The organism is Streptomyces caelestis (assembly GCF_001279005.1).
Taxonomy (GTDB): domain Bacteria; phylum Actinomycetota; class Actinomycetes; order Streptomycetales; family Streptomycetaceae; genus Streptomyces; species Streptomyces heliomycini.
Map to the genome: position 1 here is coordinate 1 of NZ_LGCN01000240.1, position 57,671 is coordinate 57,671.

At 74.0% G+C, this 57,671-nt stretch carries 35 protein-coding genes and 1 pseudogene (1 of these 36 running past the window's edge); 15 read left to right on the forward strand and 21 right to left on the reverse strand.

The window, feature by feature from the left end:
• From ADK41_RS31770 to ADK41_RS31805, 8 genes are all read left to right on the forward strand, one after another.
• Window positions 1–275: acyl carrier protein (locus tag ADK41_RS31770; protein ID WP_159043996.1), on the forward strand; the 275-nt coding region annotated here is incomplete at its 5' end.
• Between the two features lie 26 nt (window positions 276–301).
• On the forward strand, window positions 302–1,378 hold the full coding sequence (gene sbnB, locus ADK41_RS31775) for a 2,3-diaminopropionate biosynthesis protein SbnB (RefSeq protein WP_051843069.1): 1,077 nt from the start codon (window positions 302–304) through the stop codon (window positions 1,376–1,378).
• Window positions 1,375–3,024 (forward strand): amino acid adenylation domain-containing protein, encoded by a 1,650-nt coding sequence (locus tag ADK41_RS31780; RefSeq protein WP_037803805.1) that lies wholly within the window; start codon window positions 1,375–1,377, stop codon window positions 3,022–3,024. The genes sbnB and ADK41_RS31780 overlap by 4 nt, the downstream gene beginning before the upstream one ends.
• Window positions 3,025–3,088: 64 nt before the next feature.
• Window positions 3,089–3,361, forward strand: a complete 273-nt coding sequence (locus ADK41_RS31785) for a phosphopantetheine-binding protein (protein ID WP_037803807.1) — start codon at window positions 3,089–3,091, stop codon at window positions 3,359–3,361.
• Window positions 3,358–4,041: a thymidylate kinase gene (locus ADK41_RS31790; protein ID WP_030823556.1), complete on the forward strand. Its 684-nt coding sequence runs from the start codon at window positions 3,358–3,360 to the stop codon at window positions 4,039–4,041. Before ADK41_RS31785 ends, ADK41_RS31790 begins: the two co-directional genes overlap by 4 nt.
• Window positions 4,038–4,868: a hypothetical protein gene (locus ADK41_RS31795; RefSeq protein WP_030823559.1), complete on the forward strand. Its 831-nt coding sequence runs from the start codon at window positions 4,038–4,040 to the stop codon at window positions 4,866–4,868. The genes ADK41_RS31790 and ADK41_RS31795 overlap by 4 nt, the downstream gene beginning before the upstream one ends.
• 62 nt (window positions 4,869–4,930) lie before the next feature.
• Window positions 4,931–6,067 (forward strand): pyridoxal-phosphate-dependent aminotransferase family protein, encoded by a 1,137-nt coding sequence (locus tag ADK41_RS31800; RefSeq protein ID WP_030823562.1) that lies wholly within the window; start codon window positions 4,931–4,933, stop codon window positions 6,065–6,067.
• A complete protein-coding gene (locus ADK41_RS31805) occupies window positions 6,064–8,337 on the forward strand; it encodes an FAD/NAD(P)-binding protein (RefSeq protein ID WP_078661874.1) in 2,274 nt (757 codons plus the stop codon). Before ADK41_RS31800 ends, ADK41_RS31805 begins: the two co-directional genes overlap by 4 nt.
• Window positions 8,338–8,350: 13 nt before the next feature.
• Here the strand turns inward: ADK41_RS31805 and ADK41_RS31810 are convergent, their stop codons facing one another.
• On the reverse strand, window positions 8,351–8,944 hold the full coding sequence (locus ADK41_RS31810) for a DUF402 domain-containing protein (RefSeq protein WP_030823568.1): 594 nt from the start codon (window positions 8,942–8,944) through the stop codon (window positions 8,351–8,353).
• A gap of 188 nt (window positions 8,945–9,132) precedes the next feature.
• Here ADK41_RS31810 and ADK41_RS31815 point away from each other — a divergent pair, with 188 nt between their 5' ends.
• A complete protein-coding gene (locus ADK41_RS31815) occupies window positions 9,133–9,777 on the forward strand; it encodes a pyridoxine/pyridoxamine 5'-phosphate oxidase (protein WP_245174644.1) in 645 nt (214 codons plus the stop codon).
• A 202-nt stretch (window positions 9,778–9,979) separates the two neighbouring features.
• Complete coding sequence (locus ADK41_RS44390; protein ID WP_167353502.1) at window positions 9,980–10,351, forward strand: transposase; 372 nt, start codon at window positions 9,980–9,982, stop codon at window positions 10,349–10,351.
• Between the two features lie 332 nt (window positions 10,352–10,683).
• Here the strand turns inward: ADK41_RS44390 and ADK41_RS31820 are convergent, their stop codons facing one another.
• Entirely contained in the window at window positions 10,684–11,772 is a 1,089-nt protein-coding gene (locus ADK41_RS31820; RefSeq protein ID WP_030823574.1) for a saccharopine dehydrogenase NADP-binding domain-containing protein, read from the reverse strand.
• A 93-nt stretch (window positions 11,773–11,865) separates the two neighbouring features.
• Here ADK41_RS31820 and ADK41_RS31825 point away from each other — a divergent pair, with 93 nt between their 5' ends.
• A complete protein-coding gene (locus ADK41_RS31825) occupies window positions 11,866–12,789 on the forward strand; it encodes an NAD(P)/FAD-dependent oxidoreductase (RefSeq protein ID WP_030823577.1) in 924 nt (307 codons plus the stop codon).
• Window positions 12,790–12,833: 44 nt separating this feature from the next.
• Here ADK41_RS31825 and ADK41_RS31830 read toward each other — a convergent pair whose 3' ends face one another.
• The 10 genes from ADK41_RS31830 to ADK41_RS31875 form a co-directional block, all read right to left on the reverse strand.
• A complete protein-coding gene (locus ADK41_RS31830; RefSeq protein WP_051843071.1) occupies window positions 12,834–14,846 on the reverse strand; it encodes a condensation domain-containing protein in 2,013 nt (670 codons plus the stop codon).
• Window positions 14,843–16,264 carry a class I SAM-dependent methyltransferase gene (locus ADK41_RS31835; RefSeq protein WP_030823583.1) on the reverse strand — a complete coding sequence of 474 codons (1,422 nt, stop codon included), beginning with the start codon at window positions 16,262–16,264 and terminating at the stop codon, window positions 14,843–14,845. The genes ADK41_RS31830 and ADK41_RS31835 overlap by 4 nt, the downstream gene beginning before the upstream one ends.
• Window positions 16,261–17,643, reverse strand: a complete 1,383-nt coding sequence (locus tag ADK41_RS31840; RefSeq protein ID WP_199821919.1) for a class I SAM-dependent methyltransferase — start codon at window positions 17,641–17,643, stop codon at window positions 16,261–16,263. The genes ADK41_RS31835 and ADK41_RS31840 overlap by 4 nt, the downstream gene beginning before the upstream one ends.
• Complete coding sequence (locus ADK41_RS31845) at window positions 17,621–19,237, reverse strand: ABC transporter ATP-binding protein (protein WP_051843072.1); 1,617 nt, start codon at window positions 19,235–19,237, stop codon at window positions 17,621–17,623. Before ADK41_RS31845 ends, ADK41_RS31840 begins: the two co-directional genes overlap by 23 nt.
• The gene (locus ADK41_RS31850; protein ID WP_051843073.1) at window positions 19,234–20,055 is read right to left on the reverse strand and encodes an ABC transporter permease; all 822 of its coding nucleotides are present in this window, start codon (window positions 20,053–20,055) and stop codon (window positions 19,234–19,236) included. Before ADK41_RS31850 ends, ADK41_RS31845 begins: the two co-directional genes overlap by 4 nt.
• A complete protein-coding gene (locus ADK41_RS31855) occupies window positions 20,052–21,023 on the reverse strand; it encodes an ABC transporter permease (protein ID WP_199821918.1) in 972 nt (323 codons plus the stop codon). The genes ADK41_RS31850 and ADK41_RS31855 overlap by 4 nt, the downstream gene beginning before the upstream one ends.
• Window positions 21,020–22,585, reverse strand: coding sequence for an ABC transporter substrate-binding protein (locus ADK41_RS31860; protein ID WP_030823595.1), 1,566 nt, complete (start codon window positions 22,583–22,585; stop codon window positions 21,020–21,022). The genes ADK41_RS31855 and ADK41_RS31860 overlap by 4 nt, the downstream gene beginning before the upstream one ends.
• A 46-nt stretch (window positions 22,586–22,631) precedes the next feature.
• A complete protein-coding gene (locus tag ADK41_RS31865) occupies window positions 22,632–29,414 on the reverse strand; it encodes a type I polyketide synthase (RefSeq protein WP_078661876.1) in 6,783 nt (2,260 codons plus the stop codon).
• On the reverse strand, window positions 29,411–33,493 hold the full coding sequence (locus ADK41_RS31870; RefSeq protein ID WP_030823603.1) for a non-ribosomal peptide synthetase: 4,083 nt from the start codon (window positions 33,491–33,493) through the stop codon (window positions 29,411–29,413). The genes ADK41_RS31865 and ADK41_RS31870 overlap by 4 nt, the downstream gene beginning before the upstream one ends.
• Window positions 33,494–33,591: 98 nt before the next feature.
• Window positions 33,592–34,344, reverse strand: coding sequence for a class I SAM-dependent methyltransferase (locus ADK41_RS31875; protein ID WP_030823606.1), 753 nt, complete (start codon window positions 34,342–34,344; stop codon window positions 33,592–33,594).
• Window positions 34,345–35,131: 787 nt separating this feature from the next.
• On the opposite strand from ADK41_RS31875, the gene ADK41_RS31880 reads away from it, so the two are divergent.
• Window positions 35,132–35,719 carry a VOC family protein gene (locus ADK41_RS31880; RefSeq protein WP_158717656.1) on the forward strand — a complete coding sequence of 196 codons (588 nt, stop codon included), beginning with the start codon at window positions 35,132–35,134 and terminating at the stop codon, window positions 35,717–35,719.
• An 87-nt stretch (window positions 35,720–35,806) separates the two neighbouring features.
• On the opposite strand, the gene ADK41_RS31885 is transcribed toward ADK41_RS31880, so the two are convergent.
• Window positions 35,807–36,226 (reverse strand): MerR family transcriptional regulator, encoded by a 420-nt coding sequence (locus tag ADK41_RS31885; protein WP_199821917.1) that lies wholly within the window; start codon window positions 36,224–36,226, stop codon window positions 35,807–35,809.
• Window positions 36,227–36,624: 398 nt separating this feature from the next.
• On the opposite strand from ADK41_RS31885, the gene ADK41_RS31890 reads away from it, so the two are divergent.
• On the forward strand, window positions 36,625–38,130 hold the full coding sequence (locus ADK41_RS31890; protein WP_078661889.1) for a SulP family inorganic anion transporter: 1,506 nt from the start codon (window positions 36,625–36,627) through the stop codon (window positions 38,128–38,130).
• A gap of 171 nt (window positions 38,131–38,301) precedes the next feature.
• Here the strand turns inward: ADK41_RS31890 and ADK41_RS44140 are convergent.
• Window positions 38,302–38,559: pseudogene (locus ADK41_RS44140) on the reverse strand (VOC family protein); the annotation flags it as partial.
• Here ADK41_RS44140 and ADK41_RS41865 point away from each other — a divergent pair.
• Window positions 38,528–38,950 (forward strand): hypothetical protein, encoded by a 423-nt coding sequence (locus ADK41_RS41865; RefSeq protein WP_158717657.1) that lies wholly within the window; start codon window positions 38,528–38,530, stop codon window positions 38,948–38,950. The pseudogene ADK41_RS44140 and the gene ADK41_RS41865 overlap by 32 nt on opposite strands.
• A gap of 17 nt (window positions 38,951–38,967) precedes the next feature.
• Here ADK41_RS41865 and ADK41_RS31895 read toward each other — a convergent pair whose 3' ends face one another.
• Window positions 38,968–39,378 carry a hypothetical protein gene (locus ADK41_RS31895; protein ID WP_159043997.1) on the reverse strand — a complete coding sequence of 137 codons (411 nt, stop codon included), beginning with the start codon at window positions 39,376–39,378 and terminating at the stop codon, window positions 38,968–38,970.
• A gap of 337 nt (window positions 39,379–39,715) precedes the next feature.
• Here ADK41_RS31895 and ADK41_RS31900 point away from each other — a divergent pair, with 337 nt between their 5' ends.
• The gene (locus ADK41_RS31900) at window positions 39,716–40,111 is read left to right on the forward strand and encodes a contact-dependent growth inhibition system immunity protein (RefSeq protein ID WP_030823620.1); all 396 of its coding nucleotides are present in this window, start codon (window positions 39,716–39,718) and stop codon (window positions 40,109–40,111) included.
• 1,192 nt (window positions 40,112–41,303) lie between these two features.
• Here the strand turns inward: ADK41_RS31900 and ADK41_RS31905 are convergent.
• The 6 genes in view from ADK41_RS31905 to ADK41_RS31930 are tightly spaced (at most 59 nt apart) and all read right to left on the reverse strand, a layout consistent with a single transcriptional unit that may run on beyond the window.
• A complete protein-coding gene (locus ADK41_RS31905; protein ID WP_234318657.1) occupies window positions 41,304–42,050 on the reverse strand; it encodes a hypothetical protein in 747 nt (248 codons plus the stop codon).
• Between the two features lie 35 nt (window positions 42,051–42,085).
• A complete protein-coding gene (locus ADK41_RS31910; RefSeq protein ID WP_030823626.1) occupies window positions 42,086–42,964 on the reverse strand; it encodes a TauD/TfdA dioxygenase family protein in 879 nt (292 codons plus the stop codon).
• A gap of 59 nt (window positions 42,965–43,023) precedes the next feature.
• Window positions 43,024–43,719, reverse strand: coding sequence for a hypothetical protein (locus ADK41_RS31915; RefSeq protein ID WP_030823637.1), 696 nt, complete (start codon window positions 43,717–43,719; stop codon window positions 43,024–43,026).
• On the reverse strand, window positions 43,664–44,734 hold the full coding sequence (locus ADK41_RS31920; protein WP_030823640.1) for a GSCFA domain-containing protein: 1,071 nt from the start codon (window positions 44,732–44,734) through the stop codon (window positions 43,664–43,666). Before ADK41_RS31920 ends, ADK41_RS31915 begins: the two co-directional genes overlap by 56 nt.
• Before the next feature lie 29 nt (window positions 44,735–44,763).
• On the reverse strand, window positions 44,764–54,219 hold the full coding sequence (locus ADK41_RS40165; RefSeq protein WP_078661877.1) for a non-ribosomal peptide synthetase: 9,456 nt from the start codon (window positions 54,217–54,219) through the stop codon (window positions 44,764–44,766).
• On the reverse strand, window positions 54,219–57,671 hold the 3' portion of the coding sequence (locus ADK41_RS31930; protein WP_078661878.1) for a non-ribosomal peptide synthetase. It continues 636 nt past the right edge of the window; the window shows 3,453 of its 4,089 coding nt (coding positions 637–4,089); its start codon lies off the right edge, out of view — the gene reads right to left on this strand; the stop codon is at window positions 54,219–54,221. The genes ADK41_RS40165 and ADK41_RS31930 overlap by 1 nt, the downstream gene beginning before the upstream one ends.

Consider the following 57,671-nt stretch of genomic DNA (forward strand, 5'->3'; position numbering starts at 1 on the left):
CCCAACAAGCCACCCTCTGCCAACTCTTCGCCGACACCCTCGGACTCCCCCACATCGGCACCCACGACAACTTCTTCGACCACGGCGGCCACTCCCTCCTCGCCACCCGCCTCATCAGCCGCATCCGCACCCACCTCAACCACGAACTCACCATCCGAGACCTCTTCGAACACCCCACCGTCCACGACATCAGCAACCACCTCACCACCCCCACCACCCCACGCCCCGCACTGCGCCCGATGCGCCCGACCCCCGCCGGCCGGGACACCCGGTGACGGCGGCCTCATCCTCTGGAGCAACCGTGAAGGAACAAGAGTTCTCGGTCGTCGCCGGCGCGACGGTGCACCGGTGCCTGGCCCACCGGGAGCACGAGGTGATCGACATCGTCGAACAGGCCTACCGTCTGCACGGGGAGGGCCGGACGATCAACCCGCCCTCGTACTTCCTGCGCTTCCCCGACCGGCCCACGTCCCGCATCATCGCCCTGCCCGCTTCGCTCGGCGGCGACATCGGCGTGGACGGCCTGAAGTGGATCTCCAGCTTTCCGGACAACCTGGCTCACGGCATACCCCGCGCCTCCGCGGTCCTCATCCTCAACGACGCCAGGACCGGCTCTCCGTACGCCTGCTTGGAGGCTTCCATCATCAGCGCGGTACGCACCGCCGCCTCCGCGGCTCTCGCCGCCCGGCAGCTGACCCGCAACCGGCCGACACCCCGCCGGATCGGGTTCGTGGGAACCGGTCTCATCGCCCGGTACCTCTACGACTATCTCTCCGTACTCGGCTGGGACCTCGAATCCGTGGGGCTGTACGACCTCTCGACCGAGTACGCCCGGAGTTTCGCCGGCCATCTCGAGAGCAGGACTCCCGAGGCCGCGGTGCGGGTGCACACCTCGGCGGGGGAACTGATCCGCTCCAGCGACGTCGTCGTCTTCGCCACCACCGCGGCCACGCCCCACGTCACCGACCCGGACTGGTTCGGGCACCATCCCGTGGTGCTGCACGTGTCCCTGCGCGACCTGGGCGGCGAAGTCATCACGGCCGGCAGCAACATCGTCGACGACGTCGATCACGTCCTGAAGGCCGACACCTCGGTGCACCTGGTGGAACAACGCACGGGAACGCGTGACTTCATCGACGGCACCCTTTACCAGGTGCTCACCGGGGACGTCGAGCCGCCCGCCGACCGCACCGTGATCTTCTCCCCGTTCGGGCTCGGCGTGCTGGATCTGGCGGTCGGGCACTTCGCCTACCAACAGGCTGCGCGGGCACATGAACTGCTGCGCGTCGACGGTTTCTTCCACGACGTCGACCGCCACCGCAGTCCCGACCCGGTGGGCGCGCCGACCGCCCTCGGCACCCCCGACGGTGCCCGATGAGCGGCGCGACGCCCCTCGGCGAACTCCGTCTGGTCCCCGGCACCGCGGCCCTGGCACGGGCCCGGGCGCTGCGCAACCCCATGGAGGTCGACGTGGCGAGCGCGGTGCTCGATCACGTCGCCCGGCACGCCGAGCAGGACGCGGACCGCCCCGCGGTGGTCCACGGCGATCGGGTGGTGACTTACCGGGGGCTGCTGGAGCGCGTCGGCACGCTGCGCGTCGAACTGCTCGCCCGCGGCTGTGGCGCCGGTGACGTCGTCGCGGCGACCGGGCTGCGCTGCCCGGACAGCGTGGTGGTCCTGCTGGCCGTGGAGAGTGTCGCCGCCGTCTACCTGCCGGTGGATCCCGAGTGGCCGGCCGACCGCATCGCGGACGTCCTGGAACGTGGGGGGGCCCGCTGCCTGGTCGACTGCACCCCGGCGGTCACCGGCGCGGCCCGGGAGGCAGCGGCGCGCGTCGGGGTGAAGCCGGTGCCGGTGCCGGACTCCTCGACGCCGGACGCCCCTCTGCCGTCGGTCGGGGAGCACGACCGCTCGCGGGAAGCCCGCTACACGATCTTCACGTCGGGGACGACGGGCCGTCCCAAGGGGGCGGTCGTCGAACACCGGGGCATGATGAACCACTTGTGGGCCAAGGTGGTCGACCTGTCTCTGGGGCCCGCGGACACGGTGGCCTTCACCGCGCCGCTGGTCTTCGACATCGCGGTGTGGCAGATGCTCGCACCCCTGCTCGTGGGAGGCACGGTCGCGGTCGTCGACGACGCCGACCTGGCCTTCCCGCGGCGGCTGGTGGGTGCCCTCTCCAGGTCCCGGACGAGCGTCGTGGAGCTGGTGCCCACGGTGCTCGGCTGGCTCGTCGACCAGGTCCGCCGCGAGGGCCCCGGCCCCCTCGCCGGTCTGCGCTGGGTCATCTCCACCGGTGAAGAGTTGCGGCCCGCTCTGGCGAAGCGCGTGGTGGAGGCCTTCCCGGACGCCCAGGTGCTCAACGCCTACGGTCCCACCGAGTGCTCCGACGACGTGACCCACCAGGTGGTGGGAGCGCCGGAGACGGCGCTGGACCGACTGCCGGTGGGCGCCGCTGTGGCCAACGCCGTTCTCCACGTGCTGGTCAGGGAGTCCGGCGACCAGTGGCGTACCGCCGAAGAGGGCGAGCCGGGCGAACTGTTCGTCGGAGGGCTGCCGGTCGGGCTGGGGTATCTCAACAACGACGCCACCACTCGGTCCGCCTTCTTCGAGGACGTCATCGATCCGGACTCCCCCACCGGCCGCCTCTACCGGACGGGCGACCTCGCCCACGTGGAGGACGGCAGTGTCCACTATCTGGGCCGCGCCGACCGGCAGGTGAAGGTGTCAGGGGTGCGGATGGAGCTCGACGAGGTCGAGGTGGTGCTCAGTCGCCACCCCGCCGTGGAGAGCTGCGCCGTCGTCCTCGGCGAGGCACAGGGGCACGCGGTGCTCACGGCCCACTACAGCGTGCGGCGGCCCGTCACGGCCGACGAGTTGAAGGAGTACCTGAGCGCCCGCCTGCCCGCCGCGATGGTCCCCCGCCGGTGGCGGCGGTGGGAGGCGCTGCCGCTCACCCGCAATGGGAAGACCGACCATCGCGCCCTCCGGGACGTCGGCGCGGCGGAGGTCACCAGCCCGTGACGCTCGCGCCGGGCCGACGCCCGCACAGCACTGAGTACATACCGACAACACGGGGAGCACAGCCGTGAATCAACCTTGGGAAGATCGTTTCGAGGCCTTGCTGGAGGCCCAACTCGGCCCGGTCGCCGGCACCGGGCTGACCGCGGACGACGACCTCTTCGAGAAGGGCCTGGACTCCGTCGGCGTCGTGGCCCTCGTTGTCGCGGCCGAGGAGACCTACGGGATCGTGTTCCCGGACGAGGCGCTGGACCGGGAGACGTTCAGGACTCCCGGATCGCTGTGGGCCACGATCTGCGGCCTGCTCTCCCCGGTGCCGGACGGCGGGGGGAACGGATGATCGTCTCCGTCGCCGGCACGGACGGCGCCGGTAAATCCACCGTGACGCGGCTCGCCGCCGAACGCCTCACGCGTGCGGGAGTCCCGATCGAGCGCGTCGAGCGGTGGGACATCGTGGACAACCCCCGGTATCCGGCGGCCCGTCTCCTGCGCCCCGACGTCCCGACCGCCAGGACCTGCGTGGCCGACATGCCGGCCGGCCCCCGCTTCCTGTTCCTGATGTGGTCCATCGACATGGCGCTGGTCGGCCGCGCGCCAGGGAACGGGCGGGACGGCGCGGTCACGCTCCTCGACGGGTACTGGATGAAGCACGCGGCGAGCGAGATCGCCTACGGCCTGGACCGGGCGTGGGTCGAATCGGTCGTGGCGGGCCTGCCGCCCTCACGGACGGTGGTCTACCTCAGACTCGAGCCGGAAGAGGCCTGGGAACGCAAGGTGGGCCGGGATCTGGTCCCTTACGAGTGCGCCATGGACCCCGCGTGTTCCCGCGAGAGCTTCCTGACACACCAGCGGCGCATCCTCGACGTGCTCGACAGCTGGGCATCGCGTTTCGGGTGGCGGGAGATCGATGCCGCGCAGGCCCTCGACACGGTGGTGGACCACGTCGTCACCCACGTGGCGGGGCGAGTCACGGACGATGCGCACCGGGCGGCCTCGGCCGCGGAGACGGGGGCCCGGTGAGCGACGACAGCGCCACCGGCCACGGCGCGCCCCGCACCGTGGTGGTCAAGGTGGGCGGCAGCCTTGTGTCGGACAAGCGCAGCGACCACGACATCGACGAGGCCGCCGTACTGGACTACGCGAGGCTCGTGGCGGACCTGGCACGGTCCTACCCGGGACGCGTGGTCCTCGTGGCCGGGGGCGGCGCCCTCGGGCACGGTGCGGTGCGCCGGAAGGAACACGACGGCCGGCTGGCCCTGTTGCCCCTGACTCGGGCGACCTTCGCCGTCAAGTGGGTGTGGACCGAGGCGTTCCGCGCCGTCGGGCTGCCCGCCGTACCACTTCAGGCGATGGCCATGTACGCGGAGGGCGGGGACGGTCCGATGTTCCAGACGGGCGTGGTGTCCCGGCTGCTGGGCACGGGCGTCCTTCCCGTGCTCTCCGGGGACTGTGTGCTGACGGCCGACGGCGACCTGCGCATTCTGGGCAGCGACCATGTGCCCGGGATCCTGCTGGACGGCTCCTTCGGGCCGGTCCGGGTGGTCGCGCTGACCGACGTGCCCGGTATCCACACCGGTCGCACCGGTGACAGCCCGGTCGTGCCGTACCTGGACGCGGCGGATCCCTCCCGCGCCTACGCGTACCTGTGGCCGACCGCCGCCTGGGACACCAGCGGTGCCATGCGCGGCAAGGTCGACGCATTCGTCGCACATGCCGCCCGGGGTGCCGAGTGCGTCATCGCCCGGGGCGACCGCAAGGCCGCGAGTCTGCGCCATCTGATGGCTCCGATGGCCGACTGGCCAAAGGACCTTCCGCGCACGGTGATCTCCCGCAGCCGCCCGGCCTAGGGCTGTCCGAAGCCTGGCGCTCCCGGTCAACCGTCCACATCTTCGATTTGGTGGAGTCCCTCATGTCATCTTCTCCCGCCCCGGCCGGCTCGCGGCTGCAGGGCCGCGTGGTCCTGATGAACCCCGGGCCTGTCAACGTGTCCGAGGAAGTCCGGGCCGCACTGTCGCTGCCCGACCTGTGCCATCGTGAACCTGAGGCACTCGCGCTGATGCAACGCATCAGGAGGAAGACCGTACTCCTGTGCGGCGGTGACGAAAGTCATGCCGCCGTCATGCTGGCGGGGTCCGGGACCACGACTCTCGAGGCGGCCCTCTCCTCGATCGTTCCCCGCGACGGACGTCTCCTCGTGATCGACAACGGCCACTACGGCGAGCGGCTGAGCCGGATCGTGTCGGTGCACGGCATTTCCTGCGCGCGCCTGGAGTTCGGCTGGGGCCGTCCCGTCGACGTGACGGCCGTGGACCGGGCCCTGGCCGAGGATCCGTCGATCACGCACGTCGGACTGGTGCACCACGAGACGAGCACCGGCATGCTCAATCAGCTGCGGGAGATCGGGGCCGTGGTCGCACGGCACGGCCGTTCTCTGGCCGTCGATGCCATCAGCAGCCTCGGGGCCGAGGAGCTCGACCTGGCTGCCGACCACATCGACTGGTGCGTCGGCACCGCGAACAAGTGCCTTGAGGGGTTCCCCGGCGTGAGTTTCGTCGTCGCCCCGCGCGAACGGCTGGCCGGTCTGGCCGATGTCCCGGCGCGGACCTTCTCGCTGGACCTGCACCGCCACTTCGTCGCCCAGGAGCACGACGGCGCACCCGCGTTCACCCTGCCGCTGCAGGTCATGGCCGCCTTCGACACCGCGCTCGACCTCGCCCTGCGGGAGGGCACAAGTCGCCGCCACGCGCGGTACACAGCCCTGGCCGAGCGCATTCGCACCGGTCTCACCGAGCGCGGCCTGGCGCTCCGGCTCCCCGCTGCCCACCGGGCAAGCTCACTGACCGGCGTCGCGCTCCCTGACGGACTGACCTACGAGGAACTCCATGACGGTCTCAAAGCCGAGGGGTTCGTCGTGTACTCGACCCAGGAGAACGGCGCCCGGGAGTTCCGGATAGCCAACATGGGCCAGCTCACCGAGGAGGACATCACCGGCTTCCTCGCCGCGTTCGACCGTGTCGTCGACAAGCACCCGGGAGAGGGCCGATGACCGGCACCACCTGTTCCGCGCAGTCCGCAGCGCCCGGCCCCGGCCCGGGGCAGGAGGACGCGCGCGCTGCACGCGTGACCTTGGCGATCATCGGCGCAGGTCCCAGCTGCACTTATGTGCTGGACCGACTGGCGGCAGCCACCCGGGACGCGGCCGTCCCGCTCGGTCTGGACATCCATGTCTTCGACAAGAGCGGACAGTTCGGCGCCGGTCAGGTGCACAGCCCTGACCAGCCGGCCACGAGCTATCTGAACCGCATCGTCGGCCAGGTGGGCTTCGCCGCCGACGAGAGTGTCGTGGACGCCGGGCCGCTCCTGGATCCGGCCGAACGACCGACCCTGCTGGAATGGTGCCGCAGGAGGTTCCGCGAGACCGGTGACCCGGTGTTCGACCTGACGGCCGAGGACTGGCCGAAGCGCTATGTGCATGGTCAGGCGTTGCGTGGCCAGTTCGACCTCTATGTGCGGTTACTGCGGCAGCAGCCGGGGGTGCGCGTCTGGCTGCACCCCGACGAGGTCGTTGATCTGGACGACGGCGGCAACGACGACGGGCTGACCGTGATCACCGCGTCCGGCGGCCGGCCGGTGCGCGCCAGTCATGTGCTCATGGTGACCGGGCACTCCTCCAACGACCCCCTGAAGTATGCCGGTCCGCGGCAGTGGGCGGACTTCGCCCTCGGGCACCCGGCGGATTTCGTTCCCTCCGCGTATCCGCTGGACCAGGCGTTCAGGCCCGGTACGGCTGGTCCGGAACGTGTCGTCGGATGCCTGGGAATGGGCCTCACCGCCATCGACGTGATCCTCCACCTCACGGAGGGCCGAGGAGGCCGCTTCGCCCCCGGTTCCGACGGACTGCTGGAGTACCGGCCCTCCGGTGCCGAGCCGGCCTCGATCGTGGTGTTCAGCCGGGCGGGACTGTTCACGTTCGCTCGCCCCTACAACGCCAAGGAGCGCAATCCGCGCGAGTTGGAGCACCGCGGCACATTCCTGGTCGAGGAGGCCGTGGACCGGCTGCGCGTCTCGGCCGGGCTGCCCGTGCGGGTGGGCAGGAAGATGCGGCGGCAGCTGGACTTCCGGGGGCATCTCCTGCCCGTCGTGGTCCTGGAGATGGCCCACCTGTACTACACCACTCTGTTCGGGCACCGGTTCGGTGTGGCAGCGGAGGGCGCCGCACGGCCGGAGTACGAGGCGTTCCTCGACGACGGCGGAGCGGGAGCTCCGTCGGACGCGTCGGTCGAGCGGCTGCTGGCGCCTCTGGAGAGAGCCGTCGACGAAGCGGTGTCCTGCGTCGACGGCGCCCTGTCGGGAAAGGAGTGCGACGCGCCCCGGCCGCCCTGGGCCGAGGACGCGCTCACCCGTTTCCTGACAGTGGTGTTCGGTCCCGAGCAGGCGGACAAGCTGCTCGCCCTCCGGGACGATGCGGGCGAGTTCGCCGCCGCCGTCGCCGCGGCGGACTCCCCCTTCCGGCACCACAGGACAGCGGAGGCGAACCGCTTCTCGTGGGACCGTATGGTCGAGCCGGTCCCCCGCGACCGCTACACGAATCCGCAGGAGTACCGCGAGGCACTGCTGGACTTCATCGACGTCGACCACCGCTGGGCCGCCCAGAACAATCTCTGGAACCCCGCCAAGGCAGCCGCCGACGGCGTATGGCGGGACCTGCGCGACGTCCTCGCGTACGCACTGGACTTCGGTGGCCTGCGAGCATCCTCGCACCGGGACTTCCTCGACGTGTACATGCGGCACCACAACCGCTTGTGCAACGGTGCCGCCCTGGTCGTCATGGAGAAGATACGCGCGCTCGTCCGGCACGGTCTCGTCGATGTCTCGGTCGGTCCCGAGGCTGTGGTGGAGACGGACGAGGGCACCGGGCGGTTCCGGGTGCGCGGTCCCCTCACCGGGGCGGAACGCCAGGTGGACGTGCTGGTGGACTCACGTGTGCACCCCTTCGACGCCGAGAAGGACGCGCACCCCCTCTATCCGAACCTGCTGCGCCGGGGGCTGGTGCGCAAGTGGACCAATCCTGGTCGGGGTGAGGCCGACTTCTCGCCGGGTGGGCTGGACCTGACGGACGCGTTCCACCCGGTTCGGGCCGACGGCCGCACCGACAGCCGGCTCACCCTGCTCGGCCCACCGAGCGAAGGCGTCATGTTCTTCCAGCTGGGGGCGCTGCGGCCCCACCAGAACCACCACGTGATGCAGGACATCCTGCTGTGGCTGAAGGGCTTCTGGTCGGACGTCACCGACCCCGGAGCCGCACAGGACGGTTGAGCGACACCGCCGTTCAGCAGACGGTGCTGGGCTCGATCGGCCCGGGCACCGTCCAGTCCCGGGGAGGGCGCCAGTCACGCCATTTCTCCCACCACGGAGTGCCCTGGGCGAGCAGGTCCGTCACCTCGGCCGCGGCCTGGCGTACCTGGGCCGCCTCCGACACGGAGAGACCGCCGCTGCGCTCCAGTTCGTGGAACTCCGCCACGTCCTTCCAGCGGTAGGGGGAGCCGTCGCCGGGGATCCACAGGTCAAGTTCCAGGTCGAGGGTGTCGAAGCCGTGCGCGGTGCGCCGCATGGGCTGCTGGAAATTCACGTACCACCCCTCGAAGGCGCTGCCCTTCCAGCGGGGCCACACCGCGTAGGCGGCGGCAGACCGCTGGATCTGGAGGACTCCGTCGGACTGCCAGAACGGGTCGATTTCGCTCCAGGGGTGGGGGCCCCATCTGAAGTCACCGGTGCCGAAGGTCAACGGTGTCCCCTCGGCCAGGTAGACGACCAGCAGATCGCCTTCGTCGGCGACGACACGGACCGGGTAGAGGAGCCATTCCCGGCCGTCCAGCATCTCGCGACGTGCGATGACCTGTCCTGGGGTGAATCTCGCCTGCATACGCCGACATTACCCTTCCCCGGCCTTCGGGCCTTCCCCGATGGGTCCACCACCGGCCGGCTCAACCGCCCGGCATCCGGGCCTGGTTGGTCTTCCTGACCGCGATGAAGTACTTTGCCGGGGTCCTATGGACCCCCAGCCCGGAGTGGAGAGCGAAACGAATGCCCGCCGAGCAGCAGCCTTCTACGATGCGTGAGTTACTCCGGAGCCTTGATGTGTTTTCCGGCGATCTGCCCGAGTTTCATCCGGAGGCGGCACCGGACACGCCGCAGGAACTGTTCACCGCCTGGCTGACGGAGGCCGTCGCGGCGAATGTACGGGAACCGCACGCCATGACGCTGTCCACCGTGGGGAAGGACGGCACGCCCACCGCCCGGGTGCTGCTGCTGAAGGACGTGGGTGCGGGGGGCTGGAGCTTCGCCTCTCACGCGGCCAGCCCCAAGGGCCGGGACCTGGCGGCCGCGCCCACGGCGGCACTTACGTTCTACTGGCCCCAGCAGGCCCGCCAAGTGCGGTTGTGCGGAACGGTTGCGCCCGAGAGCGAGGAGCGCAGCGCCCAGGACTTCCTCGCCCGGTCCCTGGGGTCCCGCGCGGAGGCGTTGGTGGGTATGCAGAGCCGTCCGCTGGACGATCCCAAGAGTGTTCTGGCGGCGACCGAGGAGTCACTCGCCCGCCTGAAGCGTGAGCCGGACCTCGTCGCCGAGGAGTGGACCCTGTACACCCTGAGCCCGAACAGCGTCGAATTCTGGCAGGGCGACAAACAGCGCAAGCACATCCGGCTCGCCTACCTTCGCGCCGACGACGGATGGACCACGCAGTTGCTGTGGCCCTGACCGCGAAACGGGCGACGAAGGACGAGCAGTCACTTTCTCGGCAGCGTTCAGCTTGATCCTCAACCTGTGCGGCGGGGTCACGAGGCGGTCGGCTTCTTCGTTCGTGGGGTCGTGCGGGGCGTGTGGACGTCGTGGCGCGGAGTGGGCCGGGTGTCCTGTCGGCCTGGTGATCGTCCGGGGCCGGGTCGGGGGGTGTCCCCATGTGAAGCTTCCCCTTGATCGTGGCCCCCTGGAGGCTGGGATCTTGAGGTTCCGGAGGAAGCAGCAGCAGGTAGGAAGCACGTACCCGAAGCGGTACACCGAGGAGTTCAAGCGGGACGCGATCGCGCTCGTGGATTCCTCGGGCGAGACGGTCACCGTGGTCGCCCGGGAGCTCGGTGTCAGCTCGGAGTCCCTGCGCGGCTGGTACCGCCGGGCCAAGGCGGACCGACCGGGGCGAGGGCGAGTCCGGTGGACTGAGCGGCGTCGAGCGCGAGGAGCTCGAGCGGCTGCGCAAGGAGGTCCGCGAACAGCAGCAGACGATCGAGATCCTGAAAAAGCGACGGCCTTCCTCGCGAAGGAGAACGACCGGTGAACGAGCTGTACCGGTTGATCCATGCGGAGAAGGCGACGTACCCGATCGTCCTGTTGTGCCGGGTGCTGAAGGTTGCCCGCTCCTCCTCCTGCGCCTGGTGCGAGGGCGAGGCCGCCCGCCGTGCTCGGCAGGCCGCCGACGACGCGCTCGCGCACGAGATCGTTGTGCTGCACGTTGCCTCCCGCAGGACTTGCGGTGCCTCGCGTATCCACGCCGAACGGCGCCGCCCGGGCCGGCGGGTGACAGGCCTGGCACACGGGTGGTCCGGTGAGCCGTTCGGCCGCCGGTGCGCCCCAGCCGTCTCCGGGGGTTCGGGGCGCACCGGCGGGTGCTCACAGCACCTCGAGCTCCGCCGCGCCATCGGCCGCCAGCTCCTCGGTGACCCGCGCGGGGTCGAGCACGTCCGCGGCGAAGTGCACACCGGGAGTGATCGCTCCGTCGAGCATCCGGAGAGCGGCTGCGGCGGCGAGGAACCCGCTCAGCTCGTAGGAGTCCGGGGCGCGCAGGACGAGTCTCGCGGTGGGCGGGCCGTCCGTCGCTCCGTCCCAGAGCTGGAACTCCTGTCCGTACCAGGCTCCGTGGCGCCGCACGTCCTCGTCGGCCGCCGTGACCAGGTCAGCGGTCTCCGTGCTGTCCAGCGCCCATGCCATGGCCAGTTCCTCGGCCAGGCGCCCGCCACCGAAGACGGTGTACCAGCGCACCTGGCCGATGTCCGTGGCCCGGGCCAGCCGGACTGCCTCGGTGGACAGGAAGGGGAAGGCGTCGACGGGTGCGGGGAAGGCGTCGAGTCGCACCCCTCGGCGGGGGGCCAGGGCACGCTCCCGCATCCGGCCCTCGTGCCAGGCGGCCGCCGGCGTACCGTGCTCCGGTCCGCGGCCGAGCAGCACGTCGCCGGCGGCGGCCGGGGTGAGCGGCGCGACACCGCCGACGTAGGCGTCCAGTGCGACGGGACCGGTGGCGCGGGCGGCCAGCGCCCGGGGCAGTAGCGAGGACAGGCCCGGCAGCGCGCCGGCGGACAGCACGGCCGCACGTCCGGCCGTCACCCATCGCCCGGCGCCCCCGTCGGCGGACAGCAGGTGGTGGACCGGGTCGTCACCGGCCGCGTCGACGTAGTCCGCGCCGCCTCGCAGCGCGGCCCGGGCGACCGCGTCGAGGACACGGTACGAGGGCCCCGCGCAGTTGACGACGAGCCGGCACCCTTCCGTGAAGCGATCCAGCGAGTCGGGATCGGTCAGGTCCACCGTCAGGGCGCCCACGTCCGGTCCTCCCTTTGGGAGGCCGGCGACCAGGGCTTCCGCCCGGCCCCGGTCGCGGCCGGCCACCAGCAGGGGGTGGACACCCGCCCGGTGGAGCCGCCGTACGACCGCGCTGCCGACTGCTCCGTAACCGCCTATGACGCCAATGGCCGCCGGGTGTCGCACCGGTGTTCCTCCTGTTTTTCGCTGACTTGGTTGATGAAAATGATAATTATTATCGTAGTCATTATTCGACGGACCAAGAAAGACGTGACGACGATGTACGACGTGATCGTGGTGGGCGGAGGGCCCGCCGGCCTCAACGCGGCGCTGGTCTCCGGGCGTCAGCGCAGGCGAGTCCTCCTGCTGGACTCGGGCCGCCCGCGCAACGCACCCGCGGCGCAGATGCACATGTTCCTCAGCCGGGACGGCTTTCCGCCCGCCGAACTGCGCCGCGTGGGCCGGGAGCAGCTCACCGCCTATCCGAACGTGGCCGTACGCGAGGCGACCGTCACCGCCGCCGCGCCCGAGCCGCGGGGGTTCGCCCTGACGCTGGCCGACGGCACCGTGGAGCGAACCCGGAAGCTGGTCCTCGCCACGGGGCAGGTCGACGTGCTCGACGAGCAGGTGGAGGGCCTGTCCGCGCTGTTCGGCCGAGGGGTGTACCACTGCCCGTTCTGCCACGGCTGGGAGACCAGCGGGATGAGCCTGGCCGTCCTGGGGCACGAACTGCCGCAGGTCATGCAGGCCCTCTACGTGGCCGACCGGTTCAGTGAGGACGTGATCGTGTGCACCGACGGTCACCCGGTGCCCGAGCAGGCCGCGGGCCGTCTCGCCGAGGCCGGGATCGCCGTGGAGGAAACGGCCGTGACCCGCCTCGAAGGCGAGGAGGGCGCCGTCCGCCTGGTCCTCGCCGACGGGCGGGTGCTCGAGCGGCAGGGCGTCTACCACCGGGCGCCCACCCGTCAGCACTCCCCGCTGGCAGAGCGGTTGGGGTGCCTGATCCTCCCGGACGGCTGCGTGCGGGTGGACGAGTTCCAGCGCACCTCCGTGCCCGGTGTGTACGCGGCCGGTGACACCGCCCGGCTGGAGGCCCTGCCCGACGCCCTCACCTTCGTGATCACCGGTGCCGCCGACGGCGCCCGTGCCGCGGTCTGGCTCGACCAGGAGCTCTTCCGCGAGGACGCCGGCCTGGGCGGCTGAGACCGAGGTGCGGCGGGAGCGGTCCCGCTCCCGCCGCACCTTCCTCACCGGTCGTCCGGTTCGCGCAGAGCGGCGGCGAGTCCGGCCACCGTGGGCTGCCGGAGGAAGCGGCGGGGCGTCACCCGCCCCAGCCCCTCCCGCGCGAGCGACGCGAGCATCCGCACCGCGAGCAGCGAGTCACCGCCGAGCGCGAAGAAGTCGGCGGTGCGTTCCTGCACCGGGCAGTCCAGCAGCTTCCGCCAGTGCGCCGCGACGGCTCGTTCCACATCGTCCCGGGGCGGTCCCGGCTCCGCTCCGCGCTCCGCCGCCGGTACGGACAGGCGCCGGCCGGATGTCTGCCGGGCCGGCCCGTCCTGCTCACCGTCGACCGCGTCGGGCAGTCCGACCACGGCGGCCCAGCCCTCCGGTTCGACCAGCGATTCCACGGTCGCCATGAGATCGGCGAACATCCGGTCGACGTCCGCTCCCGCGAACAGCTCCTCCACCAGCGAGAAGACGACCACCAGCTCGCCGCGCAGCTCGAACAGCCGTACCTCCAGGGCCACCTGGGGCGTCCGCAGCTGCTGGTGGTGGCTCAGCAGGTCGATCGCGCCCAGCGGCCCGGCCTCCTGGGGCACCTCGCTGCCCAGCGCCGCGTCCACGCCCAGGGTGGACTGGAAGACGACGGGTGCCACCGGGCGGTGGGTGCCCCGGCGGCGGCCCAGTTCGCGGGAGACCTCCACGCCGGTGATCAGGTTGTGAGCGAGTGCGTCGCCGATGTCCTGCTGCGCGCGGCCGGCCAGGTCGGCGAAGACGGGGGCCGCCGGCAGCTCGACCGGCAGGAGCATGGTGGAGGAGAAGGCCCCCACCAGGCGGGACACGTCGGGGTGGAGCGGAAGGCGGTTCAGCTGGAGGGTGTTGAGCAGGAAGCGGCGGTGGCCGCAGGCCCGGGCGACGGCGGCGGCGAAGGCGGCGAACATCGCCGCGGACGGGGTCACCCCGTGCTCGGTGCACAGCCGGCGCAGAGCCGACCAGCGCTCCGGGGCGAGCACCGCCTGCCGGGTGCCCATCAGGGTGGGGCGCACCTCGGCGGGGTCGGCCACCAGCGGCAGGGCCGGCGGCAGCGGGAAGTCGTCGAGGCGGTCCCACCACCAGTCGCGGTCCTGCTGCCACGCCTCGGTGCCGGGCAGGTCCCGCAAGGTCGTCACGTAGTCGCCGTAGTCGATGTCCAGGGGCGCGAGGACGGCGTTGTAGTCGGAGACCAGGGCGAACAGGTCGCGGTAGAAGACGCCGGAGGACCATCCGTCGATGATCAGCAGGCTGGTCGAGGAGTGCAGCCGGGCGCGGTCGCCGGGCATCAGCGTCAGGCGCATGTCCAGACCGCAGCCCCGGGACGGGTCGGGGCCCTCGGTGCTCATCTCGTGGCGTATCTCCGCGAGCCGGGCCGCGGCCGTCTCCTCGTCGGCGTCGCGCAGGTCGGTGACCTGGAGCTGCGGTACCGCCTCCGGGTCGTCCAGGGGCAGGATGCGCTGCCGGCCGTCGGGCAGGATGCGCGCCCGCAGGACGGCCTGGTGCTCGGCCAGGCGCTCCAGGGCGTCCTGCAGCGCCTCGGGGGCTTCGTCGGCGTCGATGTCCTCCAGCCCGATGTCCACGTAGTGGTGTGCGGAGCGGTAGGACAGCTCCCAGGCGTCCTGCTGGCCCACGAAGTAGCCCTGCTGGAGCGGCAGGAGCGGGAAGGGTGCGTCCGGGTCCTCGCGCCGGCGCAGGTCCAGGGGCAGCGGGCGCAGGGCACCCGTTCCCGATCCGGCACTGCGTTCGTGGACGAGGGCGGCGAGCTGCGCGGCGTTCTGTTCGACGCGGACGTCCGCCAGTGCCAGCGGGGTGCCCAGCCTTTTGCGGAGCATGGCGGCCATGCGGACGGCCAGGACGGAGTCGCCGCCCAGGCTCAGGAAGCTGGCGTCCGCCGGTACGGCGGCCAGGTCGGTCTCCAGGGCGTCGGCCCACACGGCGCGGACGGCGTCGACCAGGTCGGCCGAGGTCTGCTCGGCGGTGTGTTCGGGTGCGGATGCGGAGGTCAACAGAGGGCTCCAGTCGGGTCGGTGGGGCGGATGATGCCGTCCACGGCGTGGATCCGTGGGAGGGGCGGAGCAGGGGGCAGGCGGTCGGCGAGCGCCGCACGGACGCGGCCGGGGTCCGGGCGGGCGCCGTGCGACCTGACACGGCCGGCGATGACGCGCTGGCCCGCCGCGGCGAGGGGATGCCCCTCGTGCGGCAGGACGGGCAGCGGGTCGAAACCCGCCGCGTCCAGTTGCCGCGCCCATTCCCCGGCGGTGAGGAAGACCCGGTCCTGGCCGGCCCGCAGATCCGTGAACCACTCCTGTTCGCCGGGCTCGGGCGACATCAGCAGGTACATGGAGGTGAGCGCCTGGTAGTGCTCCCGGCACGACTCGACCAGGACCAGCAGTCCGCCGGGGGCCATCAGTTCCCGCAGGGCCGCGAGGCAGCGTCCGGCGTGCCGTGCGTTGTGCAGGACGTTCGCCGCCAGGACGACGTCCTGGGAGCCCGGTTCCAGGCCCTGTTCGAGCGGGTCGGCCTGGATGTCGAACAGGGCGTGCCGCAGGCCCGGGCGGTCGCCGAAGACGTCCCTGGCCGCTCGCAGGAAGAACGGGGAGACGTCCGTGAACAGGTAGTCGACGGGCGTGTCGCCGAGCGCCTCCAGGACGGCGCCGGTGGTGCCGCCCACGCCGGCGCCCGCTTCGAGGACGCGCAGGGGGGCCGGCCCCGTCCGGCGGCGGGACTCGCCGGCGATCAGGGCCGCGGCGGCGTGGTTGGCCCAGCGGCTGGGGACGCTGTCGCGGTAGTTGCCCTGCGCGGTGCCCGTCTCCCCGTCGGGGAAGAGGACCTCCTGCAGGGACGTGCGGTCCTGGAGCAGCAGCGGGAGCCGTTCGGCCGCGGCCCGGAAGAAGCGGGTCATGGACGCCGGGTAGCCCAGGCCCGCGCAGGCGCCGTCCAGCTCGCGCAGTGCCCGGGCGTGGCCGCGGCGGTCCGGCACCGCGAGGGAGTGGTGGCGACCCGTCGCCGCGTCCAGGTGGAGCCGGTTCTCCGCGGTCAGGGTGCGCAGCCAGCGCCGTACGATCCACGCGTGCCGGGGTGCGACCGCCAGGGTTTCGAGGATCTCGTCGGTGCGGGGCCGTCCGCCGTCGCGGAACAGACGGGTCCGGTCCAGTACCCGGGCCACCGTCGACAGCGCCGTCTCGTCGAGCTGCCGCATCAGTGCCGGGAGAACGGTCAGGTCGGTCCCGAGGACGGCGGCGTCACCGGCCTTCGCGGCCCGGCCGGCGGCGCGGGCGTCGTCCCGGCCGGGACCGGACGACGGGCGCGCCGCCGCAGGCGGACCCGTCACCAGCAGGGCGGCCTGCCCACCGCCTCGCGCCAGCTGCCACTCCGTCACGCCGGGCAGCCCGGTGAGGATCTCGTCGGTGAGTGCGCCGTTCACGCGCGGCCGTCCTCGACGACGTCCACCACGGTGATCGCCGGTGGGATCGTGTCCGGTTCGGCCCGGCGCAGGTGGTCGCGCAGCGCCTCGGGCAGACGCCGCCGGACGAACAGGGGGAACGGCTCGTGGGCCACCGGGCCGGAGGGCGCCGGGAGGCCCTCGGCCGCGGCGGGCGCGCAGTCGGCGGGAGCCGCCACGGCCAGCGTGCGCGGGTCGGCGGCGTCGAGCAGTACGGCGGCGTCCGCTCCCCGCAGTGCCTCACGCAGGGCGTACGGGGTCACCGCCCCGGGGGCGTCGTGGAGCAGGGCGTTGGGGATGCCGTGGACGACGACGGGACCGCCGGCGAGCGCGTCGCGCAGCGCTTGCGGGACATCGCTCCCCCGGTGCCCCTTCCAGGCCGTGCGGCGCACGTGCTGGGTTCCCGGTCCGTCGGTGTGCGGGCCGACGCGCAGGACGACGTCGTAGCGATAGCGGGTGAGTTCGGTGTCCTCGGCCATGGTGCGGGCGTGCACGCTCATGCGGACCGGGCGGGGCCGGGCCGCGACCGCCGCGGCGACGGCCGCCGGGGTGAAGGACAGTTCCTCGTCCGCCTCGGCGGCGGCCGCGGCCCTCGCGGTGATCGTCGTGCCGTCCGCCTCGGGGTCGCGGGCCCGCTCCAGCCGTCCGAAGTGGTCGAGCAGCAGGCCGGAGTGCCGGATGTCCCCCACGATCACGGTGCCGCCGTCCTCGACCGACGACAGCGCCCCGTGCAGGACGGTGGTCAGGTAGGCCAGGTCGGGGAAGCACTGGGTGACCGAGTTGAGCAGCACGCAGTCGGGGCGCGCGCCGGGGCCGAAAGCGGCGTCCATGGCGTCCCGTACCCGGGGCGCGGCCGTCTCGTGGGCGGCGGCCCGGACGAACGCGGTGCGGGGCAGGCCGGCCGCGGTGAGGCGGTCCACCGCGACCTGGGCGACGTCGGCGCCGGCGTACCCGTCCAGGTGCGGGTGCAGGCGGTGGGCGAGCAGGCCGGTGCCGCAGCCGAGTTCCAGGAGCCTCCTCGGGCGCTGGGCCAGGACGAGGTCCACGGTGCGGTCCACCCAGTCCCGCATATGGGCTTCGGGCAGCGGTGCTCCGGTGTCGGAAGCCCGCCACCCGGACAGATCGAGGTCGTCGGCGTGCCGCCCCTCGGCCGTCTCGTACGTCCACTCGTAGACCTCGGCCCACTGCTCGAGGTGCTCGCGCATCAGGGGGCCCGGCTCGGGGGCGGCGGTCACGGCGTCCGGGTGCGGGACGACCCGGACGCCGCCGTCGGGTGCGGGGTGGGCCCGGGCCACCCAGGGGTGGGCGGCCAGCAGGTCCGCGATCCGGCCGGTGTGTTCAGCCGTCGTGTGGTCGGACACCGGAGTGCTCCGTTCTCTCGTCGAGGGGGTGGTCGGGGGTCGTGTGCGGCCGTGGGACCAGGCGTCGCCCGGTCAGGTGGAGGACGCGGTCGGCGCGGGCGGCCGTGTCGGCGTCGTGGGTGACGGTCAGGACGGCGGGGCCGTTCTCCCGCAGCCGGTCCAGCAGGTCGAGGACGAGTCGTGCCGAGTCCGGGTCCAGACCCGCGGTGGGCTCGTCCAGCAGCAGCACGTCGGGCTCGGCGGCGAGCGCCCGGGCGAGAACCACCCGGCGGCGCTGGCCGCCGGAGAGCGCCGCCGGTCTGCGACCGGCCAGCTCGGCGGGGAGTCCCACGGCATCGAGGAGTTCCCGTACGCGTTCCCGTCCGGCCGCTGCGGTCGCGCCGTGGAACACCTTCAGCGGCCGGGCCACCGCTCGGCCGACGGTGTGCGCCGGGTTGAGTTCCGCCGCCGTGTCCTGTCCGGCCAGTTGGACGGCGCGCAGCGTCCGCCGGTCGCGCGAACGGGTCCCGGCGGGCAGCGGGCGCCCGCGCAGCAGGAGTTGTCCTGCGGCCGACGGGCGCCGGCCCGCGAGGGCGTGCAGCAGGGTCGTCTTTCCGCTGCCCGACCGTCCCGTGACGGCCAGCCAGCCGCCCGCCGGCAGGTCCAGGTCACCGGCGTCGAGCAGCGGTGTGCCGTCCGGGGTGCGCAGGGCCAGGCCCCGCGCCGACAGCACGGGCGCCGGGGACGGGGCAGGGTCCGCCGCCATGCGGGGCGGACGCCCGGCCTGTGGTGACGCGGGACCGGCGATCGGGCGGAGCGGTTCCTTCCACGGGGTGCTCGTCATCCGTCCACGCACGGCGGCGGTCGCACGTGGTCCGGGCCGCACGGTGGCGTCAGCACGGGCGGCCGGGTGCGCGTCACCGGCGAGCACCAGTGTCCGGTCGGCCAGCTCCGCGGCCAGCCGGGCATCGTGCGTGACCAGGACGACGCACCGGCCGGGGGTCCCACGGCGGGACCGCACCTCTTCGGCCACCAGGTCGGCCGTCGCGCGGTCCAGTGCGGAGGTCGGCTCGTCCAGGACGAGCAGCTCCGGATCGGTGCACAGGGCCCGGGCCAGGGCGACCCGTTGGGCCTGTCCGCCGGAGAGTTCTCCCGTCCGCCGGGAGGCGAGTCCGGGTGGAAGGCCCAGCCGGTGCATCAGGGCCTCGACCCGCAGGGCGCGGGCGGCGGCGTCACCGGTGAACTCCTCGCCGATCAGCCGGTCCACGCGCCACAGCGGATGGAGGGCCGCGCCGGGGTCCTGCGCCAGCCAGCCGCACCGGGCACGCCGCCACCGCCGGGCCGTCCGGCCGGGTGACACGGCCGCACCGCGCCAGCGCACGGTGCCCGCAGCGCGGTGCAGTCCGTCCGGGAGGACGTCGAGCAGGGCGCGCAGCAGCGTGGATTTACCGGCACCGGACGCGCCGGTGACGGCCAGCACCTGCCCCGGGCCGACGCGGACGTCGACCGGCGGCAGGACGGTGGCTCCGTCGAGGGCACGGCGAACGGTCAGACCCTCGGCCGCCAGCAGCGGGGCGTCGGTGGGAACGAGCCCCTCGTGGACGTGGGCCGTCATGCCGCCTCCCCCGGAACACGGGCGGCCGTCCGGGCCGCCGCGGCGAACACCCAGGCGCAGCCCGCCAGGGGGATCGCCGGCGCCAGCAGCGCCCAGGGGTTGAGTGCGGCGCCGGGCAGGTTCTCACTGAGCATCAGGGCCCAGTCGGGGTCCGGGGGCTGGGGCCCCAGACCGAGCACGGCGAGGGCCGCGGCGATCTGCAGTGCCGTGACGAGCCGGAGCCCGGCGTCGGCGGCGACCAGACGGCGCAGGGCGGGCAGCACCTCGTGGAGCAGCACGGCGGGCGTGCGCTCGCCGCGCTCGACGGCGGCGTGCACGTGCCCGCTGTCGCGCAGCTGCGCGCACTGTGTGGCGACCACCCGCGCGGTCAGCGGGGCTCCCGCGAGCACCGCCGCCACGACGACCGCCGTCGCCCCCGGCAGTGCGGTGGCCAGCACCAGCGCCAGGACCAGGGCGGGGACGGCCAGCAGCAGGTCGCACAGGGCCCGTACGGTGCGGGCGGTACGGTCGCCCGACCATCCCGCGGCCAGGCCGAGACCCGCGCCGCAGACGACGGCGGCGAGCGCGGCGAGCAGGGACACGGTCAGGAGCTGGGTGCCCCCGGCCAGGACCCGGGACAGCACGTCGCGCCCCAGGACGTCGGTGCCCAGCGGATGCCGTCCGCCGGGCGGCGCCCAGGGGGCGGCGACCGTTCGCTCCGGTGGGTGCGGGGCGGCGTACCGGCCGAGCGGCACGCACACCAGCAGGGTGAGGGCCGCGGTCACGGACACCGAAGGACGGACGGCCTTGGGGAAGAACGGCGGAGGCGCTCCGGTCATACGGTCCTCCCCGCCGTCGCCACCGACGGGCCGGGGCCCCCCGGCACCGTGGTGCGACGGGCGGCCAGGTCGGCCAGGAGCATGCCCAGCAACAGGACGGCTGCCGGGAGGAGGGCCGCGGCCTGGATGACGGGGACGTCCCGCACCGCGACGGCGGACACCAGCAGCTGCCCGGTGCCCGGATAGCCGAAGAGGGTCTCCGCCAGGGCGGTTCCCGCCACGAGACCGCCGGCCAGCAGGGCCGTCACCTGAAGCGCCGGCGCGTACAGGAAGGGCAGGACGTGCCGGTGCAGCACGAGCGGGGCGGGCAGGCCGCGCAGCCGTGCGTCGGCCACATGAGGGCGGCGCAGGGTGTCGGCCAGCGCCCCGCGCAGCAGGACGGTGGCGAACGCGGCCGAGGGCAGCGCCAGGGTGAGAGCGGGCAGTGCCAGGAGCCGGGGGTCCGCCAGGGGCGAGCCGCCGGGCGGCAGCAGGGACACGGGGGGCAGCCAGCCCAGCAGCCCGGCCAGGACCGCGCCGAGCACCGCCGCGTGGACCGGCTGCGGCACGGCGGCCAGTCCGGTGGCGGCCGAGCCGCCCCGGCCGCCGCGCAGGTACGCCACGGTCAGGGCCGTCGCGGTGAGCAGCGCGGTGACCGCCAGCGCCGCCGCGACCAGGACGACGGTGGCGGGCAGCCGTTCGGCGAACAGCGTCGCCACCGGCTTGCCGCCCGCCAGCGAGTGTCCCAGGTCTCCCCGGATCAGGCCGGACAGCCAGTCGAGGTAGCGCACCGCGGCCGGCCGGTCCAGCCCGAGACGCTCCCGCTCCGCCGCGACGTCCTCGTCGGAGGCCCGTCCCGCCGTCCTCAGTTCCCCGGCGTCACCGGGGAGCAGTTCGGTGGCCGTGAAGACCACGGCCGTGGCGGCGACGGCCAGGGCGGCGGCCCGGCCGGCCGGGCGCAGGGCGCGGCCGGCAGTGCGCAGAGTCACGTGGCCATCCACACCTGGTCGATGAACATACGCTGGAATCCGGGCCCGTCGGGCAGTCCGCGCACGCCCGGCGCCGCGAGGTCCAGGCCGTCCCCGGTGCCCCAGACGACGTAGCCGCCGTCCTTCCACAGCTCGCGCTGGATGCCGGAGAGCAGCTCCTCGCGCCGTGCCTCGTCGGCGGTCGACATGGCCCTGGCGAAGCCGTCGTCGAAGCTCTTGCTGCGCCAGGCGGTCTCGTTGGTCGGGGAGTCGGACAGCAGTCCGACGCGGACGAGGTCGGGGAAGGAGATGCCGCCGTAGTAGCCGGTGTAGAACGCCTTCTTGGCGTAGACGGCGGTCCAGTAGGTGTCCGCCGGCTCGACCTTCACCTCGGCGTCGACGCCGATGTCGGCGAGCTGCTGGGCGTAGAGGGTGGCCGCGGTGTCCATGCCGGGGTAGGACGTGGTGGTGTGCAGGGTGACGGACAGTCCGTCGGCGTGGCCCGCCTCGGCCAGCAGTTCCTTGGCCTTCTTCACGTCGCGGGCGCGCTGCGGCAGGTCCTCGGGCGCCGAGGGGTCGTAGGGGGTGGGGAGGTCGTTGGCGACCTTGCCGTAGCCGAGGAAGACGGTGTCGACCAGGGCCTCGCGGTCGGCGGCGAGGCGGAACGCCTCGCGGACCCGGGGATCGTCGAACGGCTCGGTGTCCAGGCGCATGACGAACGGGTACTCGGTGACTCCGTCGCGCCGGACGACCTGGGTCTTCGCCGAGGGGCCCGCGCTCTTGACCGCGGCGGGGCTGACGCTGCCGGCGACGTCGGCCTGCCCGGAGGCGACGGCACCGGCCCGTGCCTGTGGGTCGGCGACGGCCTGGATCTCGATCCGGTCCAGGTGCGGGCGCTCTCCCCACCACGTGTCGTTGCGGGTCAGGACGGTGGTCTGGGCACTGGTCCGCTCCACCCGGTAGGGGCCCGAGCCGGGGACGGGGCGGGAGAAGTCCTCGGTGCCCTCCGGGACGACGAAGGTGACGGATTCCAGGGCCCGGGGCGCGTCGGCCATCGGGGCGCGGGTGGCCAGGACGACGGTGTGCTCGTCGGGGGCGGTGGACTTCGCCATGTCGAAATCGGCGAGCCGGCCGTAGTTCTCGGCGGCCTTGCCGCCGATGCGCCGCAGGGAGTACAGCACGTCGGCGGCGCGCACCGGTGTGCCGTCGGTGAAGCGGGCGTCCTCGCGCAGGGTGAGGGTCCAGCGGTCCATGGCGTCGTTGGGCTTCCACGACGTGGCGAGTCGCGGCCGGGTCTTCCCGTCCTCACCGGGGACGGTCAGGACGTCGTAGGTCAAGGCGAAGCGCAGGACGTCGGACTCGTTGCCGAGGCCGCCGTGCGGGTCGTCACTGGCGGTGGCGGGGGACCCCGCGACGGCGTACCGCAGGGTGCCGCCGTCGACGGGCGCGCCGGTGCGGGAGGCCGGGGTGTCGGCGGCGGGTGTGCCGGAGCAGGCGCTCAGCAGCAGGGCGCCGACCGCCGCGAGGGCGGTGAGGGCGGATCTGCGGGACAGAGGGCTGCGGGGTGACGGGTGCTGGTGCATGGTTGCTTTCCGCGAGAGGTTCGTGGGTCGGGGGTGGCCGCCGGACTCACCGGCCGGTGTGTACGGCGGCCAGGGCCCGGTCGATCAGGGCGGCGGTCCGCCGTACTGCGGGGTCGTGCAGCAGGGAGTAGTGGTGGCCTTCGACGGTGTGGGCGTCGACGGGACCGCTGACGTGCGGCAGCCAGCCGAGGGCGGGCAGGTCCGCGGCGTCGTCGACGCCCATGCCGACGCCGGCGTTGTGCGGCGCGGGACGGGACGCGGCGATGAGCAGCAGTCGGGTGGCCGGGTCGGTGAGGTGTCCGGCCCTGTGGTCGGCCAGCGCCCGCAGGTGGCGTTCGAAGACTTCGAGGCGGGTGTCGGCGGTGTCCCGGGGGCCGAGCAGGCCGGCCGCTCGTAGCCGTTCGGTGACCGACCGGCGTACCGCCGCCGCGTCCGGGGCGGTGCGGATCGTCTCCGCGTCCGCTCCGAGGTCCAGATCGAGGTCGAGGAACGCCTCCAGCGAGCGCAGGTAGCGGACGGCCGCGAAGGCGGTGTCCTGGGCGCGGCCGGCGCCGCCCAGTGCCCGGATGCGGTCGGGGGTGTTGGAGTCGATCAGGACGAGGAGGTCGGTCCGTTCTCCGCGTCGCTGGAGTTCCACGGCCATCTGGTGGGCGACGGTGCCGCCCATCGACCAGCCGCCCAGCAGGTAGGGACCCCGCGGCTGGTGGACGCGCAGCGCCGCGAGGTAGCGGTCGGCCGTCTCGGCGATGGTCCGCGGCCCGGTGCCGCCGGTCAGGGCGGGGTCGGTGACGGCTACGACGGGCCGGCCGTCGGTGAGGAGACGGGCGAGTTCGCCGTAACACAGTACGTCCCCGCCGGAGGGGTGCATCAGGAACAGGGGGCGGTCTCCGTTGCCGTCGCGCAGCAGCATGGCCGCGTCGGTGTCGGGGGCCGGGCCGGGAACGGTCCGCTTCCTCACCGTGGGGGCAGGCCGCCGCGCTTCACGGGCCGGGGCGGCGGGCGCGGTGCGGGGCTCCTCGGTGTCCCACGCCCGCGGTGCGTCGGCCAGTCGGCGCACCCGCTCGGCGTAGGCGGCGAACGCCGCGTCCGCCTCGTCGGCGGGCAGGGCGTTCTCCTGGACGTCCCACTGGAGCAGGAGCGCCCCGTGCTGCTCGATCACCTGGTGGTCCAGCCAGGTCTGCGGGGTGCTGCTCACGCCGTACACCGGTGTGCCCGCCCAGTCCAGGTCGTGTCCGCCGCCGAGCGGCCCGGACAGGCCCAAAGCGCTGGTGAAGACCACGGGAACGGACTCGGTGCGGCCGGTGCGCGAGGACTTCTCGGCCAGCAGGTCGAGCGCGGAGAACTCCCGGTGGTCCAGGTCCTCGAAGAGGGTGCGCTGGGCCCGTACGGCGGCGTCGGCGAAGCAGCGGGTGTCCGAGCGGTCCACCTCGTGCAGCATCAGCGAGGTGAAGTCACCGACCACGGCGTCCGCTCCGGGAAGGTGCGCGGGCCGGTCGAAGAGGGTGAGGGTGACGGCGAAGCGGTTCTGCCCCGACCAACCGGCGAGGGCCTCGCCGTAGGCCGCCAGCAGGACGGCCGTGGGGGTCAGCCCGCGCCGGGCGGCCTCGGCCTTGAGGGCGTTCCAGCGGTCCGGCTCCAGACGGGCGGTGCGCCGTGCGAAGCGGGGCCGGTCCCCGGGGCTCCCGGCCCGGACGGGCAGCGCGGGTGCGCCGGGCAGGTCGTCCAGCCTGGCCCGCCAGTAGGCGGCGGCCCGCGCGTGCTCCGGGCCCTCGGTACGGCGCCCGAGTGCGGCCACACAGTCCGCGAAGGTGGTCTCCGGCGCCGGCAGCCGGGCGTCGGGATCGTGGTAGAGGGTGCGCAGTTCGCGGTCCCAGATCAGGTAGCTGGCGGTGTCGCACACCAGCACGTCCACGTTGACGAACAGCCGGACGACGTCGCCGGGCAGTCGGGCGGCCCGGATGTCGACCAGGGGCCAGCGGCCCGGACGGGGTTCGCGGCGCACCATGCGGGTGCGCACACGCTCCAGCTTCCGGGCGCGCTCGGCGTCGTCGTCCTTCGTCAGGTCCTGCACCCGGATCCGGTAGTGGGGCACCTTGTCGAGCACCCGGTTGAGGCCTTCCGGTGAGACGACCGCGCGCAGCATCGGGTGGCGGGCGACGACCGCGTTCCACGCCGTTTCGTAGCGGTCGGTGTCCAGGCCGGGACAGTCGTACTCCAGGTGGAAGGAGCACGGGACGTCACCGAGGCGGTAACCACCCGATCCGCCCACCCAGTAGGCGTGTTGCACCCGGGTGAGGGGGAACTCCCGAGGGCCGTCGCCGGGTTGCGGAGACGGTCCGCCCGCGTCCTGGGGCGTGGCGGGAGCCCGCCGGGATTCCCCGCCGGGCAGCATCGGGGCCAGGGCCGCGATGCTGGGCCGGGCGAGCAGGTCCTGCAGCCGCAGGTCGGCACCGTGGTCGTCGCGCAGCCGGGCGAGCATGCGGGTGGCCAGCAGGGAGTGCCCGCCGAGGGCGAAGAAGTCGGCGTCGCGGTCGGTGACGGGGAAGCCCAGCAGGTCCGACCAGACCTCTGCCAGGAGTGTCTCCGCACTGGTGGTGCATCCCGCACCGGCCTGCGGCTTTGCCGGGGGCTCGCCGGGAGCCGGTGCGACGGAGGCGGGTACGGCGGTGGGCGTGCCCGCGGTGCGGGGCGCGAGGTCGGCCGGCGAGACGGCGACGGAAGCCGGGGCACGGCCGCCGGCCGCGAGCGCCAGCAGACGGTCCACGGTGCGCATGCCGTCCGCCAGGCCGATCGAGTGCCGGGATGCGACGGTGCGTTCGCTCCGGCCGGGCCCGACGCGCCAGCCGTCCCAGGCCACGCTGATCCAGCGGGGTGTGTCCGGGCCCGCGTGGTGCTCGTGCTCGGCGAGGGCGTCCAGGTAGCGGTTGACGGCGGCGTACGGGGCGAGGCCGAGGCCGCCGACGAACGCCGTGGCGGAGGACATCAGCAGGACGGTGGCCGGGCGGCGGCCGGGCGGGAGGCCGTGCACGGCGTCGCGCAGCGCGAGGGCCGCGGTGACCTTGGCGTGCGCGTGCGCGCGCACGGCCTGCTCCTGGGTGGCCCGCAACGGCGCGACGGCGGCGGAGGCGACCACGCCGGCGGCGTGCACGACCAGGTCCAGCGGGCCCTCGCGGTCGGTCAGTTCCCGCAGCAGTTCCGTCGTGGCGGCGGCGTCCGCGGCGTCCGCGGCACGGACCTCGATGTCGGCGCCGGAGTCCCGCAGGGCGCGGATCGTCTCCGCCCGTTCGGCTTCGGCGCTGCCGGGGGCGGGGTCCGGGAGGAGCCCGGCGCGGCCGGTCACCACGACCCGCCGTCCGGAGCGGGCCAGGTGCCCGGCCAGGGCCAGGCCCACGTCCCCGAGTCCGCCGAGGATCACCGCCGTGCCCGTCCCGCCGTCGGTGACGGCCTGGCCGTCCGTGTCCGGCGCGGGTGCGGACGGTCGCCAGGGGGTGATGCCGCGCGTCCAGCGGTGTCCGCCGCGCAGGGCGCACTCGATGCCGTTCGGGCCTCCCGCCAGCAGGTCGGCGGCCTCCGCCGGCACGGTCCGGACGTCGTCGGCGTGCGGCGGGCCGGCCGGCAGGTCCACCGAGCGCCAGCGCAGGCCCGGGAACTCCTGGGCGAGGACACGGGGCACGGCGAGGCCGGCGGCGGCGTGGGCGGCGGGCCGGTCGGTGCTCTCCACCTGCTGGGCGTCGTGGCTGAGGTGCAGCAGGCAGGTGCGGTGCGCCCAGGAGGCGGCGGCCCGCGCCACCTCCGCGAAGTGCAGGACCGACGCGCTGACGGTTTCCGCCGGGTCGTCGCCGGTGTCACCGTACGGGCCGATCACGACGATGCCCTCACACGGGGTGCCGGGGTCCCGGACCACCTCGTCGAGGGTGACGGTGCCGGCCCCGGCGGCGGCGAGTGCGGCGCGCACCCGCTCGGCCGAGGGTGAGCCGGGAGGACCGGCCACGAGCCAGCGGCCCCGCAGCGCCGGCCGGTCCGCCTCGACGGGAGGCGTGCGCCGCCAGACGGGCAGTTGGAAGGGCTCGGACTCGTCCGGGGCGGCCTGCCCGGCGCCGTGGCCGGGGCCGGCCGCCGTACTGGCCCGTGCGGCGGCCGACGCGGTGGCGGCCGGCGGATCGATCCACAGTCTGCGGCGCTCCATGGGCAGGCCCGGCAGGACGACACGGCGTCGCCCCGGGCGGTGCAGGGCCGCGGCGTCCAGGGGGACCCCGTGCGTCCACAGTTCTCCGGCGGCCGCCAGCAGCGCGGCACGTCCTCCGCCGGGCTGCTCACGGTCGGGGAAGGCGGCCAGGGTGGCCAGGAGCTGCCGGTGTCCCTGCTGACGTGCCAGTTGGAGCAGTGCACCGCCGGGTCCCGCCTGGACGAGGACGGCCGGCCCTTCGCCCAGGGCGGTGGCCAGGGCGTCGGAGAAGCGCACGGTGGAGCGCAGGTGCGCCACCCAGTGGTCGGCGCCCGGAGCGGTGTCCAGCAGTTTCCCGGTGAGGGTGGTGGCGAGCGGGATGCCGGGAACACGCGCCCGGACGGCCCGGGCGGCCGCGCGCAGTTCGGGCAGGACGGGGTCGACCAGGCGCGAGTGTGCGGCCGCGTCGAGGGAGAGCCGCACGGTGCGCTCGCCGCGTGCGGTCAGGGCCCGCTCCGCTTCGGCCACGGCCGGCGAGGGTCCGGAGACCACACAGGACCGCGGGCCGTTGACGGCGGCCAGATCCAGTTCCGGGTGGTCGGCGAGCAGGGCGAGGGTCTGCCGCTCGGTCAGCGGGACCGTCAGCATCACTCCGCCGCCGGCCGCCCGGGACATGCCGCGCGAGCGGACCGCCACCAGTGTCGCGGCGTCGGACAGGGACAGGGCGCCGGACAGCACGGCGGCCACGTACTCGCCGAGGCTGTGACCGACCACCGCGTCCGGTTCGACGCCCCAGGAGCGCAGCGTGCGCGCGGCGGCCAGGGAGACGGTGAACAGGGCGGGCAGTCCGTGGGCGGGGTCGCGCAGCAGCCGGCGCGCGTGCTCGTCGGAGGGGTCGGCGGTGATCAGCGCGGTGAGGCCGGTACCGGTCCCGTCGTCGAAGAGACCGGCGCACTCGCGCACGGTGCGGTCGAACTCCTCTTCTTCTGCGCACAGTTCGCGACCCATGCCCGCGTACTGCGCTCCCCCGCCGGGGAAGGCCAGCACGATCCGGGGCGGGGTGGGGCCGGGCCGGCGCCGCGGGGCGGCGCGCAGGGCGCGGCTGTCGGTCCCCGCCGCCCCGGTGATCACCGCGGCGGCGCGGTACGGCAGCGTCGCGCGGCCGGTGTGCAGGGTGTGGGCCGCGTCGGCGGGCGCGATCTCGGTGGTGCGGAGGGCTGTCGCGGTGGCTTCGGTGAGGCGGGCGAGGGCGTCGTCTCGGTGCGCGCTGAGCAGGGCGAGCTGCGGGCGCGGATCGGCGGGCGGTTCCGGACGGACGGGGGCGCTGCCCAGGACGACGTGGCAGTTGGTGCCGCCGATGCCGAAGGAGCTGACGCCCGCGTACCGGGGCCCGGTCCAGTCGGTGGCCTCGTGGACGACGGTGAAGGGTGAGCCGTCCAGCCGGAGGTCGGGGTTGAGGGGCAGGGCGTCCAGGGTGGGCGGCAGTACGCCGTGGTGCAGGGCGAGTACGGTCTTGGCGAAACCGGCTATGCCCGCGGCCGAGTTGGCGTGCCCGATGTTGCTCTTGACCGAGCCCAGGGCGCACCAGGCCGGGCCGGTCCCGCCGAAGACGCGGCGCAGCGCGGCGACCTCCACCACGTCGCCGAGGCGGGTGGCGGTGCCGTGGGCCTCGACGTAGGTGATGTCCCCGGGCGTGAGACCGGCCACGGCGAGCGCCTCGGAGACCACACGGGCCTGTCCGCGCGGCGAGGGGGCGGTGAAGCCGGTGCGGTCGCCGCCGTCGTTGTTGACGGCGGAGCCGTGCAGGACGGCCAGCACCGGGTCGCCGTCGGCGAGGGCGTCGCGCAGTCGCCGCAGTACGGCCACACCGACGCCCTGGGTGTGCACGATGCCGGTGCCCTCGGCGGAGAAGGTCCGTACGTGCCCGTCGGCGGAGAAGATCCCGTCGGGGACGTGGAGGTAGCCCCTGCCCTGCGGGACGATCAGGGAGGCGCCGCCGGCGAGGGCGGTGTCGCACTCCCCCGCCAGCAGGGACTGGGCGGCCAGGTGCACGGCCACCAGCGAGGTCGAGCAGGCGGTGCCGACCGCGACGGCGGGTCCGGTGAACGCGAGGCGGTGCGCGACGTGCAGGGGGAGGTAGTCGGCCACACCCGCGAGAGCCGCCTGGAGGCTGCCGACGGGATCGGTGGCGGAGGCCGCGTACCGGTCGGCGAGGTTGCGGGCGAGGTAGTCGCTGTGGGCGGCGCCGGCGAAGACGCCCACGGCGCCCGCTCCGGCGCCGCCGCCGTGTCCGGCGCTCTCCAGGGCGCGCAGGCACGCTTCGAGGAAGAGCCTCTGCTGGGGGTCCATCACGGCCGCTTCGGCGTCGGTCAGGCCGAACGGCTCGGGATCGAACCGGTCCTGTCCTTCGATGACCCCGCTGACGGGTATGTGGGCGGGGTTGGCCAGCAGCCTCGCCGGGACGCCGCGTCCGGCCAGTTCCCGCTCGCCGTGCCGGGTCAGTCCGCTGCGGCCGCCGACGAGCAGGTCCCAGTAGGCCGCCGTGTCGGGGGCTCCGGGGAACCGGCAGTCCAGGGCGGTGACCGCGATCAGGTCGTCGCCGGTCTCGTGGTCGGGCCGGGGCGTGCCCGGCGTGTCTCCCAGGGAGGAAGTCGGTTCGGTCATCGTGTGGTCTCCTCGGCCAGGGCGCGTGCGGCGACGCGGGAGGTTCTGCGTGTGGGCCGTTCGGACCGCTGGGAGGCGGAGGGCCCGACGGCGTCGGCGCCGGCGTCGGCGCCGGCGACAGTGGCGGCCCGGTCGGTGTCCGGGGCGCTCTGGGCGGTGATGCCGGCGGCCAGGGCCGCGACGGTGGGGTGTTCGAACATGTCCGCCAGTGCGAGCCGGGGCGCGATGCCCTCCCGGAGCCTGCGGTGGGTGAGGACCAGGGTGAGGGAGGTGGCCCCCAGCTCCTTGAAGGTGCTGTCGGGCGTCACCGGCACGTCGGTGAAGTCGGCCAGGATGCCGGTCAGGGCTTCCAGCACGGCCGGCGCCACGGGCGCGGCCGGGCCCGGCCCGCGGTGCCGGGGCGCCTGGCCCGGTCCGGTGCCGTACCGTTCCGGGGCCGAGGCTCCGGACGCCGGACCGGTGGACGGGGAGGACGCCGGGAAGTCCCCTGCCCGGGGGCGGCAGACCACCTCCGCCAGTCCTCCGGGACCCAGGAGCGGAACTGCGGCCTCGCCGTCGGCGGTCCGCGCCACATGCCGGAGCCATCGGGCCGACGCCTCCAGCGCCTGGTCCGGCCGGAGCCGTCCGGGCCGGACCACGACGGCGGCCTCCAGGCCCAGGGCGGTCGCCTCGGCCAGCGCGGCGGCGACCCAGTCCCCACCCGGGGCGGACTCGACGGCGGCTCCGGCCGGAACAGTACGCGGTGTCGCGGTGGGCTCGGCCGCCGCCTCGGCGACCGGGGCCGGCCCGTCGGCGCCGGTGGTCCGGTCAGCGGCGGGCGGGGCGGTCAGCGCCGCGTGGTCGATCTTGCCGTTGGCCGTCACCGGCAGCTGGTCCAGGATCACGAACCGGCTGGGCACCATGTAGTCGGGCAGCCGTTCGCGCAGGACGTCCGCCAGTTCCCGGGCGGTCGGCGGTTTGCTCGCGCCCCGGGGCGACAGGTGCGCCACCAGTCGTGGCCGTCCGTCGGGGCCGCGTACCGACGACACCACGCACTGGCGGACCGCCGGATGGCGGGCCAGCACCGCCTCCACCTCGCCCAGTTCGATGCGGTGCCCGCGGATCTTCACCTGCCGGTCCACGCGCCCGAGGAATTCGATGGCGCCCTCGGCGGTCCACCGGCCGAGGTCCCCGGTGCGGTACAGCCGGCGGCCCAGCACGGGGTGGACGGCGAACCTCTCGGCGGTCTGGACCGGATCGGCGGTGTAGCCGCGGGCCAGCCCGTCACCACCGATGAACAACTCCCCCGCCTCGCCCACCGGGCAGGGCGCGCCGTCCTCGTCGAGGACGAAGAAGCTCTGGCCGCGCAGCGCCCGGCCGTAGGGGATGCTGCGCCACCCCGGATCGACGTGTCCCACCGGATGAGCGATGGACCAGATGGACGCCTCGGTGGCTCCGCCCAGGCTCATCACCTCCGCCTGGGGCGCCAGTCGTCGCAGCCGGTCGGGCAGGGTCAGGGGGATCCAGTCACCGGAGAGCATCACCAGGCGCAGGGTGCGCAGCGCCCCGGTGGCCTCCTCCGGTTCCGTCTCCGCGTACTCGACGAGCATTTCGAGCAGGGCGGGCGCGGTGTTCCACACGGTGACACCGTGCCGGCCGGCCTGTTCGAGCCAGTGCTGCGGGTCGCGCTGCCGAGCGGGGTCGGGCAGCACCAGAGAGCCGCCGGCGCCGAGGACGCCGTAGATGTCGAACACGGACAGGTCGAAGCTGAGCGCCGACAGCGCCAGCACCCGGTCGCCGGGACCGAGGGCGAACCGGTCGACGATGTCGTCGACGGTCGTGCGCGCGGCCCGGTGCTCGATCTCCACGCCCTTGGGGCTGCCGGTGGAACCCGAGGTGAAGATGGTGTAAGCGATGTCCTCGGGACGTGGGGCCGTGAGCGGTGCCGCGGGGCCGTCAAAGCCCGCGGCGGCTCGGGCGGGGCGCCCCGCGGCGGTCAGGCGGTGAACGGTGACGCCGTCGGGCCAGTCGGTCCTCACACCGCGGCCGGTCAGTGCGTGCCGGACCCCGGCCCGCTCGCAGACGGCGGCTATCCGCGCGGCCGGCCAGGAGGGTTCGACCGGCAGGTAGCCCGCCCCGCTCAGGCTGACGCCGAGTACGGCGGTGACCTGCGCGATGCCCTTTTCGCAGGCGACGGCGACCATGTCGCCGGGCCCCACCCCGTGTGCGGCCAGCAGTGCCGCGGCGGCGGCGGCGTTGTCCGCGAGGCGGGCGTGGGTGACGGTGGTGGAGGAGGTGCGCAGGGCGGGCCGTCGCGGATGCCGCCGGGCCGCGTCGGTGACCGGATCGTGCAGCAGGGGGCCCGCGTTCGGGAAGGGCACGGCGTCCAGGGGCTCTTCGGGGTGGAAGGACGGGTCCCAGCCCAGGGCGGTGTCGTGCCAGGCGTCGGGGTTCGTCAGGGTGTGGAGCAGGCGCACGAAGGCGTCGAGCAGGGCCGGTACCCAGCCGTCGGGGAACGCCCCCTCGACGGCGTCCCAGGCCAGGCGGAGGCGTCCGCCCTCGTCCCACACGATGTGGTCGAGCAGGACCTGCGGGGTCTGGGAGATGCCGTACACCTCCTGTCCGATCCAGGACGCCGGAGGCTCCCCGACGCCCGCGAGACCCACCCCGCTGGTGAACACCACCGGGTGGCTGAGCGCTCCCACCGGCGGCGATTCCTGCCCCCGCAGCTCCCTGAGCACCTCGACGCCGGACACGGACCGGTGGTCCAGGTCCTCCCAGAAGCGACGGTTGACGGCGGTGGCGTAGTCGGCGAAGCCCTTCCAGTCGGCGGGGGCGAAGCGTGGTGTGCCGACCAGGGCGGTGGTGGTGAAGTCGCCGACCACCCCCTCGGCTCCGCTCTCGTCCTCCGGGCGGTCGAACAGGGTGGTGTTGAGACAGATCCGTTCCCCGGCTCCCCACCGGCCGAGGACGACGGCGAAGGCCGCGAGCAGGGCCGCGGTCGGCGTGACCGCGTACTCGGTGCACCGGGCTCGTAGCCGGGTCCAGGTTTCTGCGTCGAGCTCGGCGGCGGAGCGGACGAAGCGGGGCGGGGTGGTGTCGGCGGGCTCGCGCAGCAGGGGCAGCCGCGGCGACGGCGGCAGCTCAGGGACTCGTTCGGCCCAGTAGGCGTGGTCACGGGTGCGCCGGGCCGCCCACTCCGGGTCCCCCGAGCGGGCGCGCTGGAGGTCGGCGAACCGGGTTGCCGGCTCGGGAAGCCGGTGGTCGGGGTCCGCGACGAGGCGGCCCCACTGACGCATCAGCAGCATCCAGCCGGTGAGGTCGGTCAGGAGCACGTCCACACCGACGTGCAGCCGGGTCCGCCCGTCGGGCAGCAGTGTGGCGTGGATGTCGAACAACGGCCACGACTCCGTGGGCCGGTTCTGGTGGGAGCGCTCCCGCCGCTGGGCGGACAACGTTTCCCTCACCTGTTCGGCGGGCTCGCCCCGCAGATCGGTGACGCCGATCCGGTAGGGGCCGGGAGCGGCTGCGATGCGTTGGCGGCCCCGGTCGTCCACCGTCATGCGCAGCATCGGGTGGTGATCGACCAGTCGGTTCCAGGCGGCTTCCAGCCGGGCCACGTCCACGAGCGGGTCCGTGCCGCCGGGTGTGCGGTCGTACTCGTAGTAGTAGAAGGTGGCCACTCCGCCCAGCGGCATGCCCTCGGCCCGCCCGGCCAGATACGAGGCCTGAATGGGCGTCAGGGGGAAGCACCCCTCCTCCGTCTCCTCGCCGTTCCGTGCACCGCCGGGCTCCGCCCCCGCCCGGCCCTCGGCGCCGAAGGGCTCGGGATCAGTCACCTTCTCCGGCAGGTGACCGGCGAGCAGACGGTCCGCCACCGCACGGGCCGTCGCGCCGTTTCCCAGCAGGGCGGTCAACGGCAGGTCCCGGCCGGTGCGTTCACGGATCCTCCGCCTCAGCCGCACCGCGGTGAACGATTCGAGCCCCAGGGCCGCGAGCGGAGTCGTCCGTGCGACCTCGTGGGGTGGTGTGCCGAGGACTTCGGCGATGCAGTCGATGACGCGGGCAAGGAGGTCGTCGCTCGGCACAGGCTGGTCCATCCGGTCTCCGTCAAAAGGCGGGCAGGGCAACGCCTCCCCCGCAGAGAGAGCCGGGGGAAGCGGAACACCGTTGAACCTAGTTGAAAATGATTATCAGATCAACCAACTTGTGATGCCGGATCACTCACGCGCTCGAGAACGCACAGCCCCAGACCGGAATCACCGGTCCGGCGCAACACCAGCCCCGCCTCGGCGACTTCGGCCGCCAGCGCGCCCTCCGTCGTGACCCACCAGCGGTATTCGACCGACGCCCCGGCCAGCGGCCGGCCCTGACGCAGGACGCCGTAGTCCATGCGCCAGGTGATCTCGTCCGCCCCCGTGGGACGCGCGCTCGCCCAGCCCTCGTACTCCAGTTCGCCGACGACGACCCGGGCCGTCCGCACCCGCTCCACCTCCACCGGAGTGAACGGCGGGGCGAGGTTGAACACCAGCGCTCCACCCGGGGCGAGTTGCCGGGCGGCGCGGCCCCACAGCGCACGCCTCTGCCCGGGCGGCAGGTGGCCGATCATGTTCAGCGCCACCACGGCCCGCACACCGTCGGGCCAGTCGACGCCCGCGCAGTCGCCGGGAACCACCGTGACGCGCTCGCGCAGTTCGTCGGCTTCATGGACCCGGGCGAGCAGGACGGCGCGCATCGCGGCGGACGGTTCGACGGCGAGCACCGGCGTCTGCGGCAGCGCGTCGCAGATGACGCGCACACCCCGCCCGGAACCGGCCCCAAGGTCCACCACGGCCCCGGTCCGGGCGCGGACGTTCGACAGGGCGTCAGCCAATGCCGGGGCCAGCGGCTCCCACGACTCGGCGATCAGGATGTCGAGGTATTCGGCGGACCGCTCATAGGGGTCACTCATCGCTGCTCCAGACACTCGTCGTCTCGTGGCTACCCCCGCACAGTAATCAGAAATGAATTTCATTACTAGGAGGGGGTGCGGGACGCCGCTGCGGCATCGGTCGGCTCCGACGAGCCTCCTGCGGCTCTGGCCGCCGACGGCGAACCGCCCGCCCGTGGCGGGCGGTGGCGCACCGCAGCATCAGCAAGCCTCAGGAGACCGCCCATCGCCTCGCCTGCGGACGGCTCGGCACCACGGTCGAACACCTGGCCCGTGCCGCCGGAACACGTGGAGCCATCGAGGAAGCCTTCGGGCGCGTCGAGCCGGCGGAGTCGGCAACGAATCGGGAGTGTCCTGCGACTTCACGACCGGGACGCCGTGGTCTCGATCGCGTCGAGGGCGGCGACAGGGGAAGTGCCCCGGATGTGGGCGGCGGACAGGTCGATGACGACCCGGACGAAGCCGGCGGCGTACTCGAAACGGCCGTCAGAAGATCGTCGCGCGCCTCCTGCGACCCCGGTGCCAGGCCTGCGACGACTGGAGGCACGAAGCCGGGCTTCCGGCGTACCGCAACGGTCCGAAGGTGAACGATGCCGCCTTGGCGGCCACTTTTCTCACTCTTCGCCTCCGGCGCGGTGTCCGAGCGCAGCCACTGCGGTGCCGCGTCGCTGTCAGCCCCGGCCCGCACCGCGCTCGTACCACCGGCGTGCAGGCGCTTCTCCACGCCCACCAGCCCGAAACGGCTTGTCGAGGGGACGGCAGGTCAGCCACTACGACAGCCGGCCGGTGCGGCAAGGAGGCAGGGAAGTTGACGTCATCTCATCTCGGTGCGCCGAACGGGTTCTGCTGGGTGGACGTCAAGACGCACGACGTGCCGGGCACGGCGGTCTTCTTCTCCGCCGTGCCGGGCCGGCGATTCGCCGTCGGCGAAAGCGACGGGCGCCGCGCGACGAAGATCTCCGCCGACGGTCATCAGATCGGCGGCGTGAGCGACCTCGGCTCTCCGCTCCGCCCACCGGGCACTCCTGCGCGCATCGCCCACTACCTCGCCGTCATCGCCACCCTGATCCACCCGGTCGGCGCGGCCTTCTCCCTGTGGCAGACGCACCCCTCCCGCCGATGGGCCACATCGGCGCACACACCACAGCGCATGGTCCTGGCCCGCCCCCACCCCGAGCAGTCCTGCCGCTTCCACCGGCACGTGCTGGGCACAGTCCCCGGCTGCGCGGACTTCGTCCCGGTGGACGGCCTCGAGGAGCACACACTCCGTCGGGAGCTCCTCGTCGCCGTCGACGACCCGGACACCGTGGCCGCCCACGCACGCGCTCCGGGAGAGGGAATGCCGTCGGACCCGATCACGCCGGCAACCAGAGTCCGACCGGCCCGGACGGGCTGACGTTCCGCCTCCGGGCTGCCGCCTCGTGAAGCCGTCGGGAAGGCGGCTGCCAGGAGCCGGTGCGTGGTATCGGCCGGTGGCCGAAGATCAGGCCGAGGCATCTCGCTCGGGGCGTGCGGCATCAAGTCGAGTGCGGAGGGTGGCGGCGAAGTCCTCGGCCCGGGCCAGCTGGACGCGAAGCTCCTCGATCTTGCGGCCGGCGTCCTGCTCGTAGTTCCGTACTCGCTCCAGGAGCGCCTCGCGCTCGGCGCTGTCAGCCGACTCGGGATCGTCGAGGCGGTCGGTGGCGTCGAGCAGGTCGCGCATCTGCTCGAGGGTGAAGCCGAGGGGCTTCATACGGCGGATCACCATGAGCCGCTGCACGTCGTTGTCGGTGTAGAGGCGGAAGCCGCCCTGGGAGCGGGCGGAGGGGGTGACCAGGCCGGTCTCCTCGTAGTGCCGGATGGTGCGCAGGGACAGCTCCGTACGTGCGGCGACCTCGCCGATCTGCATGTGCTTGTCGTCCACGCCCGTGGTCCCGGCCCTTCCCGTCGTGGCGGGCCGCGTCCCGTGCGACCCCACCGATCTCTACTCTAACGTTAGGGTAGAGTTGATGACGGTGAGGGCGGCCCGGCTGCCCCGTCACTGCTGTTCCGGGACCGATGACGCCCCCGGCGAAGATCCGATTCTTGCAGGAGAGAGCGTGCGCGAGTCCATGACGCCGATCGCCGCCGCCTGCCCGCCGTGACTTTTCACCCCGGGACGTGAGCCGCCCGGCCGTCCGTGCGCGCCTCGCGTCCCTCCCCTTCTCGACTTCCGGCCCGTTTCGAGGGCCGTCCGCGGGGTGCCGGCCCGGCCCCCGCGTCCTTTCCGCGCGCCCCGACCCGCCGGCGGAGCGTGCCCGAGCACGACAGGTGCCCCTCTCCTTGTCCTCTGTTGCTGTGACTCCCGCCGCACGTCTGCGCGGCCTGAAGCCCGACTGGCTGCGTGATCCGAAGGTCTGGCGCACCGAGGTGCTGGGCGGCCTGGTGGTCGCGCTCGCGTTGATCCCCGAGGCGATCTCGTTCTCGATCATCGCCGGCGTCGATCCCGCGATCGGGCTGTTCGCCTCCTTCACGATGGCCGTGACGATCGCGGTCGTCGGCGGCCGACGGGCGATGATCTCCGCCGCCACCGGAGCCGTCGCCCTCGTCATCGCGCCCCTGAACCGGGAGCACGGCTTCGGGTACCTGGTCGCCGCGGTGATCCTCGCCGGCGTCTTCCAGGTCGTCCTGGGCGTGCTGGGAGTGGCGAAGCTGATGCGGTTCATCCCGCGCTCGGTGATGGTCGGTTTCGTCAACTCGCTCGCGATCCTGATCTTCATGGCCCAGGTTCCCGAGATGACCGGCGTGCCCTGGCCGGTGTACCCGCTGATCATCGGCGGGCTGGCGCTGATGGTGTTCTTCCCCAAGGTCACCACCGTGATCCCGGCGCCGCTGGTCTCCATCGTCGTCCTGACCGTCATCACGGTCGCGGCCGGGATCGCCGTGCCGACCGTCGGCGACAAGGGCGCCCTGCCGTCCTCCCTGCCCGTTCCCGGTCTGCCGGACGTGCCCTTCACCCTGGACACCCTGACGACCATCGCCCCCTACGCCTTCGCGATGGCCCTGGTCGGTCTGATGGAGTCGCTGATGACCGCGAAACTGGTCGACGACATCACCGACACCCGCTCCAGCAAGACCCGGGAGTCGATCGGTCAGGGCGTCGCCAACGTCGTCACCGGGTTCTTCGGCGGTATGGGCGGCTGCGCCATGATCGGCCAGACCATGATCAACGTGAAGGTCTCCGGGGCCCGCACCCGTCTGTCGACGTTCCTGGCCGGGGCCTTCCTGATGGTGCTGTGCATCGTCTTCGGCCCGGTCGTCTCCGATATCCCGATGGCCGCCCTGGTCGCCGTCATGGTCATGGTGTCGTTCGCGACGTTCGACTGGCACTCCATCGCCCCGAAGACGCTTCGGCGGATGCCGGCCGGGGAGATCACCGTCATGGTGATCACGGTCGCCTGTGTGGTCGCCACCCACAACCTGGCCATCGGCGTCGTCGCCGGCTCGATCACCGCCATGGTCGTCTTCGCCAAGCGCGTCGCCCACCTCGCCGAGGTCACCGCCGTCACCGACCCCGACGGCACCACCGTGGTCTACCGGGTCACGGGTGAGCTGTTCTTCGCCTCCGTGGGCGACCTCGTCGGCCGGTTCGACTACGCGGGCGACCCGGGCAAGGTCGTCATCGACCTGTCCGCCGCCCACATCTGGGACGCCTCCTCCGTCGCCGCCCTGGACGCCGTCGAGACCAAGTACAAGCAGCGCGGCAAGAGTGTCGAGATCACCGGCCTCAACGACCCCAGCGCCGACCTTCACGGCAGGCTCACCGGCGAACTCTCCGGCAGTCACTGACCTCGCGCCGCATGAACACCGCAGAGGACCCCGGTCCAGCAGGCCGGGGCCCTCCCGTCTCGTCCTGGCGCTCCACTCGGGTGAAGGGCCGCGGTGGGTGCCGAAGGTCCACGGATCGCCCTCCGGGTCCTGCACCGTCCACACGGACGCCGCGGCGCCCGACCCGAACCGGGTCTCATGCGGCGCTTCGGCAACCTCGCCGCCTGCGTCGACCACCCGCTGGTGCACCGCGTCCGCGTCGTCGCTCACCACGTAGAGCGCGCCGGCACCCGCCCGCATCCGCCCATGCACACCGTCGGCGTGCCGGGTCGAACCGAACACCAGCGCACCACCGCCAGGTCGGCGCAGCTCGGCGTGCCCGATTCCGCCGTGCTCATCCGGCGCGGCGACCACCTCCGTGAAGCCCGGCACGTCGGCCAGGGAGCGCATCGCCGCCCTCGTGTCGTCATCATCCTCGCGGCCGACCAGCCTGATCGGGCTGCGGCTCCCGGAGTCGCGCCTGCTGCGGATCGGGGATGTCCGCTGGGATCCGGGCCGGTTCGGCAAGGTCTTGCTGAAGGGCAGGGGCAGCCAGGGCCGTGGCAAGAAGGAACGGCTCGTCCCGCCGGCCAACGGATCCCGCGACCTGCTGGAATGGTGGGGCACCGGGCCTCGCAGGGAGTTCGACGACAAGATCGACGACCCGCGGGTCCCGCCGTTTCCCTCCGAGCGCAGATACGGCGACGGCTCCAGTCGGCCGGTGGACCGACGACGCCTTGCGGACCGGGCCGGCCGAGGCGGTCGCACGGCACGAGTTCCAGGCCCGGCTCATTCGACGTGAAACCGACCCTGCCGCCGCTATCGGGACGTGAGGAAGCGGGCGTTGTCCGGCAGCTGCTCGCGGAATCTGTCCGGAATCGAGCCCATCAGCCACAGCCAGCGCGCGCTTCGCACGATCTCGTCCTCGAGCAGGCGGTACGGGCGGTCGACACGGCTGGTGTATCCGGTCTCGGGCGGGCGCCCCTGCTCGTCGGTCCAGGTCATGTAGTGCCGTCCGTCGACGCGCAGCACGCGCCGGCCGTCGGGGTCCTGGTCGCCGAGCGCCCGGTAGCCCACGCAGGTCAGCCAGAAGTCGCACGAGCGGCACACCCGCCAGAGCGCCATCCGCTCGCCCACGCCCGCGACCTCCGTCGCCGATCCCTTGCCCGGGCACAGCTTGCAGTCGAACACCTCATACCGCACGTGCGGGTACGCCCTCCATCGAATCACCGCTCGCCCTTCCTCGATGCCCGGCCGTCAGCCCTCTTGGAGGGCTGCCCGGCCCGGGGTGAGCACTGTAACCGGCTCGATCGCCCCAACCGGCGTCGTCTGCTCGATGCCGCCACCCGCGGGGATCAGCCAGGCCACCGGCCGCGCCGCCTCACCCTCGAGGGCGGTGGCCCGCGGCACACCGGTCCGCCCCGACACCGTGTCGCAGACCGGACGGCCGAGGAGCCGGTGCTCTTCGTGATCAGGACGGGCGTCCGCGCTGAACCGAGCGGCGTCGACCGACCATCCACGCCGGATGCCGGAGGGCGTCTGAGACCGGGCATGGGACGATTCCCCGGTGACTCGACATCCGAACCGTGACCGCTCCCTCGAGGAGCTGGAGAACGACCGCTGGCCGGCCCCGCCGGCCGACGCGACTCGCCTCATAGCGACCGCGCACGCGCTTCGGCGCAAGCCGATCGGTGAGCTGACAGTCGAGGACATGAGGCTGCTGATCGGGCAGAACGAGGGCCTGCCCCACCTCCTGCCGCCGGCACTGGAGGTCCTGCGGCTGGATCCGACGGCGGAGGGTCACACGTACGAGGGTGATCTGCTGTACGCGGTGCTGACCAGGAGTCCGGAGATCTGGAGCACGTCACCCGAGCTCGGGCGTGAGCTTCGCCTGATCGTCTCGGACCTGAGCGATCTGGCACCGCACCTCGAGCGCGAGGTGGAGCGGTTCCTGGCTCTGTAGCACGCCGGCGACACCGCTCTGCGGGTGCCCGGGCGGGGATTCCCCTCGCGCCCCCTGGCACGCATACGGCCGAACCGGGGGCGGTGTGCGCGCAGCCGGGCGGGGGCGCCGGTCAGCCGGGTTCGTGCCCGGCGGCCACAGGCCGTCGCCGTGACCGGTGTCCGCCGGGCGGGTTCGTGGTGTGCGGTCCACCCTCCCGTTTCGCCTGCGTGCCGGTTTCCTCGCGGCAGGCCGGGGAGCGGAGGCAAGCTGTTCACCTGCGGTTTTTGAGGGCTGGGATGTCACAGCAGCGGCCAGTAGGTGGGTGCGTCGCGGACCCGGCCGCGCTGACCGGTGTGGGCGCCGGAGCTGGCCTTGGAGTAGAGCCAGGGCTGCTTGGTGATGTCCGGCTGGCGGGCGCACTCGACGTGGACCCTGGCGCCCCGGGTCAGCCGTCCGTAGGACTCCTACGAGGTGCCCGGTACCTTGCGGAGGTTGACGTTGCGGACGTCGCCCCTTCCGTTGAAGTTGGCGTCACGGGTGCACGTGGCATGGCCTCCGACGGCGGCCGCAGCCGGCGCCATGGCAGCGGATCGTGCGGACCGGTCCCGTCTGGCGGGTCGGCGATCGCCTCGCCCGTCCCCGGGGCGGACCGGAGCAGAAAACGGCCGGTGACAAACCGGTACGGCAGGCGGCCCAGCCGCCCGTGCGCTCGACGGCTGCATCGGCCATGTGACCGGCGAGCGTCCCCACGGGGCCGGCGATGCCGGCGGATCCGGTCCACGGACCGCCGGGCAACCGCGGCGGCACCACCGTGCCGTCGCGGTTGCCCGGCGGGCATGGGTGTGCGTCCGAAGGCCTGTCGCCACCGGCGGACGGCCGGCGCGGGGCGCTGCCCCGTCGGCGACGGCGTCACATGGCGGTCGGGGCCGTTCGGCTTCCCGCCCCGGAACGCGGATGTGCCCCCTCTGCCCGCCGGCGGGACGGGGTCCGCGGCCGGTCCGCACACCGACGGCCGCGACCAGGTCGTCCGCGGCGCCGAGGGGCACGGGCCGAAGCCGGTCGCGGCAGTCATCACCGAGACCGCCCCGCCCCCGGAACGGCGACCCGGAGAAGACCCGGCGTCCCCTGCCGTCCGAGCCCGGCCCCTGCAGCACTCCGGACGCCGTGGTCGTCCGCACGGACCTTCCCGGTCACCACGGTCAGCCCCACGTCACGGACGGAACGAGTCGGCGACGGCGTCCGCGAAGCCCTCTGCCAGAGAGGTCGGCACGGACGTGTCCGGGAGAGCGGCGCCGTCCTCCCCGCAGGCCGGCGCGGCCGCCGCCCGGACGACGGCCCGCAGCTGGGCGCCCGGGAACGTGGCGGCGTACGCCTGCCAGTCGTCCGCCGCGTACGCGCGGGCCAGTGCGTCGCCGACCGCCCGGGCGTGGGCCTCGGCGAAGGCGTCCGCGTTCGCGTCGGTGCTCAGCTCGGCGTACCGGTGGCCGTAGGCATCGGCGTCCGCGTGGGAGTGCCCGTTGGCGAGGGCGTAGTCGCGGGCGTCGTCGTGCGCCTCGGTGTACGCGCCCGCCCGGTCGTAGGCGTCGTGGTACTTCCTGAGCAGCACGGGCCGGAGCGCGGTCCTCCACGTCTCCTCGGCGACCCGGGCGTCCAGGGCCGCGCGGTGCAGGTCCGCCGGCGCCGCGAGGCTGCCCGCCGGACCGTCCGGAGCGGTCCGGGCGAGCAGGGGAAGGACCGTGCCGGCCTGCCAGACGTGGACGGCGCGCAGACCGGCCGCACGCGCTCCTGTGGCCAGGGCCCGGTGGATGCGGTGCGCCCAGGTCTCCCGGGCACCGGGGGGCAGCTGCTCGTGCAGCACGCCCGTCAGCTGCCACAGTGCCTCGGGGACCGGCGGCCCGCCGGCGAGACGGGCCCGCAGGCCCACGACGAAGGTCTCGCTGTCAGCGGTCGCGCTCATGGGACGCCTCGCTCCTTGGTGGTGGGCCATGGGGCTCAGGCCTGCGGGCGGGTGCCCTCGACGGCCACCCGGCGGCCGTAGCGGGTGTGCGGGAAGTAGTCCCAGACGGCGTGGTGCTGCACACAGCGGTTGTCCCAGAGGACCAGGGTCCGCGGCTGCCAGCGCACCCGGCAGTGCAGCAGCGGAGTCCGGGCGATGTGGGCGTAGAGCAGTTGCAGCAGCGCGTCGCTCTCGGCCCGGGACAGCTGTGCGATGTGGGACGTGTAGGGGGCGTTGACGAAGAGGAGCTTGCGGCCGGTGTCGGGGTGGCGGGTCACGACCGGGTGCTCGTTGCGCGGGACGTCGTACTCCGGCGGCGGTGTCCGGCCGGCGGCCGTCCAGGGCAGGGCGCCGTCGTGGATCGCGGTCAGGCCGTCGAGGAAGGTCCGCATGGCCGGGGAGAGCAGCTCGTAGGCGAGGTGCATGTTGGCGAACATGGTGTCGCCGCCGCTCCCGCCCGCGGGGACCGTGGTGATGTGCAGCGTGGAGCCGAGGGAGGGCTCGGCGTCGGCGGTGCCGTCGGCGTGCCAGCCGTTGCCCGCCACCATCCGCGACTCCCCGGTGGCCTTGATCTCCAGAACGTACGGGTCGGAGTCCTCGGCGGCGAGCGCCACGGGGTGCAGTGGCCCGAAGAGGCCGGCGAACCGCTTGTGCTGTTCGGCGGTGATGTCCTGGTCACGGAAGACCAGGACATGGTGGTTCAGGAAGGCCTGCTTGACCTCCTTCTCCTGCTGGGGTGTCAGCTTCCGGGCCAGGTCCAGGCCGGACACCTCGGCGCCCAGCAGCGGGGTGATCGGGTCGACCGAGAGGGTGTCGTAGGGCTCGGCCGGTCGGGTGGTCAGGCGTTCGACGGCCTGCAGTGCGTACTCCTCCATGGAGACCTCCGTGGGACGGGCGGGTGGGGCGGGGACGGGCCGGACGTGCGGATCCGCGGTCACAGTCCGCGGTCGAGGAGTTCGGCCACCAGCAGGCGGCCGAAGGCGAGGTTGCCGTGGATGGTGTCGTCGGCCCGGCAGAAGGCGTCGCGCTGGAGCCCGGAGCGGTCGGTGACACGGTCGCGCAGGTCGACGGTCTCGACGCCCCGCGCGGTCAGTTCGCCGTGGAGGACCTCCTGGGCGGCGAAGAAGACCCGCGGGTCGGACATGCCGGGGACGCGCTGGGGCGGCATCAGGGCCACCACGCGCAGGCCGAGGCCGACCGCGTGCTCGTAGAACGCGAGCGCGCCGCGCGCCATGGCCCGTACCAGGTCGGCGAACAGGCCGCTGCGCAGGAAGCCGGCCGGGTAGGCGCCCAGCGGGTCGCGGTGGACCGTCCAGTTCTCCCGGGTGGCCACCGTGTGCGCGGCGAGGCCGAAGGTGCACACGAGCGGCACCGTCAGCCGGTCCAGTGCCGGGACGCCGAGGGCGTCGAGGAACTCCCGGTACAGGCGCTGCGCCTCGGGGTCGTGGAAGACGACGTCGCCGCCGTCGGCGTCGGAGAACGGGCCCAGGAAGTCCCGGCCCGAACCCATCGGCCCGCCCTGGAAGGGCAGGTGGGCGGCCTGGGCCGCCCTCCCGACGCACGCCGCGTGGGAGTCACCCAGCAGGAGGAATCGCGCCGGGGCCGTAGTAGTCGAGTACGGCGTCGTCACACCAGTGGTCCTCTCCGCCGGCGACGGGGGTGGAAGGGCGGGCCGGTTCCGTCCGGGACGTCCGGCCGTGCAGGGCGTCGAAGAAGTGCCGCATCACGAAGGCCACTCCGTCGGCGCTGACGGTGCGCAGGTTGGGCTCGTAGAAGGCCGCCCGGTAGGGGAAGCCGGTGACGATCTCGTACGACGGGAAGTAGTCGACGTGGTCGAGTTCGTCGGCGAGCTGTCCGGCCGCCGCGCGCAGTACGGACTTGGAGTGGGTCGTGGCGACCAGGGCGTGCCGTCCGGTGGCGGTCGCCGTCAACGGTACGGGGGAGACCGTCAGGACGGTCCGCAGCCGCGGGTTGAGGGAGCGGGCCAGCGCGAGGGCTTCCGTCAGGTCGTGGTGCACCTCGATCGCCGTAGGGGTGTGCAGGACGTGCCGACCGGGGTCGAAGGCGCCCCGGGCGGTGCCCGGGCACATCGGCAGGACGGTGCCGTGGGCGGTGTCCCGCCAGGCCTCGGTCAGCCCGAGGGTGAAGACGAGCACGTCGGCCGTCTCAAGGGCGGTGCGCACCGCGCCCAGGGTGGTCTCCCGGGACGCCAGCAGCTCGTCGGGGGACGGGAAACCCCCGGGTTCGAGGGTGGGGCGGTACGGATCGTGGCAGCGCCCCTCCTCGTCGCGCCAGACCTCCGGGGGCGGCCGCTCCACGCCGAGGGCCCAGGCGAACCACTGTCTCAGCGCGGCCGCGGTGTGGACGTTGCCGGTGCGGAAGGAGAAGCGGCCGTAGCCGCGCGCCTCGCGCCCGGTCCGGTCCAGTCCGGGGGGAGCGGGTTCGGCGTCGTACCAGTGCATGCCCTCGGCGAGGAGGGCGGGGCCGATGTGCCGGGCGAAACAGGAGCCCGCCGTGACGACGGGGTCGTCCTGGCCGATCGTGAACTTCGGTGCCCACAGCTCGCCGATGTCCGCGGGATCGGGTTCGGCGACGGCCGTGCGCCAGAAGGATCTGGCGGGCAGGCGCGTGTAGGGATGCTCCACGGTGGGTCTCTCCTTCGAAGCCGCCGGGATCAGTGGAGGGGGGCGGGGAACGGGCGTCCGTCGCCCTGGGGTGCGGGCGGCCCGGTGGGCCCACGCGCCCCTTCGCGGGCGTCGGGCCGGTGGTCGGCCGGGGCACGACGGGCGAGGTCCTCCTCGATGGCGGCGGCGACGGCCCGGACGTGAGGTGGGGCGACGAGCGCGTAGTGGTCCGCGTCCACGTGCAGGACACGCGGGGGCGTCGGCAGATGGGGCTCCCAGTCGGTCGCCGCGGCCGGCCCGGGCGCGAGGGAGGTCACGTCCCAAACGGGCCGCCCGGCGAGCCAGACGGTCGCCGGGGTGTCGGTCAGCCGGGGCAGCCGGTGCCCGGCCATGGCGGCCAGATTGGCCCGGCAGCACCGGGCGAGGCGCTCGGCGTAGTCCCGTCCCCGCTCGGACAGCCCACCGGTGCGGTTGCCGCTCAGTTCGCGCGCGAAGACGGCGTCCACCTGACGGTCGTCGTAGGCGGCGGCAGCCGCTCCGGCGGCCGGCGGCGGCGGGTCGAGCAGGTAGAGGCCGTGCACAGGACGGCCGGCCCGCTCGGCGACGGACGCCATCGACAGGGCCGTCCACGCTCCGAACGACCATCCCGCCAGGCTCAGCCGCCGGCCGGGATCCGGGAACGTGGCGCGGACGGCCTCCAGGTACCGCCCGGCGCGGTCGGAGATCGAACGGGCGGGCCCCCCGGGGGCGCGCAGCGCCGGATCGGCGATCAGGCACACCGTCAGCCGCTCGTCCAGCGCCGACACCAGCGGCCGGTAGGCCTGGATGTCGCCGCCGACGGGGTGGAGCAGGCAGAGCACGTCGTGAGCGTCGCCGCGCTGCCACACGTCGACCTCCACCTCGGCGCCGTCGGCCGGGAAGCGGCGGGCGGCCGCTCCGAGGTGGCCGAGGATCTCGGTGAGGCTGACGCGGTGGCTGAGCCGGGACAGGTCGAGGTCGGCGCCGTAACGCCGCTTCACCTCGTCCACGAGTTCCAGCAGGGTCAGTGAGTCCGCGCCGAGGTCGTACAGGGACGCCTCGGGGTCGAGGCCGGCGACGCCGAGCAGTTCGCACACGGCGGCGGTCAGTTCGGCCGCGAGGTCCGCCGGGGCCTCGTCCGCGGCCGGGGGGAGGTGCCCGGACGCCGGGGTTCCGGCGCCCCCGCCGTGCGGGGGGCCGCCGTGCGCCCCGGAGGCGGCGCGCGCCGGCTCGTAGAAGCGCCGCGCCTCCTCCAGCGGCGTGGTGCTCACCATCAGGTGGGGCAGTCGCAGGCTCAGGGCCTGCTCGAAAACCTGCACGCCCTCCTCGGGGGCGAGGGCGACGGCCAGGTGCCGCTGGTGCCGGGCGTCCCGGCTCAGCGCGCCCTGCGCCATGCCGACCTCCCGCCAGGCGTCCCAGCCGATGCCGCACCGAACGGTGCGGCCGGTGTCGCCGTCGGGCAGGTAGTGGGCGAAGGCGTCCAGCAGGCCGTTGGCCGCCGCGTAGTCGAACTGACCGACACCGCCGAGCAGGGCCGCCATGGACGAGCAGTGGACGACGTGGTCGGGACCGTGGCGGGCGATCAGCCGCTCGACCAGCAGGGCGCCGCGCAGCTTGGCCGCCGTCGCCCTCCCAGCGGCGGCGGGATCCCGCCGCACCAGCAGCGCCCCGGCGGCCGTACCGGCCGCGTGCACGATGCCGGCGAGTCCGTGCAGGTGGGGTGCGAGGCGTTCCTCGATGCGGTCGAGGTCCTCGTCGGCGAGGTCCGCCTCCACCACGCTCACCCGTTCGGCCCACGGTCGCAGTGCCGTCGGCGGGACGGCCCGGCGGGCCATCAGGACGACGCGGTTGTCCGGTTCGCGCAGCAGGCGCGCGGCGACGCTGGTGCCGATGCCTCCGGTGCCGCCCAGGATCAGGTGGGTGCCGACGGCCGTCGGCCACTGCCCGCCGCCGTCGTCGGCGGGCGGCGCGGCGACGGGCTGCGCCTGGCGGTACCACCAGTAGCCGTCACGCAGAGCGACCACCCGCTGGGTGAGCGTGTCGTCGAGCAGCAGGCCGGACAGGTGGGGCACCCAGGCGGCCGGGTCCGCTCCGGGGAGATCGGCCCAGCGGAAGGCCAGCCGTAGTTCCTGCCGGGGGATCTCGACCGCCGCGGCGAGCAGACCGGCCTCCGGCCGCCGGACGGCCCCGATGACGGGCTGCGCCCCCTGGGAGAGCAGCCACACCCGCGGCCGCCGTTCGTCCGGGACGTCCGCCAGGGCCCGGCACAGCGCGGCGACCGTGTCGAGGCAGGCCCGGCGTGCGGTCTCGAGCGAGCGTTCGCCGACCTCGCCGTCGATCGCCAGGGGAAGGGCGTGCAGCCAGTCGACGCCGTGCGTTCCGGACGTCGTGGTGACGTCGGCCAGGACGGCGGCGAGCTGCGCGGCGTCGGCGGGGTCCGCGTCGTAGCGGTCGCCGCTGTGGCGCTCGAGGGCCTTTCCGGCCCGCACCCGCACCACCCGGGCGTAGTGCCGCTCCAGACCCCGCCAGGCGGCCGGGCCGGTCTCCGGCGCGGCGACCACCACGACGGTGCGCCCGGCGTCGGCCGTGCCGGTACGGGCCCTGCGCAGTCGCGCCCACTGCAGCTGGTGCAGCCACCGGTCCGCGGGGAGTCGCCCGGGGTCTTCCGGGGCGGGGCCGAAAGGGGCCGGGGGCGGCGGTGCCGCGGCGCGCGGGAAGTCGTACTCGGCCAGGTCGAACGCGGGCGGCGGGAAGTTCCACGGCGCCTGCGCCGGGCCGGCCGGCCAGACGAGGGCGTGCCCCGCCGTCCATGCCTCGGCGAGTTCCCGCGCGTCGCCGCCCGGTGCCGGCACACGTCTCTCCGGCACCGGAGGAAGCGCCGGTGCCGGCGCGTCCGCCGGGTCGAGGGAGCGCAGCCAGGACACCGCGGCCACCGCGTCGGGGCAGACCGCCGCCGCCCGGTGGGCGAGCGTGGGGCGGCCCGCCTGGAGGTGCCGCAGAACCTGGGGATAGCTTTCCGGACGGGCGTCGAGGTAGTCGGCGATGCGGCGGGCGTCCGCGCGCAGGGCGGCCGGTGAGCTGCTGGACAGCACCAGGCAGGGCACGGGGCCGGGCCTCTCGTACGGGTCCCGGACCGCAGGGTCGTCCGGCTTCTCCAGCAGCAGGTGCGCGTTGGTGCCGCCGATGCCGAAACTGCTCACCGCGGCGACGCGCGGTGTGCCGTCGGGCCACGGTTCGGCCGCGGTCGGTATCCGGAACGGCCCGTCCTCGATCTCCGGGTTGAGGCGGTCGAAGTCCACTGTCGGCGGGACGATGCCGTGGTGCACGGCGAGTACCGCCCGCACCAGCCCCACCACGCCCGCGGCCGCGCCGAGGTGCCCGAGCTGGCTCTTGGCGGACGACAGCGCGAGCCGCGCGTCGTCGGGCAGGTCGTAGGCCTGGCGGAGTGCGGTGGCCTCCACCGGGTCGCCGAGCCGGGTGCCGGTGCCGTGCGCCTCCACGTAGCCGACCTCCGTGGCGACGCGGCCGCTGCGGCGCAGCGCGGTGCGCAGCGCGGCCCGCTGCCCGGCCGGCGAGGGGGCGCTGTAACCCGGTTTGGCGGAGCCGTCGTTGTTGAGGCCGGAGCCGGTGAGAACCGCGTACACGGTGTCCCCCTCACGGCGGGCCGCGGCGAGCGGTTTGAGGACGACGACGCCCACCCCGCTGGCTCCGACGGTGCCGGCCGCGTCCGCGCTGAAGGGTCGGCAGTGGCCGTCCGGCGAGAAGATGTGCTGCGGCCGGTAGGTGTAGCCGTCGGTGAGGTCGGGGTCGACGAGGACGCCGCCGGCGAGCATCACGTCGGCGTCGCCCTGGCGCAGCAGTCCGGCGGCGACGTGCACGCCGACGAGGGAGCTGGAGCACGCCGACTGCACGGTGAACGCGGGCCCGGTCAGACCGAGGTGGTAGGCGGCCTTGGTGGCGAGGAAGTCCTTCTCGTGGTGCAGGGCCAGCCGGAAGGAGTCCGGCAGCGCCGCCGGGTCGGCTTCGCGCAGCACGGCCTGGAAGTACGTGTTCTCACCGCAGGCGGCCACCAGGCCCGTACGGCGCAGGTCGGGAGCGGCGATACCGGCGTGCGCCAGCGCCTGCGCACAGGCCATGAGCAGGTGACGCTGTTGCGGGTCCATCAGCCTGGCTTCCTGGGGGCTGATGGTGAAGCGTCCGGGGTCGAAGGCCAGTGGCCCGTCCAGCTGGCTGCGGGCTCCCACGCGGCCGCCGGCCGCCGGGAAGTGTTCGATGCCCCGCCCCCCGGAGGTGACCAGGTCCCAGAAGGCGGCCAGGTCGGTGGCGCCGGGGAGCCGTACGGCCATGCCCACGACGGCGATCGGCTCGTCGGCGGGCCCTGCGGCGCCGGCGTGCGCGCCGGTACGGGGTGCGTCGTCGGCGGGGAACGTCACGTCCGCGGGCGGGTCGTCGGACGGGGCGGGGCCGCGGTGCGCGCGGTTGGTGCGGGAGGGGCCGTCAGTCCCTGACGCGGTCGGCTCCGTCGGCCGGGAGGCGCACCGGTCCTCCACGAGGCGCGCCAGTTCCCGGATCGTGCCCCGTTCGAAGAGGTCGGGCACGGTGAAGGGCAGGTCGCTCTCACGGGCGCAGCGCAGGTGGAACCGCATCAGGTCCAGGCTCGTGGCCCCGGCGTCGAAGTACCGCCGGTCCACCGCGACGGCCTTGCCGGTCGCCTCCTCGAACAGCGCGGCCAGGCGGCCCTCCAGCGCCGACGCCGCCGGTGCCGCGGCGAGCGGCGTCCGCAGGTCGTACCCGGCGGCGGTGGGCGCGGCCCGGCGGTCCAGCTTGCCGCTCGGGGTGCGGGGCAGGGAGGTCAGCCTGCGGAACCGGCCGACGCGTACGTAGGAGGGGAGCAGGCCGGACAGGTGACGGGCCAGGTCCGCGGGGTCGGGGTCCTCGGCGTCCCGGTACTGCAGGCACGCCACCAGCGCGCCGTCGGCCGCGGCGACGACCGCGTTCGTGACACCGGGGTACTGCAGCAGGGCGGCCTCGACCTGGCCCAGTTCCAGCCGGTGTCCGCTCACCTTGACCTGGCCGTCCTCGCGGCCCGCGTAGTGCAGCAGCCCCCGCGTGTCGAAGCGGGCGAGATCGCCGCTGCGGTAGAGCACGCCCAGCTCCGGGTCGTCGGTGAAACGGGTGCGGTTGAGGCCGGCGTCGCCCAGGTAGCAGCGCGTCGCCATGGGGCCGCCGATCAGCAGCCGGCCCGTCACTCCGGGCGGGACGGGGAGTCCGCCGTCGTCGACCACCCGCAGTACGGCGCCCGCGACCGGCCGGCCGATGGCCGGCCGCAGCGGCCAGGCGGCGGGGTCGCCCTCCAGGCACAGACCGGAGACGACGTGGGTCTCGGTGGGGCCGTAGTGGTTGAACAGCCGGGCTCCGTCCAGTCCGGCGAACCAACGGCGGATGGCGTCGGTGCACACCAACTGCTCGCCGGCGGTGATCACTTCGCGCAGCCGGGACGGGTAACGGCCGGTGCGCGCACCGTGTTCGGCGAGCAGTTGCAGGGCCACGTACGGCAGGAAGACGCGCTCCGCTCCCCCGCTTTCCAACTGCTCCAGCAGTGCGGGCACGTCCTGCCGCCAGTCGGGCCGCACCAGGCGCAGCAGGCCGCCGGAGCAGAGGGTGGTGAAGATCTCCTGGAAGGAGACGTCGAAGGACAGCATCGAGAACTGCTGCGTGACGGCGGCACGGTCCAGGCCGCCGTCGGTGCGCTGCCAGGTCAGCAGGTTGCAGAGGGTCCGGTCGGAGACCTGGACGCCTTTGGGAGTGCCGGTGGAGCCCGAGGTGAACAGGGTGTACAGCGGGCGCAGGGCCCGGTGCGGCGGAGTGGCGGGCACCCGGCCGGGAGCAGGGGCTCCGGCAAGGGTGACCGGATGCCGCGGCAGGCCGGGCGGCGCGAGCGCGTCGAGTGCCCCGGCCCGGCCGGGGGCGACCAGGACGCACACCGGGTCGGCCTGCACGAGGACGTGCCGCAGCAGGGAGGGCGGGTAGGACGGGTCCAGGGGAACGACGGTCAGGTTGAGGCGGGCCGCGGCCAGGAGGGCCACCACGTGCTCGGCCGAGGGCTCCAGGTACAGGGCGGCCGCGGCCGGCGCCTCGGGGTCGGCGGGCAGGCGGGGGCGCAGTTCGGCGGCGAGGGCCGCGGCCCTCGCGTCGAGTTCGGCGTAGGTGAGCGTCGCCCGCCCGCCGGTGACGGCCGGGGCGTCGGGAGTGCGTCGCACCTGTCGGGCGAAGCCTTCGGCGACGGTGGTGAAGTCGGGTGTCCTCGCGGCTCCCCGGCCGGGGTCGGGGAGGGCGTGGCGGTAGGGGGCGACCAGGTCGCGCAGGGTGACGCCGGCTTCGTCGATGAGCCGGTCCAGGGCCTCGCGGAAGAGGCGGGCCGCGGCCTCGGCGCGGTCGGCGCCGAAGTCGTCCCGGTACTCCCACAGGCAGTCGAAGCCGGCCTCGTGCTCCACCACGGACAGGGTCAGCGCGCACTTGGCGCCCAGCGGCCGGGGGTGTTCCGGCCGGACGGAGCAGCCGGGCAGCCGCAGCGCCGAGAACTCGGTGTTCTCCAGGACGAACAGGAAGTCGAACAGGGGGCCGCCGTCGCGGAAGGGATGGTCGGCGAGGACGTCGGCCAGGGCGACCTCCTGCCCGTCCAGCACGGCGCGGGCCGTGCCGGAGTGCCTCTCCAGCAGTGAGCGCAGTGAGCCGTCCGGGTCCGTCGCCAGGGGCAGCAGGACCGTGTTGGCGAACATGCCGACCACGTCGTCGAACTCGGGCCGGGACCGGTTCGCCACCGGGGCGGCGACGAGCGGACGGCTCTGGCCGGTGACGCCGTACACGCTCCAGGCGAACGCGGCCAGCAGCACCTGGAACCTGGTCAGGCCGAGCCGCGCGGCGAGCCGGTCCAGTGCGCCGCGGCGGACCAGGTCGATCGGGGTGCGCAGCAGGCGGGCCGTGCGCGGCGCGGGCGCGCCGTCCGCCTCCGGGGCGGGTGAGGAAGGACCGGCCTCGTCGTAGTGGGCGCGCAGGCGGGCCCGGCGGCGCCGATAGGCGGGGCTGTCGTGCCATGTCCGCTGCCAGTGGGCGAGGTCCAGGGTGGTGACGGCCGGTGACCGCGGTGCGGTCGCCGGGCGGCCGTCCACCGCGGCGGCGTAGTCGGCGGCGAGGTCGCGGAAGAGGATGCCGAGCGACCAGCCGTCGACGGCGACGTGGTGCAGGTGGAGCAGGATCAGTCCGCCGCCGTCGTGCGGCAGCCAGGCCGCCCGCAGCAGGCGGCCCCGGCCCAGGTCGAAGGCGGGCGCGTAGAAACGCTCGGCGGCCGTCTTGGGATCCTCGCCGTCGCGGGCTCCGACCGGCCGCCACGGGTCGTAGGGGTCGCCCACCTGCTGCGTGAGGCCTTGTGGCGTGGGCACGAGCCGGGTCCGCAGTGCCGGGTGCCGCTCCACCAGCCGGCGCAGCGCGCCGCGCAGGGCTTCCGGGTCGACGGCGCCGTCGACCCGGAAGGCGAGCGGGACGTCGTAGGACCGGTCCGCGGGGTCCCGCCTGTGCATCAGCCACAGGCGTTCCTGTTCGCCGGTGGCGGGCGCGGCCGACGCGCGGGTGACGGGTACCGGCGGATGTTCGCCGGCTGTGGCGTCCGGGGCGAGGAGGGCGTCGGCGAGGGCGGCGAAGTCGGCGCGCAGGACCAGCTCCTGCGGCAGGTCGACGGCGAACCGCCGCAGGGCCTCGAAACGGAAGCGCAGGGCCTTCAGCGAGTCGCCGCCGCTGGGTATCCAGCGGTCGCCGGGTCGGAGACCGGTGACCGCGAGCACCTCCTCCGCGAGGTCCAGGACACGCCGCCGGCCGGCGTCGACGTGCACGTCGTCGCGGTGTTCACCGCGCCAGGGGGCGCGGGCGGCGTCCAGGAGGGCGGAGCGGTCCACCTTGCCGTTGGCGTTCAGGGGCAGTTCGCCGACCAGGTGGGTGTGGTGGGGCCGCATGTACGACGGCAGGGAGGCGGCGAGGTGCCGGTCGTAGGCGTCGTAGGAGAGGTTCTCGCCCGGCGTGAGGAAAGCCAGCAGTTCGTTGCGGCCGGCGTCGTCGCGGCGGGTGCACACGTACGCCTGGCGGACGGCGGGCAGCGCCAGGATCTGGCGCTCCACCTCTCCGGGTTCGATGCGGAAGCCCCGCACCTTGACCTGCCGGTCGGCGCGGCCGACGTAGCTCACCAGGCCGTCGGCGTCCTGCCGGACCAGGTCGCCGGTGCGGTACCAGCGGTGTTCGCCGCCCCCGCCGTGCGGCAGCCGCACGAAGCGCCGCCCGGTCTCCGCGGGCAGGTTGCGGTAGCCCCGTGCCAGGGCCGGTCCGGACAGCAGCAGTTCGGCGACCTCTCCCGGTTCCGCGGTGCGTCCGTCCTCGGTGCGCAGCAGCACGCCGGTGCCGGGCAGCGGGGTGCCGATGGGCACCGTGTCGCCGTCGAAGTCCCGGGGGACGGCGTGGCACAGGGCGAACGTGGTCGCCTCGGTCGGTCCGTAGGCGTTGTGCAGGACGGTGCGGGAGCCGGGGTTGTCCGCGTACCAGCGGCGGACGACGCGCGCGTTGAGCTGTTCGCCCCCGAGGAGCACCTGGCCGGTGCGGGAGAAGCAGTCGGGGACCTTTTCCACGACGGCGTTGAACAGGGCGACCGTGACGAACAGCGTGTCGATGCGGCGCTCGTGCAGCGCGGCGGCGAGCCGGTCGGGGCTGCCGGCCTCTTCCTCGTCGAGGACGACGCAGGTGCCGCCGGTGAGCAGCGGGGTCCAGACCTCGAAGCTGAGCGCGTCGAACGCGGGATTGGACAGGCAGCCGTAGCGGCGGCCCGGCCCCAGTTCGATGTAGCCGGGCGCGGCCAGGCGCAGAACGCCGTCGTCGGTGACTTCGACGCCCTTGGGCCGGCCGGTGGTGCCGGAGGTGTAGAAGACGAAACCGGTCGTCGGGGTGCACGGTCCGGTTTCGCGCGCGGCCGGGCCCGGGTGTCCGGTGGTGCGCCGCGCGGCCGGAAGGGTATCCGGTCCGTCCTCCCCGAGGAGCAGGTCGGCGGTCAGGGCGGTCAGGTGGTCCGGGACGGTCTGCCGGTCCGTGGAGTCGTGGACGACGGCGACGGCTCCCGAGTCCTCCAGGATGTGCAGCTGCCGCCCGGGCGGGCTGAGGCGGTCCAGCGGCACGACGGTCGCGCCGGCCCGGCGGATGCCGAGCATGACGCTCACCAGGCGCCAGGAGCGGGGGAGGCGGACGGCGACCGACCGCCCGGGGCCCACGCCCCTCGCGCGCAGCCGGTCGGCCACCCGGGCGGCGGCCCGGTCGAGTCCTGCGTAGTCGAGGACGACCGCGCCGTCCTCGACGGCGGGTGCGTCGGGGGTCCGGCGGGCCTGGGCGAGGACGGCGTCGGCCAGCGAGCCGGGCGTCGCCCCGCGGTCGTGGTGCCGGGGGGTACGGTCGTCCATCACACCGCCCCCGCCCGGGAGGAGGCGGAGGGCGTCGCCCGTGGTCCGGCCGCGTGTGCCGGGGCGCCGTGGTGGGCGAGTTCGGCGGCGAGTATCCCGGCGACCCGGGCGGCCCCGGCGCTCTCCAGCATCTCCCAGTGGTCGCAGTCCACTGCCTCCGCCCGGAACCCTCCCCGGGCCCGGGAGCGCCAGAAGTCGCGCACCTCGGCGTGGAGTGGCGTGTCCCGGCCGCCGGGGACGGCCTGGGCGAGGACGACCCGTGCCGGGGAGCCGGCGGGCACGTGGTCGCGGGCGGTCAGACGGTTGTGGTTGTAGACGCGGAAGTACCGCTCCACCTGTGCGTCGTCGATGCCGGGGTACATCCCGTTGAACCTCACGAGTTTGTCGCGGAACTCGGCCATGTCCACGGCGGTGATCCCCGCGCGGGCGGCTTCGTCCGCGGTGGCCTGGGTGTCGAGGAGGACGACGCCGACGTCGGTGCGTCCCGTCCGGGCGAGCAGCCGCCCCATCTCGTGGGCGACGAGGCCGCCGTAGGACAGGCCGGTCAGGACCACCGGGCCGCCGTCCAGGGGCCCCAGGAGCCGTAGGTACTCCTCGGCCATGGCCTCCACCGTGGGCAGGGCGTCCTCGCCGGGGTTCACGCCCGGGGACTGGATCCCGTACACGCCCACCGCGTCGGGCAGGAGCGTGGCCAGCGGGAGGTAGCAGAACGCGGTGCCCCCCGCCGGGTGCACGCAGACGACCCGGGCGCCCCGGCCGGGGCGGAACTCGATGACGCTGCCCGGTGCGCGGTGGGCGGCGTCGTCGCGCAGCAGTGCGCCGAGGGACTCGATGGTGGGGCGCAGCATGATCTCGGCCACGGGTATCCGACGGCCGAAGGTCTCGGCGACGGCGTGGGCCACCTTGATCGCGGACAGGGAGGTCCCCCCCACGTCGAAGAAGTTGTCGGTGATGCCCATGCCGGGGTGCGACAGGACGTCCCGCCATATCCGGTACAGGGCGTGCTCGACGTGGTCGCGCGGGTTCGCCGTGTTGACCTGGTCCGTCTCCTGTTCCCGGGCGAGGCGCAGCAGTTGTGGGCGGTCCAGCTTGCCGCTGCGGTTGAGCGGGAGTGCGGGCAGGTCGGCGAAGACCGCCGGGACCATGTAGTCGGGCAGCCGGCGCGCCAGGGCGGTGCGCCACTCGTGGGTGCTGCGGGGCGGGGCGGTGCCCCGGCCGATCCCGGCGACCAGCCGGGGCCTGCCGGTGGCGTCGCGGTCGGCCAGCACCACGGCCTCGCGGACGCCGGGCAGGGCGGTGAGCGCCGCCTCGATCTCGGCGGGCTCGATCCTGAAGCCCCGGAGTTTGACCTGGTCGTCGGCGCGTCCGACGTAGTGCGCGTGGCCGTCCGGCAGGCGCCGGGCGAGGTCCCCGGTGCGGTAGACGCGCTCGCCCGGCACGAACGGGTCGGGCAGGAAGCGTTCCTCGGTCAGGTCGGGACGGTTGAGGTAGCCGCGGGCCAGGCATGCGCCGCCGAGGTACACCTCCCCCACCACGCCGGGCGGGACCGGCTGCATCCGGGAGTCCAGTACGTACAGGCGGGTGCGGGGCAACGGGCGCCCGATCGGGCACTGCCGTTCCAGCGGCCGGGGGTCGTAGTAAGCGGTGCTGTAGAGCGTGGCTTCGGTCGGACCGTACCCGAAGCAGATCCGCAGACCCGGCAGGTGCCGCGTCATGCGGTGCAGCGCGGCCTCGGTGAGCGACTCGACCCCGGTCAGCAGCTTGCGCAGCCTCAGCCCCCGCAGTCGCCGGGCGGGATCCTCGTCGATCCACTTGACGTAGGCCGGGGGCAGGAAGGCCTGTTCGACGCCGTGCTCGCGCATCCAGTCCAGGAGTGCCTCGGGATCGCCGCGCACTTCCTCGGGGACGATGTGCAGCACGCCCCCGGTGGTCAGCGGCAGCAGCAGTTCGTGCACCGACGCGTCGAAGCCGATGCCGGACCAGGCGGAGCCGGCCTCACCGGCGGGCGTCCCCATGCGGGTCTGCCAGGCGGCGAACAGGTTGAGCACGCTGCGGTGCTCGACGGCCACGCCCTTGGGCCGGCCCGTGGACCCGGAGGTGAAGATCACGTACGCGAGCCGGTCCGGCGCGTGTTCGACTGCGGGGGGCCGCCCGCCGGTCGCGCCCTCCGCCTCGACCGATTCCAGGTCCAGCCACCCGGCCGGCCGCTGGGCGGCGTCGTGGTCGCTGAGCACCACCGGGCAGGCGGCGTCCTCGACCATGTCGGCCAGGCGGTCCTGGGGCTGGCCGGGGTCGAGCGGGAGGTAGGCGGCACCCGACTTGAGGATGCCGAGGACGCCCACCACCAGGTCGCAGCCGCGGGTCGCGTGCAGCCCGACGACGTCCCCCGGGCGGACGGACCGGGCGACGAGGGCGTGGGCGAGGCGGTTGGCCCGCCGTTCCAGCGCGGCGTAGTCCAGGAACCGGTCGTGGCACCGGACCGCCGGCTGCTCCGGGCGCGCGCGCACCTGGGCCTCGAAGAGTTCGACGAGCCCGGACGCCGACTCGAAGGGCACCGCCGTGGCGCCGTCGGCCGCCTCCTGCGGCGCCGCGTCCCGTTCGGCCGGCGCGGGGGTCCCGCCCTTGCCGCGGTCCGGACCGTCCTCGTCGCGCGCCGCGGCGTCCCAGCCGGTGATGAGGCGGCGGCGCTCCCGCTCCCCCATCAGCTCCAGCGCGGCGATCTCGCGGTCGGGGTGGCGTGCCATGTCGGTGAGCAGGCGCCTCAGGTGGTCCGCCCACCGCTGGGCGGTGGCATGGTCGAACAGCGCCGTCGCGTAGTCGAGGTGGCCGACGAGCCGTCCGTCCGTCTCGGCCGCCGAGAACGCGAGGTCGAACTTCGCCGGGGCACGGTCGATCGGCAGCGGCGCGGCCTCCACACCGGGCAGGTGCAGAAGGCCGCCGCGGTCGGGCTGCCAGGCCAGCATGGTCTGGAAGACGGGCGAATGGGCCGCACTGCGCGGCGGGTTCACCAGTTCGACGACCCGCTCGAAGGGCAGGTCCTGGTGCGCGAGGCCGTCACGGACGACGGCCCGCGTCCGGGTGAGGGCCTCTGCGGCGGTGGGTGAGCCGGACAGGTCGACCCGCAGGGCCAGGGAGTTGACGAGGAAGCCGATGAGATGTGCGGCGCCCGGGCCCCGCCGGTTGGCGACCGGACTTCCGACAACGATGTCGGATTCGCCCGTCAGCCGTGACAGCAACACCGCCCATCCGGTCAGAACGGCGACGAAGAGGGTGCCGCCGTGCCGCCGTGCCAGTGCCCGCAGGGCCGTCGTGGTCCCGGCGTCGAGGGCGAACTCGACCCGCCCTCCCGCGAAGTCCTGCTCCGGCGGGCGGGGCCGGTCCGTGGGAAGGTCCAGCAGGGGGGGCGCACCGTCCAGGGCATGCCGCCAGTACGCCTCCTGTCCGGCGAGGGC

Bases quoted from the DNA above. Each gene is read 5' to 3' on its own strand.
- ADK41_RS31850 (WP_051843073.1), bottom strand. From the start codon at position 20,055: ATGACCGGAGCGCCTCCGCCGTTCTTCCCCAAGGCCGTCCGTCCTTCG.
- ADK41_RS31875 (WP_030823606.1), bottom strand. From the start codon at position 34,344: ATGAGTGACCCCTATGAGCGGTCCGCCGAATACCTCGACATCCTGATC.
- ADK41_RS31910 (WP_030823626.1), bottom strand. From the start codon at position 42,964: ATGGAGGAGTACGCACTGCAGGCCGTCGAACGCCTGACCACCCGACCG.
- ADK41_RS31815 (WP_245174644.1), top strand. From the start codon at position 9,133: ATGCGTGAGTTACTCCGGAGCCTTGATGTGTTTTCCGGCGATCTGCCC.
- ADK41_RS31860 (WP_030823595.1), bottom strand. From the start codon at position 22,585: ATGCACCAGCACCCGTCACCCCGCAGCCCTCTGTCCCGCAGATCCGCC.
- ADK41_RS31870 (WP_030823603.1), bottom strand. From the start codon at position 33,493: ATGGACCAGCCTGTGCCGAGCGACGACCTCCTTGCCCGCGTCATCGAC.
- ADK41_RS31845 (WP_051843072.1), bottom strand. From the start codon at position 19,237: ATGACGGCCCACGTCCACGAGGGGCTCGTTCCCACCGACGCCCCGCTG.
- ADK41_RS31825 (WP_030823577.1), top strand. From the start codon at position 11,866: ATGTACGACGTGATCGTGGTGGGCGGAGGGCCCGCCGGCCTCAACGCG.
- ADK41_RS31790 (WP_030823556.1), top strand. From the start codon at position 3,358: ATGATCGTCTCCGTCGCCGGCACGGACGGCGCCGGTAAATCCACCGTG.
- ADK41_RS31865 (WP_078661876.1), bottom strand. From the start codon at position 29,414: ATGACCGAACCGACTTCCTCCCTGGGAGACACGCCGGGCACGCCCCGG.
- ADK41_RS31780 (WP_037803805.1), top strand. From the start codon at position 1,375: ATGAGCGGCGCGACGCCCCTCGGCGAACTCCGTCTGGTCCCCGGCACC.
- ADK41_RS31805 (WP_078661874.1), top strand. From the start codon at position 6,064: ATGACCGGCACCACCTGTTCCGCGCAGTCCGCAGCGCCCGGCCCCGGC.
- ADK41_RS31800 (WP_030823562.1), top strand. From the start codon at position 4,931: ATGTCATCTTCTCCCGCCCCGGCCGGCTCGCGGCTGCAGGGCCGCGTG.
- ADK41_RS40165 (WP_078661877.1), bottom strand. From the start codon at position 54,219: ATGGACGACCGTACCCCCCGGCACCACGACCGCGGGGCGACGCCCGGC.
- ADK41_RS31810 (WP_030823568.1), bottom strand. From the start codon at position 8,944: ATGCAGGCGAGATTCACCCCAGGACAGGTCATCGCACGTCGCGAGATG.
- ADK41_RS31905 (WP_234318657.1), bottom strand. From the start codon at position 42,050: ATGAGCGCGACCGCTGACAGCGAGACCTTCGTCGTGGGCCTGCGGGCC.